56 protein-coding genes and 1 tRNA gene (1 of these 57 only partly in view) are annotated in these 56,529 nt (G+C 50.6%); 18 read left to right on the top strand and 39 right to left on the bottom strand.

Features of this window, described 5'->3' with window-relative positions; translation table 11 throughout:
• On the bottom strand, positions 1–860 hold the 5' portion of the coding sequence (locus tag ACQUQM_RS03825; protein ID WP_432473160.1) for a PLP-dependent aminotransferase family protein. The gene continues 610 nt to the left of window position 1, outside the view; 860 of the gene's 1,470 nt are visible here — the first part of the coding sequence; the start codon lies at positions 858–860; the stop codon falls past the left edge of the window.
• Between the two features lie 119 nt (positions 861–979).
• On the opposite strand from ACQUQM_RS03825, the gene ACQUQM_RS03830 reads away from it, so the two are divergent.
• Both ACQUQM_RS03830 and ACQUQM_RS03835 read left to right on the top strand, forming a co-directional pair.
• On the top strand, positions 980–1,579 hold the full coding sequence (locus ACQUQM_RS03830; RefSeq protein WP_432473161.1) for a pyridoxamine 5'-phosphate oxidase family protein: 600 nt from the start codon (positions 980–982) through the stop codon (positions 1,577–1,579).
• A gap of 65 nt (positions 1,580–1,644) precedes the next feature.
• Positions 1,645–2,085: a hypothetical protein gene (locus ACQUQM_RS03835; protein ID WP_432473162.1), complete on the top strand. Its 441-nt coding sequence runs from the start codon at positions 1,645–1,647 to the stop codon at positions 2,083–2,085.
• 24 nt (positions 2,086–2,109) lie between these two features.
• On the opposite strand, the gene ACQUQM_RS03840 is transcribed toward ACQUQM_RS03835, so the two are convergent.
• The 3 genes from ACQUQM_RS03840 to ACQUQM_RS03850 all read right to left on the bottom strand — a co-directional run bounded on the left by ACQUQM_RS03840 (position 2,110) and on the right by ACQUQM_RS03850 (position 4,439).
• Complete coding sequence (locus ACQUQM_RS03840) at positions 2,110–2,715, bottom strand: HD-GYP domain-containing protein (RefSeq protein WP_432473163.1); 606 nt, start codon at positions 2,713–2,715, stop codon at positions 2,110–2,112.
• A gap of 242 nt (positions 2,716–2,957) precedes the next feature.
• Positions 2,958–3,578 carry a LysE family translocator gene (locus tag ACQUQM_RS03845; protein ID WP_432473164.1) on the bottom strand — a complete coding sequence of 207 codons (621 nt, stop codon included), beginning with the start codon at positions 3,576–3,578 and terminating at the stop codon, positions 2,958–2,960.
• 198 nt (positions 3,579–3,776) lie between these two features.
• Complete coding sequence (locus ACQUQM_RS03850; RefSeq protein WP_432473165.1) at positions 3,777–4,439, bottom strand: TorF family putative porin; 663 nt, start codon at positions 4,437–4,439, stop codon at positions 3,777–3,779.
• Between the two features lie 282 nt (positions 4,440–4,721).
• On the opposite strand from ACQUQM_RS03850, the gene ACQUQM_RS03855 reads away from it, so the two are divergent.
• Positions 4,722–6,209 (top strand): aldehyde dehydrogenase, encoded by a 1,488-nt coding sequence (locus tag ACQUQM_RS03855; RefSeq protein WP_432473166.1) that lies wholly within the window; start codon positions 4,722–4,724, stop codon positions 6,207–6,209.
• Positions 6,210–6,523: 314 nt separating this feature from the next.
• On the opposite strand, the gene ACQUQM_RS03860 is transcribed toward ACQUQM_RS03855, so the two are convergent.
• The 5 genes from ACQUQM_RS03860 to ACQUQM_RS03880 form a co-directional block, all read right to left on the bottom strand.
• Positions 6,524–7,138, bottom strand: coding sequence for a hypothetical protein (locus ACQUQM_RS03860; protein ID WP_432473167.1), 615 nt, complete (start codon positions 7,136–7,138; stop codon positions 6,524–6,526).
• A 269-nt stretch (positions 7,139–7,407) separates the two neighbouring features.
• Positions 7,408–8,364, bottom strand: a complete 957-nt coding sequence (locus tag ACQUQM_RS03865) for a DMT family transporter (RefSeq protein WP_432473168.1) — start codon at positions 8,362–8,364, stop codon at positions 7,408–7,410.
• A gap of 190 nt (positions 8,365–8,554) precedes the next feature.
• The gene (locus ACQUQM_RS03870) at positions 8,555–10,063 is read right to left on the bottom strand and encodes a Na+/H+ antiporter NhaC family protein (RefSeq protein ID WP_432473169.1); all 1,509 of its coding nucleotides are present in this window, start codon (positions 10,061–10,063) and stop codon (positions 8,555–8,557) included.
• A gap of 87 nt (positions 10,064–10,150) precedes the next feature.
• Entirely contained in the window at positions 10,151–11,449 is a 1,299-nt protein-coding gene (locus ACQUQM_RS03875) for an NAD(P)/FAD-dependent oxidoreductase (protein ID WP_432473170.1), read from the bottom strand.
• Between the two features lie 180 nt (positions 11,450–11,629).
• A complete protein-coding gene (locus ACQUQM_RS03880) occupies positions 11,630–12,559 on the bottom strand; it encodes a LysR family transcriptional regulator (protein ID WP_432473171.1) in 930 nt (309 codons plus the stop codon).
• A 217-nt stretch (positions 12,560–12,776) separates the two neighbouring features.
• On the opposite strand from ACQUQM_RS03880, the gene ACQUQM_RS03885 reads away from it, so the two are divergent.
• From ACQUQM_RS03885 to ACQUQM_RS03900, 4 genes are all read left to right on the top strand, one after another.
• A complete protein-coding gene (locus ACQUQM_RS03885; protein ID WP_432473172.1) occupies positions 12,777–14,240 on the top strand; it encodes an NAD-dependent succinate-semialdehyde dehydrogenase in 1,464 nt (487 codons plus the stop codon).
• A 57-nt stretch (positions 14,241–14,297) separates the two neighbouring features.
• Positions 14,298–15,650 carry an aminotransferase gene (locus ACQUQM_RS03890; protein ID WP_432473173.1) on the top strand — a complete coding sequence of 451 codons (1,353 nt, stop codon included), beginning with the start codon at positions 14,298–14,300 and terminating at the stop codon, positions 15,648–15,650.
• A gap of 305 nt (positions 15,651–15,955) precedes the next feature.
• On the top strand, positions 15,956–17,302 hold the full coding sequence (locus ACQUQM_RS03895) for a DUF3422 family protein (RefSeq protein WP_432473174.1): 1,347 nt from the start codon (positions 15,956–15,958) through the stop codon (positions 17,300–17,302).
• 116 nt (positions 17,303–17,418) lie between these two features.
• Positions 17,419–19,371, top strand: a complete 1,953-nt coding sequence (locus ACQUQM_RS03900) for a RecQ family ATP-dependent DNA helicase (RefSeq protein ID WP_432473175.1) — start codon at positions 17,419–17,421, stop codon at positions 19,369–19,371.
• Between the two features lie 147 nt (positions 19,372–19,518).
• Here the strand turns inward: ACQUQM_RS03900 and ACQUQM_RS03905 are convergent, their stop codons facing one another.
• From ACQUQM_RS03905 to ACQUQM_RS03915, 3 genes are all read right to left on the bottom strand, one after another.
• Positions 19,519–19,854 carry a methyltransferase family protein gene (locus ACQUQM_RS03905; RefSeq protein ID WP_432474794.1) on the bottom strand — a complete coding sequence of 112 codons (336 nt, stop codon included), beginning with the start codon at positions 19,852–19,854 and terminating at the stop codon, positions 19,519–19,521.
• Between the two features lie 302 nt (positions 19,855–20,156).
• Complete coding sequence (locus ACQUQM_RS03910) at positions 20,157–21,020, bottom strand: aminotransferase class IV (protein WP_432473176.1); 864 nt, start codon at positions 21,018–21,020, stop codon at positions 20,157–20,159.
• Between the two features lie 487 nt (positions 21,021–21,507).
• Positions 21,508–22,386 (bottom strand): LysR family transcriptional regulator, encoded by an 879-nt coding sequence (locus ACQUQM_RS03915; RefSeq protein ID WP_432473177.1) that lies wholly within the window; start codon positions 22,384–22,386, stop codon positions 21,508–21,510.
• Between the two features lie 243 nt (positions 22,387–22,629).
• Between ACQUQM_RS03915 and ACQUQM_RS03920 the strand changes: the two genes are divergently transcribed.
• On the top strand, positions 22,630–24,141 hold the full coding sequence (locus ACQUQM_RS03920; protein WP_432473178.1) for a YjgN family protein: 1,512 nt from the start codon (positions 22,630–22,632) through the stop codon (positions 24,139–24,141).
• A gap of 26 nt (positions 24,142–24,167) precedes the next feature.
• The gene (locus ACQUQM_RS03925; RefSeq protein WP_432473179.1) at positions 24,168–25,220 is read left to right on the top strand and encodes a M48 family metallopeptidase; all 1,053 of its coding nucleotides are present in this window, start codon (positions 24,168–24,170) and stop codon (positions 25,218–25,220) included.
• A 191-nt stretch (positions 25,221–25,411) separates the two neighbouring features.
• Here ACQUQM_RS03925 and ACQUQM_RS03930 read toward each other — a convergent pair whose 3' ends face one another.
• From ACQUQM_RS03930 to ACQUQM_RS03955, 6 genes are all read right to left on the bottom strand, one after another.
• Complete coding sequence (locus ACQUQM_RS03930) at positions 25,412–26,266, bottom strand: DUF4392 domain-containing protein (RefSeq protein ID WP_432473180.1); 855 nt, start codon at positions 26,264–26,266, stop codon at positions 25,412–25,414.
• Positions 26,267–26,354: 88 nt separating this feature from the next.
• A complete protein-coding gene (locus ACQUQM_RS03935; RefSeq protein WP_432473181.1) occupies positions 26,355–27,293 on the bottom strand; it encodes a biotin-dependent carboxyltransferase family protein in 939 nt (312 codons plus the stop codon).
• Positions 27,290–27,979, bottom strand: coding sequence for a 5-oxoprolinase subunit PxpB (pxpB, locus tag ACQUQM_RS03940; RefSeq protein ID WP_432473182.1), 690 nt, complete (start codon positions 27,977–27,979; stop codon positions 27,290–27,292). The genes ACQUQM_RS03935 and pxpB overlap by 4 nt, the downstream gene beginning before the upstream one ends.
• A gap of 20 nt (positions 27,980–27,999) precedes the next feature.
• Positions 28,000–28,734: a 5-oxoprolinase subunit PxpA gene (locus tag ACQUQM_RS03945; RefSeq protein ID WP_432473183.1), complete on the bottom strand. Its 735-nt coding sequence runs from the start codon at positions 28,732–28,734 to the stop codon at positions 28,000–28,002.
• A gap of 22 nt (positions 28,735–28,756) precedes the next feature.
• The gene (locus ACQUQM_RS03950) at positions 28,757–29,545 is read right to left on the bottom strand and encodes a putative hydro-lyase (RefSeq protein WP_432473184.1); all 789 of its coding nucleotides are present in this window, start codon (positions 29,543–29,545) and stop codon (positions 28,757–28,759) included.
• A gap of 318 nt (positions 29,546–29,863) precedes the next feature.
• Positions 29,864–30,055 (bottom strand): hypothetical protein, encoded by a 192-nt coding sequence (locus tag ACQUQM_RS03955; RefSeq protein ID WP_432473185.1) that lies wholly within the window; start codon positions 30,053–30,055, stop codon positions 29,864–29,866.
• Positions 30,056–30,338: 283 nt separating this feature from the next.
• Here ACQUQM_RS03955 and ACQUQM_RS03960 point away from each other — a divergent pair.
• Positions 30,339–30,414, top strand: a tRNA-Glu gene (locus ACQUQM_RS03960).
• Positions 30,415–30,433: 19 nt separating this feature from the next.
• On the opposite strand, the gene ACQUQM_RS03965 is transcribed toward ACQUQM_RS03960, so the two are convergent.
• Positions 30,434–31,639, bottom strand: coding sequence for an EAL and HDOD domain-containing protein (locus tag ACQUQM_RS03965; protein WP_432473186.1), 1,206 nt, complete (start codon positions 31,637–31,639; stop codon positions 30,434–30,436).
• A gap of 188 nt (positions 31,640–31,827) precedes the next feature.
• On the opposite strand from ACQUQM_RS03965, the gene ACQUQM_RS03970 reads away from it, so the two are divergent.
• The 5 genes from ACQUQM_RS03970 to ACQUQM_RS03990 all read left to right on the top strand — a co-directional run bounded on the left by ACQUQM_RS03970 (position 31,828) and on the right by ACQUQM_RS03990 (position 35,946).
• Positions 31,828–32,487 (top strand): glutathione S-transferase family protein, encoded by a 660-nt coding sequence (locus ACQUQM_RS03970; RefSeq protein ID WP_432473187.1) that lies wholly within the window; start codon positions 31,828–31,830, stop codon positions 32,485–32,487.
• Between the two features lie 94 nt (positions 32,488–32,581).
• Positions 32,582–32,965, top strand: coding sequence for a c-type cytochrome biogenesis protein CcmI/CycH (locus tag ACQUQM_RS03975; protein WP_432473188.1), 384 nt, complete (start codon positions 32,582–32,584; stop codon positions 32,963–32,965).
• Positions 32,966–33,237: 272 nt separating this feature from the next.
• On the top strand, positions 33,238–34,746 hold the full coding sequence (locus tag ACQUQM_RS03980) for a peroxidase family protein (protein ID WP_432473189.1): 1,509 nt from the start codon (positions 33,238–33,240) through the stop codon (positions 34,744–34,746).
• A 105-nt stretch (positions 34,747–34,851) separates the two neighbouring features.
• Positions 34,852–35,061: a dodecin gene (locus ACQUQM_RS03985; RefSeq protein ID WP_432473190.1), complete on the top strand. Its 210-nt coding sequence runs from the start codon at positions 34,852–34,854 to the stop codon at positions 35,059–35,061.
• Positions 35,062–35,235: 174 nt separating this feature from the next.
• On the top strand, positions 35,236–35,946 hold the full coding sequence (locus ACQUQM_RS03990; protein WP_432473191.1) for an SH3 domain-containing protein: 711 nt from the start codon (positions 35,236–35,238) through the stop codon (positions 35,944–35,946).
• Between the two features lie 84 nt (positions 35,947–36,030).
• On the opposite strand, the gene hpf is transcribed toward ACQUQM_RS03990, so the two are convergent.
• The 15 genes from hpf to ACQUQM_RS04065 all read right to left on the bottom strand — a co-directional run bounded on the left by hpf (position 36,031) and on the right by ACQUQM_RS04065 (position 49,439).
• On the bottom strand, positions 36,031–36,390 hold the full coding sequence (gene hpf / locus ACQUQM_RS03995; RefSeq protein WP_432473192.1) for a ribosome hibernation-promoting factor, HPF/YfiA family: 360 nt from the start codon (positions 36,388–36,390) through the stop codon (positions 36,031–36,033).
• Positions 36,391–36,552: 162 nt separating this feature from the next.
• Positions 36,553–37,533 (bottom strand): tetratricopeptide repeat protein, encoded by a 981-nt coding sequence (locus tag ACQUQM_RS04000; RefSeq protein WP_432473193.1) that lies wholly within the window; start codon positions 37,531–37,533, stop codon positions 36,553–36,555.
• Positions 37,534–37,578: 45 nt separating this feature from the next.
• Positions 37,579–38,535, bottom strand: coding sequence for a type II secretion system F family protein (locus ACQUQM_RS04005; protein ID WP_432473194.1), 957 nt, complete (start codon positions 38,533–38,535; stop codon positions 37,579–37,581).
• Positions 38,536–38,544: 9 nt separating this feature from the next.
• A complete protein-coding gene (locus ACQUQM_RS04010) occupies positions 38,545–39,516 on the bottom strand; it encodes a type II secretion system F family protein (RefSeq protein ID WP_432473195.1) in 972 nt (323 codons plus the stop codon).
• Positions 39,517–39,540: 24 nt separating this feature from the next.
• Positions 39,541–40,887 carry a CpaF family protein gene (locus ACQUQM_RS04015; RefSeq protein ID WP_432473196.1) on the bottom strand — a complete coding sequence of 449 codons (1,347 nt, stop codon included), beginning with the start codon at positions 40,885–40,887 and terminating at the stop codon, positions 39,541–39,543.
• 4 nt (positions 40,888–40,891) lie between these two features.
• Complete coding sequence (locus ACQUQM_RS04020) at positions 40,892–42,109, bottom strand: AAA family ATPase (protein ID WP_432473197.1); 1,218 nt, start codon at positions 42,107–42,109, stop codon at positions 40,892–40,894.
• A 49-nt stretch (positions 42,110–42,158) separates the two neighbouring features.
• Positions 42,159–42,635: a TadE/TadG family type IV pilus assembly protein gene (locus ACQUQM_RS04025; RefSeq protein ID WP_432473198.1), complete on the bottom strand. Its 477-nt coding sequence runs from the start codon at positions 42,633–42,635 to the stop codon at positions 42,159–42,161.
• A gap of 13 nt (positions 42,636–42,648) precedes the next feature.
• On the bottom strand, positions 42,649–43,113 hold the full coding sequence (locus ACQUQM_RS04030) for a TadE/TadG family type IV pilus assembly protein (protein ID WP_432473199.1): 465 nt from the start codon (positions 43,111–43,113) through the stop codon (positions 42,649–42,651).
• Entirely contained in the window at positions 43,110–44,396 is a 1,287-nt protein-coding gene (locus tag ACQUQM_RS04035) for a pilus assembly protein TadG-related protein (RefSeq protein WP_432473200.1), read from the bottom strand. Before ACQUQM_RS04035 ends, ACQUQM_RS04030 begins: the two co-directional genes overlap by 4 nt.
• A gap of 57 nt (positions 44,397–44,453) precedes the next feature.
• A complete protein-coding gene (locus ACQUQM_RS04040) occupies positions 44,454–44,726 on the bottom strand; it encodes a hypothetical protein (protein WP_432473201.1) in 273 nt (90 codons plus the stop codon).
• A 9-nt stretch (positions 44,727–44,735) separates the two neighbouring features.
• Positions 44,736–46,334: a type II and III secretion system protein family protein gene (locus ACQUQM_RS04045; protein ID WP_432473202.1), complete on the bottom strand. Its 1,599-nt coding sequence runs from the start codon at positions 46,332–46,334 to the stop codon at positions 44,736–44,738.
• A 109-nt stretch (positions 46,335–46,443) separates the two neighbouring features.
• Positions 46,444–47,199: a Flp pilus assembly protein CpaB gene (cpaB, locus tag ACQUQM_RS04050; RefSeq protein WP_432473203.1), complete on the bottom strand. Its 756-nt coding sequence runs from the start codon at positions 47,197–47,199 to the stop codon at positions 46,444–46,446.
• Between the two features lie 18 nt (positions 47,200–47,217).
• Entirely contained in the window at positions 47,218–48,591 is a 1,374-nt protein-coding gene (locus tag ACQUQM_RS04055; RefSeq protein WP_432473204.1) for an AAA family ATPase, read from the bottom strand.
• Positions 48,588–49,211 (bottom strand): A24 family peptidase, encoded by a 624-nt coding sequence (locus ACQUQM_RS04060; RefSeq protein ID WP_432473205.1) that lies wholly within the window; start codon positions 49,209–49,211, stop codon positions 48,588–48,590. The genes ACQUQM_RS04055 and ACQUQM_RS04060 overlap by 4 nt, the downstream gene beginning before the upstream one ends.
• A gap of 48 nt (positions 49,212–49,259) precedes the next feature.
• Positions 49,260–49,439 (bottom strand): Flp family type IVb pilin, encoded by a 180-nt coding sequence (locus ACQUQM_RS04065; protein WP_432473206.1) that lies wholly within the window; start codon positions 49,437–49,439, stop codon positions 49,260–49,262.
• Between the two features lie 323 nt (positions 49,440–49,762).
• Here ACQUQM_RS04065 and ACQUQM_RS04070 point away from each other — a divergent pair, with 323 nt between their 5' ends.
• On the top strand, positions 49,763–50,590 hold the full coding sequence (locus tag ACQUQM_RS04070; protein WP_432473207.1) for a helix-turn-helix domain-containing protein: 828 nt from the start codon (positions 49,763–49,765) through the stop codon (positions 50,588–50,590).
• A gap of 3 nt (positions 50,591–50,593) precedes the next feature.
• Here the strand turns inward: ACQUQM_RS04070 and modC are convergent, their stop codons facing one another.
• Genes modC through modA form a run of 3 tightly spaced genes read right to left on the bottom strand, consistent with a single transcriptional unit; the run spans position 50,594 to position 53,193 of the window.
• A complete protein-coding gene (gene modC, locus ACQUQM_RS04075) occupies positions 50,594–51,742 on the bottom strand; it encodes a molybdenum ABC transporter ATP-binding protein ModC (RefSeq protein WP_432473208.1) in 1,149 nt (382 codons plus the stop codon).
• Positions 51,742–52,425 carry a molybdate ABC transporter permease subunit gene (gene modB / locus ACQUQM_RS04080; RefSeq protein ID WP_432473209.1) on the bottom strand — a complete coding sequence of 228 codons (684 nt, stop codon included), beginning with the start codon at positions 52,423–52,425 and terminating at the stop codon, positions 51,742–51,744. Before modB ends, modC begins: the two co-directional genes overlap by 1 nt.
• Positions 52,426–52,431: 6 nt before the next feature.
• On the bottom strand, positions 52,432–53,193 hold the full coding sequence (gene modA, locus ACQUQM_RS04085; RefSeq protein WP_432473210.1) for a molybdate ABC transporter substrate-binding protein: 762 nt from the start codon (positions 53,191–53,193) through the stop codon (positions 52,432–52,434).
• A gap of 117 nt (positions 53,194–53,310) precedes the next feature.
• On the opposite strand from modA, the gene ACQUQM_RS04090 reads away from it, so the two are divergent.
• Both ACQUQM_RS04090 and ACQUQM_RS04095 read left to right on the top strand, forming a co-directional pair.
• Positions 53,311–54,120, top strand: coding sequence for a TOBE domain-containing protein (locus ACQUQM_RS04090; RefSeq protein WP_432473211.1), 810 nt, complete (start codon positions 53,311–53,313; stop codon positions 54,118–54,120).
• 104 nt (positions 54,121–54,224) lie between these two features.
• Positions 54,225–55,067: a hypothetical protein gene (locus ACQUQM_RS04095; RefSeq protein ID WP_432473212.1), complete on the top strand. Its 843-nt coding sequence runs from the start codon at positions 54,225–54,227 to the stop codon at positions 55,065–55,067.
• 23 nt (positions 55,068–55,090) lie between these two features.
• On the opposite strand, the gene ACQUQM_RS04100 is transcribed toward ACQUQM_RS04095, so the two are convergent.
• Together ACQUQM_RS04100 and ACQUQM_RS04105 are read right to left on the bottom strand one after the other, a co-directional pair.
• Positions 55,091–55,708 carry a glutathione S-transferase N-terminal domain-containing protein gene (locus ACQUQM_RS04100; RefSeq protein WP_432473213.1) on the bottom strand — a complete coding sequence of 206 codons (618 nt, stop codon included), beginning with the start codon at positions 55,706–55,708 and terminating at the stop codon, positions 55,091–55,093.
• A 28-nt stretch (positions 55,709–55,736) separates the two neighbouring features.
• Entirely contained in the window at positions 55,737–56,522 is a 786-nt protein-coding gene (locus tag ACQUQM_RS04105; RefSeq protein WP_432473214.1) for a hypothetical protein, read from the bottom strand.
• Between the last annotated feature and the right edge of the window lie 7 nt (positions 56,523–56,529).

Raw genomic sequence — 56,529 nt, forward strand, 5'->3', positions numbered from 1 at the left:
AGACGACGCTCAAGGCTGAGAGTATAGCCGATAGGAAAGTTACGGGATGGCGTAATGAAGGCCACTTTTGCTCCGGCTGAATTTTGCATCGCCAGATCGGCTCTGAAGCCATTACTATCAATAGGTATCGATACCTTAATTCCGCCGGCATTGCTGATCGCACCGTCAATACCGGGAAAACCAGGGTCTTCAGCCAGTACTTTGTCTCCGGGGTTGAGCAGCATGGAAAACGCCAGTTGCATGCCTTGTTGCGAGCCAGAACAGATCAGAATCTGCTCCATGCGGCAGTGAATCCCCCGGCTGGCTGTCAGATATCTGGCAATCTCCCGGCGCAGCTCAGGCGAGCCCTGGTTGTCCCGTAGCGAGCTGAATTTCATCTCCCTGCCGGCACTGGCGACCGAACGTTGCCACTGCGGCCAGGGGAACTGATCGATAGCAGGCATTGCTGGTAGCAGCAGTTGTTTATTGTCATGGCTGTAGAGCGGCCGTAACTGGTCAATCTGTTGGCTCTTTAGCGATAGTTTAATCGTTGTAGAGGTTTGGGGGCTGGTTTTGTTGGCACGACCTGCACTGATATTGAGTTGAGGCGAAACAAAACTTCCTGCACCGTGGCGGGTTTCTATATAGCCTTCGGCCTGCAGCATCTCATAGACCTGTTTTACGGTATTTCGCGAAAGCATTAATAGCTGGGCCAGCTCACGGCTTGAAGGGAGCTTGGTGGCTGGCTGAAGCTTACCTGTCATGATGCCTTGCTGCAGATAATTAAACAGCATACGGTAGCGGGGCAAAGGCTTCCCTGCAGGGTGTTGCTGCGCCAGAAAGGGGGTGAAAAGTTCAGAAGAGATGCCGGTGTTGTGCAAAGTGGGCCTGTGATATTTTTTATTAATGGGTCTTAATAAGGTCCAATATAGTCTTTAACCTGCTGCTATTACAAACTCTTAATCATAATTCAGTTAACAGATAAAGCAGAGACTGGCAGATGAGCGATATAGCAGTAACCGGAAGAACCCGGGTTATGCGGGGTAACAAGAAAGCGTGCTACGACCGGGAATCAATTTACAATATTCTCGATGAGGCATATCTCTGTCATGTGGGCTCGACGATTGCGGGGCAGGCGGTGGTGCAACCCACCCTTCACTGGCGTGTCGGTGACGAACTGATGATTCATGGCTCAGTTAAGAATGGCCTGTTTCAATCGATTATGCAGGGCGAGACCGCCTGTATTACCGTCTCCCTGCTGGACGGTCTGGTATTTGCCCGCTCTGCGTTCCATCATTCAGTCAATTTTCGTTCGGTGATGCTATATGGCAAGGCGCGGTTAGTCGAAGGGGCAGAAGAGAAGCAGCTGGTTCTGGATGCCCTGTTGGAAAGGTATAGCCGGGGGCGTTCTGCCGAGGCTCGGCCGCCCAATGCGGTTGAGATGAAAGCCACCGCCGTGTTTGCCTTTCCGATAGAAGAGGTGTCAGCGAAGATCCGCAGCGGCGCTCCGGTGGATGATCCTGAAGATATGGCACTGGATGTCTGGGCTGGCGTTAAACCGGTGATAACCACTATTGGTGAGTTGATTCCGGATAACTAAGCGTTGAGCATGTATTTAACCCACTTACAGATCTCGGTTTATACTGATAATGACGGAGGAATTCAATGATGATGAAAACCTATACAGAATTACGGAATTTATTAGTCGGGTTGATTGTGACTGCTAGTTTAGTTGGGTGTGCCGGGCAGTTTAACGCTTATGCTGACGCCCCTTATCTTTTGCATCTGAAAAAGGGTCAGCTCTGTATTGAAGGCACCAGCCAGTGTGCTTTCATGAGTATGATAGAGCCATCATATAGGGATAACCTGGTCGCGAAACACTATGGCCTGAAACCTGGGCACTACAACTTTCATAGTAGGAGCTTGGCACAGTTGATGCTCAACCCCCCTGGTCAGCTGTATCAGGTGGAGAGAGTTGCAGATGGCGTCTATCGGATACCAGCGGTAAAACCTGTTGATAAAGTCTGGGACTATCTGACTCAGGAATATTATGAGCTGTATGAACGTGGCAACAGTAATGGGGGCGCTTCATTTCCCAATCACTAGTCAATGTTATTTTACCTGCTTTGCTCAACGTACTTTCAGTGGGCTGGTTTTAATCATATCGGCGAATACCTGAAATATGTTCGGGTCGTGCTTGTTTTCTGATTCCTGTTCCAGAATGGTCATAATGTCTGAATGTTTTCGGGACTGCTGATAAGGCCTGGTGTATGACATCGCATCGTAGCTATCGACGACGCTGATTATTCGCGCACCGATCGGAATCTGATCGCCCTTTAACTTATCCGGGTAGCCCGTGCCATCGAAATATTCATGGTGATGGCGGATAATTTTTGCAGTATCGGCGGCACCTTTCAGATTGATTGAGTTTATGATCTGTTGGCCAATGACCGGATGCAATTGCAGCAGTTGTCTTTCTTGCGAATCAAGTTTATCAGCTTTCAACAGAATACGGTCGGGGATACCTAACTTACCGATATCATGAAATACGGCGCTGACTTTTAGTGCCGCTATTTCGGCAGAAGACAAGTTGAACCGTTGGGCTAAGGCAATACATAACTTTTTTACCCGATATGAATGTTGCTGTGTGAGTTTGTCGTGAAAGCCCTGTGCGATAGACAACGCGTGGGTGCGCTTTTTAAGGTCTGTAAATATCAGTGGTTCGCAAGTGTTCATAAGTCGTATCCCTGTGACGTGGTTGTCGGGTGACGAATCAAACACAGAAGAGGCGGTTCTGTTGCTACTACTGATCCACTCTAGATTTAACTGTAGAACTGTATCGGCAGCATCGTTGTTATGATGAGAATTTGTTATGGCCTGTTCCATGTATAGGGCCAGAGAGGTCTTTTTTGTCGTTGTTCAGTTGTAGCAGATTTGTAACCAGGTTTTTTTACCCTGGATGATTTAGCCTGGATAGTTTAACCCAGGGCAAGCCACAGCCCGACGCCGATCATTAATGATCCGGCGATCCGGTTCATAAGCTTCACATTGCCCCGATCCATCAGCAGATGGCGCAGGGCTTTACCGCCAGAAGAGTAGATTAGCAAACAGCCAAACTCGATGAGTAAAATCATCGCCACCAGCAGGCTGAGTTGTGGTGCCAGGGGCAGGCTCTGATCCAGAAAGGGAGGCAGCAGGGTGATAAAGAAGGCCCAGCCTTTAGGGTTGGCTATGGCGGTAATAAAGCCGTTCAACGCCAGCTGCAAGTCACCCTGAACCTGAATTTTGCTACCCGGCTCGGGCATCACCAGTTTGCCTTTTGACTGCCACATCTGAAGGCCCAGCCAGCCCAGATAAGCCCCACCACCCAGCTTAAGAAAGATAAATGCCTGCGGAAATTGCAGCATCAGTGCCGCGACTCCCAGTGCTGCAGCGGCGGCAACCAGGCCGACACCGATCAACTCGCCCCACATCATATGCAGGCTGCGCCTCACGCCCACCGACATGCCCAGGCTCAATGCCAGAGTCATGCACATACCCGGAGTGATAGAAACAAAGAAAAAGGTGGGAATGAACAGTGATAACAGCGGGATAGACATCCGTGCCTCAATGATAGTTGGCAAAAGGCCGAGTCTACTATTCCGGTGTAGGATTGGATAGTTCTGTATTAGAAAGCATAGAGGTGATTGCTCTGGCTTGGTTGGCTCTGAACGGGAATAAAAAAAGGCTGCCCCCGAAGACGAAGAGGGCAGCCCGAAGTAGTGCGAAGAGGTATTACTACTAGTATAAGTGTGCTCTTAGAACGTACGGGATACGCTGAAGACTACAGTGTCGTCATCAGAGTTATCAGTCTCGTCAACATCCAGGCTGTTAGTCAGGTACGCAACTGACAAGTCAAGACCCGCAGCGCTGCCAGACAGACCGATGGAGTAGTCTTCGTAGCCGTAACCTTCCCATGCGTCATCGAAAGAGTGGCCAGCGTGCAGATCAAGGCTTACTTCTTCAGTGATACCGTAGCTGTAGTCCAGTGCGATATATTGTGCAGCATCGCCGGAGTTCACATAATCATTTGCGAAAGCATAAGTTAGCGCAAAGTCGCCGTAATACAGGCCTGCATTCAGCTCCAGATAGTCGATATCTTCGGAATAGCCCGGGTAGGTGTAGTAGGCCAGGTAAGCGTCGTAGCTCAGGTCATCGTTGATATCGTTGCCGTAGCCGACGTAGTAGTCGATTTCGATGTTGGCATCGTCATCCCAGTCGACATTGCTGCCCCACATACCGGCATACACACCGTTATCGAATGCAACATCCAGGCTACCCTGTACAGCTGCATCGCCAGAAGTCTGCGAAATACCACGGAAACGGTAATCGTTAGTAAAGCCGATCGTGCCCGAAACTTCAGCAGCCTGAACAGAGGTGATAGCCATAGTCAGAGCCAGACCAGTAAGAATTTTTTTCATCGATTTCCCCAGTTGTTATTTTGTAATCGTGGGAATCATTCTGGATAAAATGGCTGATTCCGATATATACCCTCGAGTAGGTATACCCCAGTAGGTAGATCATTTGTGAAATAGTGGGCAGTAGTCACGGCGTATTCAGGCTACCTACTTGGGTATATAGAGCAGTAGCAGGGCGCTGCCATAGACTGCAGGTAATAGTCGGGAATCTCAGCTATTAAGTACCTGGCTCCTAATTACAGGAGTTGTGAGTTTCCTTATCCGGAATGCGGGAGAATAATAGAAATGAAAAGCTATTCTGAATGGAAAGCCCAGAGTGAAACCCTGAACCTGCATGGTCAGGCTTATATTAATGGTGGCTTTCAGTCAGCGGTCAGCGGTGAAACCTTTCCATCGATCAACCCGGCAACTGAGCAGTTGCTGGTTGATGTCGCCAGCTGTGATGAAGCTGATGTTAATCTTGCGGTAGAAAGCGCTCGTCAGGTCTTCCGTTCCGGCGTCTGGTCTGAGATGCATCCGCGTCAGCGTAAGCAGATAATGCAGAAGTGGGCCGACCTGATCGAGCAGCATAAAGATGAGTTCGCACTGCTGGATACCATGGATATGGGTAAATCCATCTCCGAGATGGTTAATATTGACGTGCCTGACGCGATCGATTGTATTCGCTGGACGGCTGAGTCGATCGATAAAGTCTACGGTGAAATCGCTCCGACCGGTGAAGATACCCTGGCCCTGATCAGCCATGAACCGGTTGGCGTTGTCGGTGCCATCACGCCATGGAACTATCCATTGCTGATGGTAAGCTGGAAGATCGCCCCGGCCCTGGCTGCGGGTAATTCGGTGGTTCTGAAACCGTCCGAAAAATCACCGCTGAGTGCTTTGCGTCTGGCTGAACTGGCAACCGAAGCGGGTATTCCGGACGGTGTCCTGAATGTACTGCCGGGCTTTGGCCACACTGCTGGTAAGGCGCTGGCGCTGCATATGGACGTAAACGTACTGGCTTTCACGGGCTCGACTAAAGTTGCCGGTATGCTGATGGGCTATGCCGGAGAATCCAACATGAAGAGGGTCTGGCTGGAAGCGGGTGGTAAGTCACCAAATCTGGTGTTTGCCGATTGTGCCGATATCAAGAGCGCGGCGGCTGGCGCTGCCAGTGCGATCTTTGCCAACCAGGGTGAAGTCTGTATCGCCTGCTCCCGCTTGTACGTTGAGAAGAGCATCAAAGATGAATTTATCGCCGAGCTTATAGAAGCCGCAGGTCGCTTCCAACCGGGTGATCCGCTTAATCCGCAAACCACCATGGGACCAATGGTCGACGGCGTGCAGTTGGCCACCGTTGAACGTTATATCCGTTCCGCGCAGGAAGAGGGCGGTAACGTTGTTATGGGTGGCCTGCCGGAATACAAGGAAGGCGAAGGCTTCTATGCCAAACCGACCATTGTTACCGATGCCCACAACGGTATGACTTTTGTAAAAGAGGAGATCTTCGGCCCGGTGCTTGCTGTATGCGAGTTCGAAACTGAAGAAGAGGCGATTGCGCTGGCGAATGACTCACAATACGGTCTCGGTGCGGCGGTATGGACCTCCAATCTGTCCCGCGCCCATCGTGTCAGCCGCAAGATTGAAAGCGGCATGGTCTGGGTGAACACCTGGGGCGAGGGTGATAGCACAGTGCCATTTGGCGGAGTTAAAGCATCCGGTAATGGCCGGGATAAGTCATTGCACGCGCTTGAAAAGTATACGGATGTTAAGAACGTTTTAATTCGGCTGTAAGTTTTGTGCCGTGAAACGGCAAGTGGCTAGATCGCCGCTTCGCGGCTGGCTAGAACGGAAGGTAAACCTTCCTGCTAGTAGCTAGAAAAAGCTTAAAAGCCTTCTTTTCAAATACTATGCGGCTACCCGGTTTGTTACTCTGTAAGAGGCTAAGTTATTCATATCAGCTGCTTGGTAATCCCACAAAAAAAACCGCCAATACAGGCGGTTTTTTTTGCTTTTTCTAGCTACTAGCAAGTCGCGGAGCGACGTTCTAGCAAGCGGCGCAGCCGCGTTCTAGCTAGCCGAACTTGTTCGGCGATCTGGCCGCTAGACTACTGAGCCAGGAACGAATCTACTGCTGTTTGCAGCTTGGCAGGATAGGTTGCACCCGGAAATGCGGCCCCGTATGGCTTGTGCTCGACATAATAAGTATTGCCGTTTTTGTTGAAGGTATAGCCGAATTCGTCTGCAGTGGCGACTGTCACTGTACGGTCGATTACTTTAGTCGGCGCGAAGCTGGCGTTAGTGATTCTGCGGGTGATGCTGCCTTTGTCATCTTTGACGATTGCATAGTCACCGTGGGCAAAACCTGCAGGCTTGCTGCCGGTCTCAGTTACTGCGTTGATAGATGAAACCAGGGCGTCCTGATTGAAGGTACCTTTTGTGTAATCGGTCATACCGATAAACATGAATCCGCTCTCACTGTACTGGGCAGAGCTGATGGTGCCCTTGGAGATAGCGCTGTCACCGATCAGGTTGGCTGATTTGTCGCTCTTGCCGTCAGTCTGCAGGTAAACCGCAGTCGTTGCCCAAGGAGAGCCTGCTTTCAATATCTGGTTTACTGTCATCTTGTCACCTTGTTCGGCGATGGCGCAGCCTGAAGCGACAGCTAATGTGGTGGCGATAAGGGCATACTTTCGGGCTAATTTCTTAACTGTGTTTTTCATTTTATTCTCACTCAAAGCAATGGATATAAATCAGTGAAGCAAATATAACCGACCTACATTGCCCGAGAATTTCCCCAACATTACAAAGTTGTAAGGTTGGGGCCTTCATACAAGCAGGGATGCTTACAAGGAGTGAAGTGAGAAAATTACTCATTATCCTTAAAGAAGGGTTGTAAGATTTTTCTAGCCACTAGCAGGAAGGTTTGCCTTCCGTTCTGGCAAGCGGCGTAGCCGCGTTCTAGCTAGCCGAACTTGTTCGGCGGTCTGCTTCACCTGGCAACTGTGGTTTGTTCAAGCGGTTCTAAAGTTACTTCCCGTTTCCGGTCGCCCAGCTCTGAAATCAACATGCCTGCGATAATCATACCTGCCCCCAGCATGCCCATACTGCCAAGGTGTTCGTCGAGAAACAGCCAGGCGGCGAGGTGGGCAAAGATAGGTTCTGAAGCGAAGATCAGTGCGACCTTATGGGGTTCGAGAATTTTCTGGCTGGCGGATTGCGCCCAGAAGGCATAGGCGGTGCCGAAAATACCTGCCACCAGTATCGCTGCGATGATGATTGGTGCGGAGAGTTGTTCCAGCCAGCCAACAGGTGCCGAATCAGGGTAATAGAAAGCGGGATCCGGGCTGATGAGTGCGGCGACTGTGCTGTAAACGGATACGGCGATCAGCTGCACAATACTCAGGGGCACTATCGGCAGCTTATCGACAAAGCGACCGGTCAGCAGGATATGGCTGGCGAAGGCAAAGGCACAGATCAGTACCAGAACGTCACCCTCATTGAATTCCAGTTTATCGCCGATGGTTAGTAAGTAGAGCCCGGCAGTTGCAGCGACAACACCTATCCATACCGATTTAGCAGCCTTGGTCCTAAACAGCAGAAAACCAAGCAAAGGTACCAGCGGTACGTTGAGGCCGGTGATAAATCCAGCATTAGATACTGAGGTAAACCGAAGCCCTTCGGTCTGTGTGTAGAAACCGATAAACAGCAGAAAGCCGAGCAGCAGGCCTGCGCCCAGCAGCGGCAGAGTAACGACCTTCTGTTGGCGATTACTGCGCAGCAGTAACAGTGGAATCAGCGATGCGGCGGCCAGGGCAAAGCGAATCGCATTAAATGTATGGGTAGGTATGATCGCCACCGCAAGATCGATCAGGACAAACTCCACGCCCCAGACAAAACTGACCAACAGCAGGGCAAATACTGCGATGCGAGGCGAAGTAATAGGCATAAACAGTCCTTAAAAAATACTTGTAGTTCGAATGGAGTGAAAGCCGCTGTATGTTCGTAGCTGGAAAAACGGAAAAAGCCTCCGCACTGGAAGGCTTTTTCTAGCCACTAGCAGGAAGGCTTGCCTTCCGTTCTGGCTAGCGGCGCAGCCGCGATCTGGCAGCTGTTTTTAAGCGATCTGGCTACTGCTTTTAAGCAAAAGCGAATCCCAGAATAATCAGGGATATGAATGCCAGCACGGCACCGATCAGCGCGTACGGAATTTGCGTCAGGGCGTGCTGCATCGGGGTACAGCCAGAGCCTTGCGATGACAATACGGTTGAGTCACTGAAGAAGCAGGCGTGGCTACCAAATGCAGATGCCGACAGCAGGGCGCCAACTGTCAGAGGCATAGACATATCGAAAGAGATTGCCATTGGGATTACGATCGGCAGGGATACCACGAATACACCCCAGCTTGAACCGGTGGCGAACACGACAGCCGCCATGGATGCGAATACCAGTGCTGGCAGCACCTCTTTGGACAGGTATGGCGTCAGGGAGTCGATGATATAAGGGGTCATACCCAGTTGATCATTGATCTCTTTAACCATGAAGCCGGCGCAGACTACCGCGATCGGGTGCAGCATCACCTTGAAGCCGTCCAGCATCGAGTCAACCAGCTGGCCGAAGCTCAGCAGGCGCTGCCAGAAGTACAGAACCATAGTGAACATAGAGGCAACCAGAGCGCCTAATAACAGGTCGATCTCGTAGTAAACACTTGCCGCAACCAGAACAGCCATCGGCATCAGGAAGTTTAGCAGGCCGATAATTGGTGCAGTCTTCTTCATGCCTGAAGTGTCAAAGCCGTCATGCATGATGCCGTCAGGGATCGGCTGACCCGCCTGGGCCCGCTCTTCCGCCTTCTTCATCGCACCGAAGTCGCCCAGGATGCCGGCAGCCACCAGGAATACAACCAGCAGGGCAACCCAGCCGTAAACCATGTACGGGATCGACTCGATGTAGAGGGACATACCGTTGCCCTCGGTGGTTGCACCGTTCTCTTCCAGCAGGGCTGCAAAATAAACCGCCCAGGTAGAAACCGGTACCAGGATGCACACTGGCGCAGCAGTGGAATCGACCAGGAACGCCAGCTTTTCACGGGAGATTTTGTAGCGGTCGGTCAGGTTTTTCATAGAGGCGGAGACCGCCAGGGAATTGAGGTAGTCATCGATGAATACCATGATACCCAGGGTACAGGTGGTCAGCATCGTGCCGCGCTTGGTCTTGATACGACGGGCCAGCATCTCTCCGAAGCTAAGGACGCTACCGCCCCGTTCCAGCATATTGATCAGGCCACCCATCATGCCGCATACCAGAACGATCCAGGCGATGGTCTCGTCCATTACGACATTCATGGAAAGATCGCCCAGACCGGAAATAATATTGGTTGGGTCAAGTAACAGCAGGCCGGCAATGATACCGGCAAAGATTGACTCCAGCGGTTTCTTGGTAATTACCGCGACAAACAGGATCAGCAGGGCGGGTAAAAGGCTGTAGAAACCGTAGGATTCACCTTCGACGTGCTGAGTCGACAGGTAAGCGAAGAATGCCATGATGGAACCGAAAAATATCAGCCACTTTTGCGGGCTGTTGGTTGTTTCATCGGCAAAGCTGGCAGCGCTGGTTTCTGCTCCAGGTTGTGCGATATCAGAACTCATAAAAACACCTTATTTGTATTTCTTATAACAGTAATTTGTTCGAATCGGGTGGAGATACCGCTATCTCCACGAATTTATTCAAAGGGATCAGATGCCTAATTTATCGCGCATGGTGTAGTACCATGCGCCCATGGCGGTATACGGGATGCGGAAAGTGCGTCCGCCCGGGAATGGATATTGCGGCAGGCCGGCGAAAACGTCGTAGCGTTCTGCCTGACCCTGGATCGCATCGGACAGGACCTTACCTGCCAGGTGAGAGCTGGTCACGCCATGACCGCTGTAGCCTTGAGCGTAGTAGATGTTGCTGCCGATCCGGCCAAACTGGGGCAGGCGCATCAGGGTCAGCAGAAAGTTGCCGGTCCAGGCGTAATCCACCTTAACCCCCTTCAGCTGAGGGAAAGTCTTCAGCATGTTTGGCACAATAAGGGATTCGATCTTTTCCGGCTCACGGGCGCCATAAGTAACACCACCGCCATAGATAAGGCGACCATCGCCGGACAGACGGAAGTAATCCAGCAGATAGTTACAATCTTCGACACAGTTATCCTGTGGCAGCAGCTCTTGTTGTTGCGCTTTGCTAAGTGGCGCAGTAGTGATGACCTGAGTACCGCAAGGCATCGCTTTCTGTTCCAGTTTAGGAATGAGGCCGTCAAGGTAAGCGTTACCGGCAACCACAACAAAGTCAGCAGTGACAGAGCCGTTACAGGTGTGGACTTTGGCCTTCCCGTCCTTAGCATGAGTGCTTTCATCGACCTTGGTGACTTCTGAGCTTTCATAGATGACGCCGCCCAGTGATTCAAAGGCTGCAGCTTCACCCAGTACCAGGTTAAGTGGGTGGAAATGACCGCCGCTCTTGTCCAGCAGACCACCTTCATAGCGGCTGGTACCGATATATTGCTGGATGCTGTCGGCAGAGAGCATCTCCAGTTGCTTGTGGCCGTGGGCTTCCCACAGGGCTTTCTTCTCCTCCATCTCATGCAACTGTTTGTTGTTGCATGCGGCAAAGATACCACCCTCTTTCAGGTCGCAATCGATGTTGTACTGGTCAACGAAACGGCGAATGATATTGCCGCCTTCGAATGCCATCTTACCCATCTCGGTACCGGTCTCTTTACCGTAGTGTTTTTCGATAAAGTCGATGTCACGGCTGTAGCTGTGGACGATCTGTCCGCCGTTACGGCCGGAGGCGCCAAAGCCGATACGGGAAGCTTCCAGAACTACAACTTTAAAGCCGCTCTCAGCCAGATGCAGGGCTGTCGACATACCGGTATAGCCGGAACCGATGACGCAGACATCGGCGTTGATATGTTCATCAAGCGCCGGACGGAAGTTCTTATCGTTCGCCGAGGCGGCGTAGTAAGACGTAGTGTGGGATGGTACTGCCATAAATCAAACCTCTATGTTGCGCCCACCGGGGGTATCACTATTACATTGCCGACAATCCGGATACAGATCGTAATGTCGGGCACTATCACTTCTTATGGTATTTACGATAACTGTGATGCCAGGCTATTTGATATACCCACCAGGGTATAGAGCCCGAATTTAAGGCAGGGTAGTCAATAGTTACACCTTCAGAGCCGAGTTCAGGCATTCAGTAAAGGCTTCAATAACTAACTGATTGCTGTGCTTTTTGCGCCAGAAGGCTGTAAAGGTATTGGTATAACCGTAAGTCTCTTTAAACAGTGGCTGCAGCTGATCTTCGAGTCCCCAGCGGCTGACCAGATGACGGGGCAGGATGCCCAGGTAATGTCCACTCAGGATGAGGGTGGCGCGGGCTTCCTGATGGTGGGCCTTGGCCTGTTTGTTCCAGAGTCGCATATCCGGGTGAGCTTCACGGCCCGGCATCAGTCTAGGGGATTCGACGAAACGATAGTCCTGCAACTGTTCGGTGCTGAAATTGGCGGTATCCTGCTGGTACAGCGGGTGCCCTGTTGCACAGTACAGCAGCATCTCTTCGTCGAACAGTTTCAAGTTTTCCAGTTCCGGATACTGGTGAGTGATTACTGTGATACCTATGTCGACTCGGTTATCCAGTACCGCCGTGGTGACTTCGTCGGAGCTCATGGTACTGATCTGGACCCGCACATCCGGTGCTATTTCGGAGAAACGGTCCAGTGCTTCAACCAGACAGGAGTTATGGGCGCCAAGCATATGTTCGGCAAATCCCAAATGAAGATCGCCGAGTATCCGGTTATGGGAGCGGTTGATGGTATTCCGAAACTGATCCATTGCGGTGAGCAGCTCCAGTGTGGCGCTATATACCACCTGGCCCTGTTCGGTGACTGAGAATCCGGCGCGGCCCCGTTCGCAGAGTCGCATATCAAGTCGTTTCTCGAGGTCGGAAATGTAATTGGATATAGTCGAGTTAGCCAGATTGAGCTGAATCTCTGCGGCGGTAAAGCCACCGGCTTCGACCACTGTTTTGAACACTCGAAGCAGGCGCAGATCCATATCAGCCAGCTGGCCGCTGAGGGCTGCTTTTTTTCGTCCCATGACAGATACCGTTAATACTTTTGAATATTTAAATATAAAGATTTAAAAGCAATTATATAAACAAAAGCTTTGTCGATCTATAAATAGATCCAAAGGCCGCAAGTCCGCTTTCATGTCTCAGCTATCAAGGGCACCGGTATTAATGGCACCGGAAGAGAGCGTTGTTATAAGAGGCTGTTTTCAAGCCCAAGACTTTAAAGGTTTCAGGAGAATACCAATGACATTACAACTTAACGATCAATCACTGTTTAAGACCCAGGCCTACGTTGATGGCCTGTGGGTTGATAGTGACAGTGGTGAAACCTTTGCCGTGACCAATCCGGCGACCGGTGAGCACCTGGCCGATGTGGCCAGCGTGGGCGCGACAGAAACCCGTCGTGCAATCGCCGCTGGTGAACGGGCGATGATCGCCTGGAAGGCGCTGCCACCGAAGACCCGTTGCGATCTGTTGGAGCGCTGGCATCAGCTGATTATCGACAATACTGAGGATCTGGCGTTGATCATGACCGCAGAGCAGGGCAAGACCCTGGCGGAATCCCGTGGTGAAGTCGCGTACGGTGCTTCCTTTATTAAGTGGTTTGCCGAAGAGGGTAAGCGGGTTTACGGCGATATTATTCCAGCTGCAAGTGATCGCCGGGGCGTGGTGGTTAAGCAGCCGATCGGTGTGGTTGCTGCGATTACACCCTGGAATTTTCCGAACGCGATGATTACCCGTAAGGCGGGCCCGGCACTGGCTGTTGGTTGTGCTGTTGTGCTTAAGCCTGCAGCAGAGACGCCGCTGTCGGCCCTGGCGCTGGTGGAACTGGCTGACCGGGCCGGTCTGCCGGCAGGTCTGTTCAGTGTACTACCGGGTATGGATGCTCCCGCCATTGGTGGTGAGATGACATCTAACACGACAGTAAAGAAAGTAACGTTCACTGGCTCTACGCCTGTCGGCAAGCTACTGATGAAGCAGTGTGCCGATACCGTAAAACGCACTTCAATGGAGCTGGGTGGTAATGCACCGGTCATCATCTTTGATGATGCCGATCTTGATCTGGCGGTCACCGGTGCCCTGGCAGCGAAATACCGAAACTCCGGTCAGACCTGTATCTGTGCTAACCGACTGTTGGTGCAGGAAGGCATCTACGATGCGTTCGTTGAGAAGTTTGCCGCAGCCGTAAGCGAGTTCCGTATCGGTAACGGTCTTGATGGGGCGACGACTCATGGTCCGGTAATTACCGAGAAAGCCGCGGCAGAGATCCACGCTAAGGTACAAAGCGCAGTGGCAGAAGGCGCAACGGTTGTGACCGGCGGTCAGCCGGGTGAACAGGGCGGTTGTTTTTATCAGCCGACTATCCTGACTGATGTACACGACAAGATGCGCGTGTTCCGTGAAGAGATCTTTGGCCCGGTAGCGCCAGTATTCAAGTTCTCCACCGAGGAAGAAGCGATCGCTATGGCCAATGATACTGAGTTTGGTCTGGCGGCTTATTTCTATACCGAGAATATGGGCCGCAGCTGGCGTGTTGCTGAAGCGATCGATTACGGCATGGTTGGTGTTAACGAGACAGCGATCAGTTCTGAAGTGATCCCATTTGGTGGCGTCAAAGAGTCAGGTCAGGGCCGTGAAGGTTCCAAGTATGGCTTAGATGATTACCTGGAAACGAAATATATCTGCATGGGCGGCCTGAACCGCTAAAACAGCTTTTTGTGCAACAAAGGCAGCGTGTCTGCCTTTATGAGGCCGGAGAATATTATGAGCGAAATTATCTACCCTACTACTAATCTCAAGGTTACCGAGACGCTGACGATCGAGCGCGGTGATGGGGCCTATGTTTACGACAGCAACGGTAAGCAGTATCTGGAAGCGCTGGCCGGTCTGTGGTGTACCTCGCTGGGTTACAATAACCGCGAACTGATCGATACAACGACTGAGCAGATGGGCAATCTGTCTTACTCCCATATGTTTGGCGGCAAAACTCATCAGGTGGGTATCGATCTGGCTGACAAACTGGCAGCAATGGTGCCGGTTGAAAATGCCAAAGTGTTTTTCGGTAACTCCGGTAGCGATGCCAACGATACCCATATCAAGATGCTGCGGTACTACTTCAATGCGATCGGTAAGCCGGAGAAGTTTAAGATTATCTCCCGCGAGCGTTCCTATCATGGTGTAACGGTTGCGGCGGCTTCTCTCACCGGCTTGCCACCTAATCACACTAACTTTGACCTGCCGTTTGATGCGCTGGGTGTGTTGCGTACCGATGCGCCGCACTACTACCGCAATGCACTGCCGGGTGAGAGCGAAGAACAGTTTGTAGACCGTATCGTCAATAATCTGGAACAGCTGATTCTGGCGGAAGGTGCGGATACTATTGCTGCCTTTATTGCCGAGCCGATTACCGGTGCCAGCGGTGTGATCGTACCGCCGAAAGGCTACTACGAGAAGATTCAGGCGGTGCTGAATAAGCACGGTATTCTGTTCTGGGCGGATGAAGTGATCACCGGCTTTGGCCGTACCGGTAACGATTTCGGATCGACTACAGTCGGCATTGAAAAGCCTGCGATGATGACGCTGGCCAAACAGTTATCTTCGGCTTATATGCCGATCAGTGCGTCTGTTATCCGTGGTGATATGTACGAAGCGATGATCGAACCGAGTGCCAAAGTGGGAGTGTTCGGTCACGGATATACCTACTCCGGACACCCGGTTGCCTGTGCGGTGGCCCTTAAAACGCTGGAGATCTACCAGCGCGACAACATCTTTGGCCATGCCGCAGAACTGGGTTCTTATATGCAGAAGCGTTTGCGTGAATTCCTCGATCATCCATTAGTAGGCGAGGTGCGCGGTGAAGGTATGATCGCAGCGGTCGAGATGGTGGCCAATAAGCAGACCGGTCAGCCATTTGACGACGGTGCTGTCGGTGCATTTGCAATGCAGGCATGCCAGAACCACGGCATGATCACCCGCGCTGTTGCTGCGAATTCGCTGGCATTCTGCCCACCGCTGATTGTGACTGAAGCGCAGATCGACGAGATGATCGAGAAGCTGGGCAAAGCGCTGGACGATACGCTGGATTTTGTCACCAAAGAGGGTTTGCTGGTTGCTTAATAAAATGATCTTACTTGTAAAGTGAAGTCATTAGTAAAGTTGAAACACGAGCGGATCGGTTGGGAACTGACCGGTTCGTGCTCCCCCTGTCGGTTATCTGCGTAGTTGTGTTGCGCATAGCCGGCATTCAGTTCCATGGTAAGTAACACTTTTGTCGAAGTGTTTTCTTGAGCACTGGTCAGACAAGCCCTGAGGGTTATCACGAGTAATCCCAAGGGTTTTGAAAGATCATCTTTTCGGGGGGCTTTGCCCCCCGCTTTTTTTCTATATGATGTCGGGCAGTATAAAAATAAGAGGAAGCTACTATGGCTTTGATTACTGCTGAAAAGAATGAATCAGCGACTATTCCTATAGCAGGGCAACACTACAGCCAGCTAAGAAAACATGAACGTTTCAGCGAGAGCTACGCTGACCTGCATACCCGTCCGTTTCCCGTGTCAGAGACGCCGTTACGGGTATCCCATCTATCATTCCTGCATGATGAAAATAACAGTTACGAGGCTGAACTTAAGCACCTACAACAGCTGTGCCGGCGTTATAGCATCAATCCTCCGGTAAATGGCGATTCCTGCTTTTACCAGAGCTTCGGTGAGTTTGAGGTGCGCTGGGAACGCCATACTGAATTCAGTAGTTACAGCTTTACCATGTACGGTGAAGACAGAGTACCGTTTGAGCATCCCCCGGTAGCGCTTCTGCCTGCAGACTGGTTACAGCAGGTGCCGGGAGAGGTGATCTCCGCAGTGCATATTGACGTTTTGGAGAATAGCGACGATGTGCCGGACCGGGAAACCCTGCGTCAGTATTTTGAAGGCCAGCGCCTGATCGGTTCTGAGTTGCGTGATGGCGCAGCTACGATCTGGAGTGCACTGCGTCTGCACAGTGATAGCTTTAACCGGATTCTGCTGATTAATAACAACCTTAATGAATGCCAGAGTGGTCGGGTACTACGGGCCTTGCTGGAGCTTGAAGCGTATCGCAATATGATGCTGCTGGCTTTTCCTGTGGCTCAGGATATCAGTGCCCAGGTAAGCCGGATGGAGTCCCAGCTGGCAAAGCTGGTGCGACAGATCAGTGGCGCCAGGATCGCAGAGGAGGAACAGCGACAGCTGGCTGAACTGTCTGATCTGGCGGCAGCAATTGCCGAACTGATAGCTCAGTCCCGATATCGGTTTGATGCTGGTCGTGCTTACTACCAGATGGTGCAGAGCCGGCTGGAAGAGCTGGAAGAACGGGAGATAAATGAGCTGCAGACCATGGCGGCGTTTATTGATCGTCGTCTCTCACCGGCACTGCGAACTGTTGAAGCGGCGAAACGGCGGTTGGATGATCTGGCCGGGCGGGTCGACCGGGCCAGTGATTTCCTGCGTACCCGGATCGATATGGCGATTGAAGCGCAGAATCAGGCGTTGTTGCAATCGATGGATCGTCGGGCGCAGATGCAGTTCAGCCTGCAGCAAACCGTGGAAGGCTTGTCGGTGGTGGTTATCACTTACTATGTGCTGGCGCTCTGTGGTTATCTGCTGGATGCGGCTGATACCTTTGACCTTGGCTTTAGCAGTGAGCGGACCATCGCGATGATGTTGCCGGTGGTGCTGTTTTCGGTGTGGATTCTGAGCCGCAGGCTGAGAAAGCGCATTAAACGCTTACAGTAGGGGCTAATAAACTTTTGTTGTAAACAGTATCCGCCGAGACTGCGGTGGCGTAACGCCGGTATAATCTGTGGCCTGATGTGTTACTCACATCAGGCCACAGCCTTTAAGGATTTATCATGACCGCAGACCTGCATACCCCATTAAAACAATACTTTGGCTTCGATCAGCTTCGCCCCGGACAGGAGCAGACCATCAGTCAGTTATTGCAGGGGGAGTCTTCGCTGGCGATATTTCCGACCGGCTCCGGCAAGTCGCTCTGCTATCAGCTAACCGCAACACAGTTACCCCACCTGACGCTGGTGATATCGCCTTTACTGGCATTGATGAAAGACCAGCTTGAGTTCCTGGCGGAGAAAGGCATTGCAGCAGCCAGCATCGATTCGACGCTTACCCCGGAGCAGAACCGGCAGGTGATGGCTGATGTCCGCAGCGGCAAGACCAAAATACTGATGGTATCGGTAGAGCGTTTTAAAAATGAGCGTTTCCGTCAGTTTATTCAGTCGGTACAGGTATCGATGCTGGTGGTCGATGAGGCGCACTGTATCTCAGAGTGGGGGCATAATTTCCGCCCCGATTACCTCAAGCTACCCGCGTATCGGCAAGAGCTGAATATTCCACTGGTACTTTTACTGACAGCCACCGCAACCCGCAAGGTAAAGCTGGATATGGCGCAGAAGTTTGCCATTGTTGAGCAGCATATCGTACAGACCGGCTTTTATCGGCCGAACTTAGATCTGACTGTATTGCCAGTGTCCGGTGTGGAAAAAGAGCAACGACTGCAGGAGTTGATACAGCAGCAGAACGGACCGGGCATCGTCTATGTCACCCTGCAACATACCGCAGAGCAGGTTGCTGGGTTCCTGAGACGGCAGGGGATCAGTGCCGCGGCGTACCATGCTGGGTTTGAAGATGATAAACGGCAGAAGGTCCAGTCCGACTTTATGGCCGGCAGGGTTGATGTAGTGGTTGCGACAATTGCCTTTGGTATGGGCATCGATAAATCGGATATTCGCTTTGTTATTCATTATGACCTGCCTAAATCAATTGAAAACTATAGCCAGGAGATAGGCCGGGCCGGGCGCGATGGGCAGCCTTCGAACTGTATAACCCTAGCCAATCTTGATGGCCTGAATACGGTTGAGAATTTTGTCTATGGCGATACCCCTGAACTCAGGGGTATCGAATATGTGCTGGATACAATCCGTCAGGAATGCCAGAACCAGCAGTGGGAGCTGCAGCTCTATGGCCTGTCCAATGCCAGTAATATCCGCCAGCTGCCGATGAAGACGCTGTTGGTTCAGTTAGAGTTGCTGGGCGTTATCCGGCCTTTATATTCTTACTTTGCCGATTTCAAATACAAGCTACTGCAACCGGAAAGTCAGATTCTGGCGCGCTTCAATGGTGAGCGACAAGCCTTTGTTCAGTCCATTTTTTGGAACACAAGCTTTAAGCGGGTATGGGGGAGTTTAGCCTTTGATACCCTGCAGCAAGCCTATAACTGCGATCGTAAACGGATAGTGGCAGCGCTGGATTACCTGCAGGAACAGCAGTTGATCGAGCTGGAAACTAAAAAGATAACCGAAGTATTTCAGGTCGATCAGGCGCTGTTGGCTGATGCGCAGCTGGGGCAGAAATTGTATGACTATTTTGCTGATAAAGAGCGTAAGGAGATTCGCCGTATCGCGTCACTGGTCAACTTCTTTGAATTGGATAACTGCCTTAGCCGTAGCCTGTCGCTCTATTTTGATGATACGCAAACAGCTGAAGATTGCGGTCACTGCTCGGTGTGCCGTGGACAGCCTGCAAAACTACAGTACTCTACAAGCCCCGAGTGGCCTGACAGCGGACAGATAAAATCAGATCTGGAAGGGCTACAGAAGCATCTGACAGCTAAAACCGAGCAACAGCTATCGCTTGATACCTGCTGCCGATTTCTGGCGGGCATCAGTGTGCCGTTGTTTGCCCGCAATAAGGTCAGGCAGCTTAGTGGCTTTGGCAGTTGCGAGAGCCTGCGCTATGAGGAGATCCGGCAGAAGGTAAGTCAGCTTGGAATAGTGGCCACAGACTGAATGGCTGGCTGATCACTGAATAATTAATCTAAGCAGGGGGCGTGGTAGCCGGCTTCCTGGTCCAGCTTAGTAGCCCGGCTTAATAGTCATGATTACTGGTCGGGCTTAACAGTCGAGCCTGTAAACAGTGCCTGACCTTGTCAGGCCTTATATCCATCTGCGTACCTTAGAGCAATAATCGCTGAACTCTTTGCCGAATTTGGCAGACATGTATCTCTCCTCGGGTACAATCTGAAACTTGCTCATATAGGCGACAAAGATAGGCAGAATCAGAAAGGTTGCGCCATTATCCAAATAGAAAGCCCAGCTTAAAAGAATGATCAGAAACCCCAGATACATAGGGTTTCTGCTAACTTGATAGACGCCGGATACCACCAGGTTTTCTGCCTTATCCGGGGTTCGGGGATCAACCGTCGTTTTTGCTTTTCTAAACTCGATAACACCCAGTAAAGCGATCAGAGAACCCACAATAACCAATACCACAGTCAAAAAAACAGATCCTGGAATTAACAGCTGGAACTGTGGAAATGCTTTACTTAAAGCCCACATAACGAGGGCCACAATACCAAGCTGTATTACCGGGGGAACCCGAAGTTCAAGGGATTGCACTGAGTTTCTCCTTGTGGGTTACCGCCTCAATAATGGTCCGGAGCACGCAGTGCGGAGATCTAGCCCCGAAGGGGCACATTGATTGACTTGTTGCTTCTATTAGGAAAACAGGGTGTTTATTCAGGATAAAAAAAACGCGCCCTGAGGCGCGTTTTTTTAATCGCTACATAGTTTGATCAGAAATCGAACTTAGAAGCCGTGTAGATCTTGAATGCCGCTTGCCAAACTTCACCAACTTCGCCGTTACCGACAGGCTTGCCATCCAGCTTGGTTACAGGAGCGATCTCTTTAGAAGAGCTGGTGATCCACAGTTCGTCTGCTTCACGTACTTCATCCATAGTAACGATACGTTCTTCAACTTTCAGAGAACCATCTGCTTTCAGGCTGTCGAGAATAATGCGGCGGGTGATACCCGGCAGGATCTGATTGTCCTGAGTTGGTGTAATTACGACGCCATCTTTAACGATGAATGCGTTGCAAGAGCTACCTTCAGTCAGCTCGCCTTTCGCGTTGAACAGCAGTGCTTCATCGTGACCGGAAGAGTAACCTTCCTGGAAGTGGATAACGTTACCCAGCAGTGCAGTAGACTTGATGTGGCAACGCTGCCAGCGCAGATCTTCAGTCGAGATCATGCTGTACTGGGTCACTGCAGTGCGATCAACCGGCTCAGGATCTTTGATGCCAAATGCAAAACAGAAGATAGTCGGCTCAACATTCTCAGGGTAAGCATGGTAACGCTTAACGTCAGTACCACGGGATATGTGCACATATACGCCCAGGTTCTCACCCATGTCGCTGTTTTTAGCGATCAGGTCGTCCAGCAGGGTCTTCCACTCTTCAGCGGTCTTAGTGCATTTGATCTCGATCGCTGCCAGGCCGTTGATCATACGGATGATATGAGGCATCAGGCCTACAGATTTACCACTGTAGTATGGAATAACTTCGTAGATACCGTCGCCAAACAGGAAACCACGATCCAGTGGAGAGATGCGGGCTTCAGCTAATGGCAGGTAATCGCCGTTCAGGTAAGCAATGCTCATATTAACCTTCCTTTCTTACTTGTTATATTGGCCTTTGAATCGTCGGTAAACCGATGTTTCAGCCTTGTTATATTGGCATGATATAGCCGGCAAGCCGATGTTTCAGCTTTACGGAGAGTCATACATCCCTCCGGCTAACGCCTGGATTAATTTGGACACTGAGTTGTTGGATTGATTCGATCGTGACTCCGATTCGGAGACAACTGGATACAACAGGATACAACTACACGGTCATTACTAATGCAGTCTGTTCAGCGTTGCTTGTGGCTGGTTGCTGAAGGCAGAGCTACGGTCTGACTTTTTGGGTTGGCTGCAGTTTGGTAGAAAAGAGGTGGGCAATCAAGAGCCAAAAAAATTTAAGCAGAAAATCCTGTTTACTTTGATGTGTTAGTAAAAAGAATCGTGAATCAGGTAAAATTAGTGAATAAACCTGTAAATTTTATGATTAACAGTGGTTGGTCGGTGGCGTTTCTATGCTGCAAAGAGCTTAGCCAGCCATTATCTCTCTGCCACCGTCGGCTAGCAGGCGTGGCAAAATCCGGTCGTCATCCAGACGCCAGCTGCAACAGAATGCCAGCTTCGGTGGGTGCTCTCCCACTTTAAGCTCAACCAGGCTGCCGCTGGCCAATGCCTCGCGAATAATCGGTTCCGGCAGCAAGGCAACACCGACTCCTTGCAAGGTTAGCGCGAGCAGGTTGGCAACCGAGCTGCAGGTATGAAATACCGGCGTCTCATCCAGTGAGCGGAATAGTTGTTGCAGATAATCCCAGGGGCGGGTGTCACGGGGAAAGCTGAGAATAGGGTATTGGCTGAGATCGATAATACTGTTGACCCGGTTGCCGGATAACAGTTGTGGTGCGCTGACCCAGTACTGCGGATAACTGCATAAAGGTTCAGTCACCAGCTCCGGAGTACTGATCTGATCGGCTACCATCAACGCCAGGTCCAGCTGATAGTCTTTTAATTGCCGGATCAGGGTCGGCGTAACGTCACTGATCAGCTCAAATGACATCAGCGGGTGTTGTTCCTGCCAGTGTTTAAGTAGTGGTGATAACCACAGGTGCGCCAGGGTGTCGGCGATGCCGATGCGCAGGGTGCCTTTCTGGGGATTCTCCTCCGCGACCTGTTGCTTCATCTCCTGGCTGATCGCCAGCAGCTTTTCGGCATAGGGCAGCAACTGGGTGCCGCGGGGCGACAAGCGAGTGCCGGTTTTATCGCGGATCAACAGCTGTGTTCCAAGTTCATCTTCAAGGGCATTGATACGGGCTGAAATAGCGGGTTGTGTCGCATGCAGCTGTTGTGCGGCGGCATGAAAGCTGCCCAGGCGGGCGACGGTAACAAAAGTATTCAGGTTTCTCAGGCGCATATAAAGAAAGATACTTGGCGGATTTAAAGTCCCACTATATATAAGCAAGCATAGTGGAGCAAAGCGCTTTATCTGAGCTCGACTCAAACTGAGATATAAAAACCAGCTGAAGGCGGCCTCTTGACTGGTGCTAGTTCATTAAGTTCTTTACTATCCAGTAGTTAGATAATTTGTATTCGCTCATCATTCGGTGTGATCCGTGCTGATCCTGAGCAGTTATAGCAAATGAAGAATGAGGCTTATATGGAAATTGAAGGTTCCGGCGGAGATGTCAGTGTATCGGGTGTTCGTTACAACGTGATCGTCAGCGGTACAGTACTGGATGGATTTGAACCGGTGCAGGTGCAACAGGCGTTTGCCCGGTTGTTTAAAGTCAGCGAAGCGAAAGCGGCGCAGATTTTCAGCAAGGGAAACGTTGTAATTAAGAAAGATGTTTCCCAGGACGTTGCGGATAAGTTTGTCAGGGCAATGGAGCGCATAGGCGCAGCAGCCCATCTGGCATTGCACTTCGACCTGCCGGACAATCCGATCCCGAATGCTCCTGTAAATTCTGATTCAAATGCAACTCAAAGCGCATCTGTGACGGTTTCTCCGCTAACGTCCGGGAGCGCCTCCGGGAAAGCTGATTCGAGTGCTCAGGCTATGCAGTTTGAAGCCGAACCTGAAAACACCGGTTCTGAACAGGAAACTAACAACTCTGACGGCTATAGGGCTGACGGCAATAGCGCTGATGGCAATGGTGACGCGACAAGTGCCGATCATGCGGCAGAAGGCGCAAAGGTCCATCCCTTTATTTTCTACGGTAATGGCACAGAGTACTTCCGTATCTGGATCGTTAATGTGCTGCTGACTATTGTCACATTAGGTATTTATAGTGCCTGGGCCAAGGTACGCAATGCGCAATACTTTTATGGTCATACCGAAATTGCTGAGAGTCGCTTTGCCTATCATGCAAAACCGCTGACTATCCTTAAGGGGAGGTTGATCGCAGTCTTGCTGTTTGTTATCTACAGCGTTGCCTCTGAAACTTTCCCGGCGTTAGGGGCTGTTCTGGCGGTTCTGTTTATTATCGCTCTGCCCTGGATTGTGGTCCGCTCACTGCGCTTTAACATGGCAATGACCTCCTGGCGTAATATCCGCTTTGGTTTCGGTGGTGATGTCTGGCCAGCGGCAATCGCCTTTATCCTCTGGCCTCTGGCGGGTGTATTGAGTTTTGGTTTGCTGATGCCACTGGCGATGTATAAACAGCAGGAATACATTATTAATAACACCCGCTATGGAACTGCTGGATTTCACTTTAACCCCTGTGCCAAAGATTTCTATATGATCTATGTATTTGCATTTTTGATATTGCTTGGCGCGGGTATCATTGCCGGATTAGTGGGTATGGTCGTGCAGCCATTGTCTGTGCTGATCATGATGGCTGTTTATCTCTATATCTTTGCTTTTATAGCGGTACGCTCTGCCAACCTGAAGTTCAACAATACTGAACTCAGGGCTGGCGACTTTACCTTTTACAGTGACTGGGATGATCTGTCTTACTTTAAGCTGTTCTTTGTTAACAGCCTGCTGACGCTGTTGACACTGGGCTTCTATTATCCCTGGGCCAAAGTTCGCACAGCAAACTACAAAGCAGAGCATCTTGAACTGGAAGCGCATACCGATCTGAATGGATTCCTTTCAGGTCAGGCGGAGCAGGTATCCGCCCTGGGTGAAGAGATGGGTGATGTATTTGATGTGGAAATGGGTTTTTAAGACCTTGATAGAGCAGGAGAGAAACGTTGCTATCGCTATCCGGTGATTACTTCGATGGTGAAGGTTCCAGGCGTACAAAGGTGCGGCTGGAACTGGATGCCGCAGGGCTGCTAAAAGTTATTGCTGCGGATAGCAGGGTTTTGTTGCATGAAATAACTCAGGATCATATCGAGATATCCTCCCGGTTGGGCAATGGGCCCCGCTATCTGAACCTGCCGGATGGCCAGACGGTTGAAACTCTGGAAAATGATACGGTCGACCGGTGGCAGCAACAGTTTCGACCGGGTTTTCTGTCGGGTTTAGTACACCGGCTTGAGTCCAATATGAAGTTTGTTCTGCTGACCCTGCTGCTGGTGATTATGGTGGTATGGGGCACTATGCAGTTCGGCGTGCCTGCGACATCGAATGCGATCGCCAGAGCACTGCCGGCACAGTTACTGGATCGTACATCGCAGGAAACATTGGGCTTTATGGAGCAGTACTGGTTGCAACCCAGTCAGTTAAGCAGCGAGCGTCAGCAACAGTTGCAACAGCACTTTTCCGGGGCGGTCAGTAGTCATAGCGATTTGAGTATCGAGGTGCTTTTTCGTAGCAGTGAATCAATTGGCGCAAACGCTTTTGCGTTGCCAAATGGCCAGATTGTGTTTACCGATGCCATCATCGGCCTGGCCGAACATGATGACGAACTGCTGGCCATTCTGGCCCATGAGATAGGCCATGTTAAGCATCGGCACAGTATGCGGCGCCTGGTACAGAATTCGCTGTATATTTTTGTCCTGGCAATGATTACCGGCGATATGTCGGGTACGTCAGAAGCGGTACTGGGCTTGCCGGTACTATTTGCTGAACTGGCGTATTCCCGCGGTTATGAAACCGAGTCGGATATGTATGCGCTGTCTTATCTTCAGCAAAACAGTATACCGCCGCACCGGTTCAGTGACCTGATGCTCAGGATGAGCGGAATCGGGGAGGCGTCAGCTAAGTCAGCTGGAGAGTCTGAGGCTGAAGACAGCATTCAATGGAACCGCTATCTGTCGACGCACCCCCTGACAGAAGAGCGAATTAAAGCATTTCAGTAGCCTGTTATTGTTAGTTCAATGCAGATATTGCACACAAAAAACCGCCAGATGGCGGTTTTTTGTGTTTTTGACTTTCGCTTTTTCTAGCCACTAGCAGGAAGGCTTGCCTTCCGTTCTAGCTAGCAAAGCTTGCTTTGCGGTCTGGCGAGCAGAACTTGTTCTGCGTTCTGCTTTTAATCTGAGTTCTGCTTTTAATCTGCGTAGCCGATCAACGCGCGCAGTTCAGCAATTACGCTCTTACCTTCTTCGACCGGCAGACCATCTTCGGTCAATTCGTTGGCTCGGGTAACACCATCGACGCTGCCCAGCTGTGACAGATATTCTAGAATCTCCAACGGCTTGATCTCACCCAGCAGGTCGCGTTCGTTCCACAGGCTGAGGAAAGCGATAAGACCGTAGGCGCCCCAGTTGGAAACGTCGGCGATCAGCAGCTCGTCTACCTGAGTGGCTGCAGCATGGATATCCAGATCTTTCAGGGCCTCGGTAATGTTACCCATACCGATCTCGTTACCGCCGTCACCGATGCCAATCGTTGGACATTTAGCGTTGTTGACGAAAGTGTCAAAACAGGCGGTGCGAGCGCTAATGCTTTCGCCGCGCATATTGTAGTAGCCACCGTCGGCAGCCTGGCCCGGACGTTCAATGGACAGGACCGCATCAGGGTTGTAGTTATAAAGTGCCTGAAAAGCTTCCAGAGTACGTTCCTGGTGCTCGCCAACGCGGATTTCATGTACCCGGTATTCGGCCATCAGAGCCTGAGATACCGGTGGGCCACAGACGATAACCGGAGTTGCGCCAAGTGCTTCCAATGCCTGATACAGGGCGATAGCGCCAACCGGGCCATCGGTTTCGAAAGTATCGACAACAGGAAAGCCAGTGCCTATAAGTACGTGGCCTTTACATTTGTTCAGAATTCGCGCGGCGCGCATGTAATAGCCGCTTGCCAGTGCTGGCTGTACGGTTTTCATTCCACGCAGGTTACGGGCAACCAGAACGTCTTCAATCTGCTTACTTAAAGCAGCCTCATTGATCTTATTTTGTGACATGGGGCTTGGCTTCCTAAAAAGTTACTTAAAACCTGAGCTCACTAAAGAGTAGCTACAGGTATGTCTGTCTTGTGCTGAACCGTTTTTGTTAGTCCACCTGTTCAGGCTTGGTCCGTTCAAACAGAACGTGGGCCAGACAGTGCAGGTTGTGGGCATCATCGATAGTGATTTCTTCGAAAGATATCCGTGAGCCCGGCAGAAGCTGTGCCATACGGGCTGTATCCAGTGCGATCATGGAGCCGATCTTAGGGTAGCCACCGATGGTCTGACGATCGTTCAGCAATACGATTGGCTGGCCGTCGGCAGGGATCTGAATCGCACCGTGGCAGATCCCTTCAGACAGGATGCCATCGAATGACGGTTTCACTTCCGGTCCTTCCAGACGGTAGCCCATGCGGTCAGCACGGTCGGTTACCTTGTATTCACTACTGAAGAACAGGCGCTTCTGGTAGTCGCTGAAGGCGTGTTGCTGGTAGCCGGTAATGACCCGCAAGGTAATATCATCAAAGTAGTCCGGGCGATGCTGTTCCGGCAGGCGGTAGGCTTTTTGATCACTCCGCGGCTGACATTTAAGGTAATCACCCTGTTGTAGCTTTTCACCACTAATACCACCGATCCCTTCGCGGGTTACCGTGGCACTGCTGGAGAAACTGTGTTCTACCTGAAAGCCGCCGCAGACCGCCAGATAGGCGCGGGCGCCCTGGCTGGAGAAGCCAACTTCAATACGATCGCCTGCTTTTACTTTATGTGCATGCCAGCGATCCTGCTCGATGCCGTTTATCTTCAGCGGCATTTCGGCGCCAGCAAGAACGATATTGGTATCGATTTCAGCTTCCAGTACCAGGCCGCCGATACTGACTTCAAGCAGGGTGCTGTTCATCGGGTTGTCGACCAGACGGTTAGCCCATTTGAACGCCAGGGCGTCAAGTGGCCCACCTGTGGTCAGACCGATACGGTGGTGGCCAAAACGACCGGCATCCTGAATCAGCGTCAGCAAACCCGGTTGCAGTACTTTAAAGCCGCTCATTGTACTTCTCCCAGTTCGCCGCCCAGTGCAAGAAACTCGTCTTTAGTGATCGGATTAAATTTAATCCGGTCGCCGACCTGAACCGGCATAGTCGGTTCTGCCGCGGGATCGAACATGCGGGTTGGACAGAGGCCGATCAGGTTCCAGCCGCCCGGGGAAACCGCAGGATAAACAGCTGTCTGGCGGTCGGCAATGGCGATTGCACCGCGGGGTACTTTCATGCGCGGTGTTGACAGGCGTGGTGCTGCGATACGGGCATCTACTTCACCCAGGTAGGCGAAGCCCGGTGCGAAACCGATTGCGTAAACCCGATATTCCATTTCGCTATGCAGCTGAATAACTTCTTCGATACTAAGCTCCGCGCGCTTCGCAAGGTCCGCCAGATCAGGGCCTGATTCGGTACTGTAGTATGCCGGCAGGGTAACGATCTTACCCTCGCTGCTGGTCGCATCTTCAAGCTGATTCAGCACCTTACGAATACGGCTGCGCACTTCAAGATGGTCGCAGGCCAGCATGTCATAGATTACCAGCAGGGACGCATAAGAAGGCACCATATCGATCAGCAGGCCGTCCAGCTCTGTTTCCAGAATTGTGACAGCTTGCTGTACCTGCGCGGAGACCCGTGGATCGGTCTGCTCGCCAAAGTAGATAATCAGGGCGTTTTCGCCGGCCACTTCGATACGCATAGTATTATTCACCATCCCATTCATAGGCTGATCAGCTCACGGATCTCCTGAATAGCATTAACGCCATCCATATTATCGCCGTGAACACAAAGGGTGTCGGCCCGCAGGACCAAAGTATGACCACTGACAGTGGTTACCGTACCTTGTTCTTTGAGCTGCTTAACCTGCGCCAGCATTTTATCTTTTGTATGAACCGCGCCGGCTTTAGTGCGGGCCAGCAGTTTGCCGTCGTCGTCGTAGCAGCGGTCGGCGAAGATTTCGAACCATAGCTTGATACCGGCAGTTTCGGCTTCTTCAAGATGCAGCTCTGCATGCGGCGTGCTTTGCAGCATCAGAACCAGTGGGCGGTGGTATTCGGCCATCGCCTGCAAAATAGTTTTGCGAACAGCGGCGTCAGCCATCATGTCGTTATACATAGCGCCGTGTGGCTTAACGTATTCCAGGGTCATGCCCTGGGATGCCGCCATGCCGTCCATTGCTGCAACCTGATACAGCACTGCTGCTTTCAGTTCATCGGCTGTCGCCTTGATACTGCGACGGCCAAAACCAACCAGATCCGGGTAGCCAGGATGAGCGCCGATAGTCACGTTATTGGCTTTCGCCAGGGCCAGGGTTTTATGCATTACCAGCGGATCGCCGGCGTGGAAACCGCAGGCGATGTTAGCCTGATCAATATGCGGCATAACGGCTTCATCAAGCCCCATTTTCCAGGAGCCGAAGCTTTCACCCAGATCACAATTAAGACGTAAAGACATAGTTGTTCTCCTTATAATCGGCTTACAGAATCGCCAGGCGGCTGTTTGGCAGGTCAGTTACCAGCATGTGGCCCGGGCTATGGGTAATACAGAACGGTGGTTTCGCCTGTTCGATAGCGACCTGAGGTGTTACACCGCAGGCCCAGAATACAGGTAGTTCGCCCTCTTTAATGGTTACGGCATCGCCGAAATCAGGGGTGTTGATGTCGTTGATTCCGATCAATGATGGATCGCCCAAATGTAATGGTGCGCCATGAACAGAAGGGAAACGGGTGCAAATCTGTACCGCACGGATCGCATCTGCAGCTTTCATTGGTCGCATGCTGACAACTGTAGTGCCACTGAAGCGGCCAGCACTACGACACTCAATGTTAGTTCTGTACATCGGTACGTTAACGCCTTCGGCGATGTTGCGTACTTCAAGCCCATCGGCAATAAGGGCTTCTTCAAAAGAGAAGGAGCAGCCGAGAACAAAGGTGACCAGGTCATCACGCCAGAACGCTTTGACATCATCTACTTCCTGAGTCATTTCACCGTTTTCATAGACCCGGTACTTGGGAATGTCAGAGCGGATATCCAGATCCCGGCCCAGATCCGGCAACATAAACTCACCCGGCTGGCTGGACATACCAATAATTGGACAAGGCTTAGGGTTTAACTGACAGAATTGCAGAAATTCGTTGGCCCATTCTTTCGGCATAATGGCCAGGTTACCCTGAACAAAACCCTGAGCGAAACCGGAGGTGTTGCCGGTAAATTCACCGTTACGAGTTTGTTGGCGCAATTCAAAAGGTGTCATATCTGCTTTCATTTAAAAACCTTCAGCTGTTGCAGGCCGGTCTGATCGCCCGGACCTGAGTGTATTGAGCGGAGCGATCTGGCTCCGGTTTGCAATGGCACTGTTATATACAAGTGTATTGCAAAAAGTGATAACTGTTATCTATCAGAAGAGCTGCGCGTTTGTTGGCACATGAAATCGTCTGATTCTTATTCGTAGAATCCGATCGGGGTAATCGTGGCGCATGCCGGATTATGCAGGGGATCAGGCCGACCAGGATCGCTGGTCGGCCTGTTAACTGGTAATCTAAAGGTGACTAGAAACCGGTTAAAAAAGTATCGCAGTGGTCTATTACTGCGTGGCCATCCAGCTGTCGACGGCTTCCTTGCTGCGGGCAAAGAATACTACGCGGGCGATGGTGCTCAGAGTGCCGTTGTATCCGATCGTGCGACGATATACCCACCAGCTATCATTGGCCATCTCAACAATTTCATCAACGTGACGGATCTGTTGAAACTTATGCAGCGGCATCATGGTGCTCATAGTGCTATCTCTCTTGCCTTTCAGGCCAATTTACAGGGTTAGCTGGTGTGATGGATTATGGTTTAATTCTGGTGTCAGGGAGGGGTTCTGTCTAATGAATAATGGTTACTACTTCTGATAAATAAATGTTATCAGGCGCTTTAATGCTAAAAAGCGGTATCAATATTGGATAATCTGGCCGCTGAACAGTTGACTTTATGATGTGCCAAGGTAATATACGCGTCGTCCTAAGGCAGTGATTAATATGCTGATTTTAAACAGCTAAATCACTGTTTTCTGCAGCGTCCCATTCGTCTAGTGGCCTAGGACACCGCCCTTTCACGGCGGTAACAGGGGTTCGAACCCCCTATGGGACGCCACTCTTTCTTTGATTGTTTCTTACTCAACTGTTTTCATAGTGTCTGTTACCCATTTCAGGCTGTCGAGATAGGCCTGGTGTAACTGTTGTTCTGAAACTGAATCTGGCAGCTTGTGCCATTTGGCCTGAATAAAGCTATCAACACTGCACAACAGATCACCGTAGTCGCCTTCAGCAAACAGAATTGCCCGCTCAATATCTTCTGTCAGAGCAACCTGTTCCATAATATCTTCTATCGGGATATCCAGCAGGGCATCCATGCCTGAAATAATACCCATCATAAATCCACTGGAAGGTGGCAGATTGTGGAGCGTAGGAGCTATCAGTTCACACATTCTTGCTTTTATCAGCGTGTGGCGGGTCAGTTCATCGGGTTTGCCGGAGGCGCCTGTAAGTGAGAACAGGGCGCACCAGCGTTTGATCTCCCCGATACCTATCAATACCACGGCTTCCTCAATACTTTCTATCTTTCGAACCAGGGCATAAGCTGATGAGTTGACGATTCTGAGAATCTTATAGGTCAGCTGAGGATCCTTTTTAAGTACTTGCTCTATCTTTGCCGGGGTTATATCAGGATCTGCGAGCAGGCTCATTAGCTCGATTACTACCAGTTCACTGGTATTCAGCCGTTTGCCTTCGACAATTTGTGGATGGCAAAGAAAATAGCCCTGAAACAACTTAAAGCCCAGATCCTTACACAGCTCAAACTCTTCCTGGGTTTCGATTTTTTCAGCCAGTAATGTAACTTTGAAAGGCTTAAGGATCTCGACATGGTCGATCAACTGTTGCCGGGTCATATTCATCAGGTCCAGCTTAACAATATGCGCGAGCTTAATTATGGGGTCGTATTCAGGACTATAGATGAAATCATCCAGCGCGACGCGATAACCGGCTTTAATCAAGCGTTGCACGCCGGATACCAGGTCACCGTCTACGGCCATGTCCTCGAGTAGTTCGATCACTATATGATGGCGGTTGAGCCCGGGAATCTGGTCCGATTGCACCAGATCTTTGGTCAGGTTGATAAAGGCCGGTAGTGTTTTCAGTTCACCGGAATTATAGATGCTGGTGTAGTTGTTGACCAAAACCTGGCTGGTGGCTAAGTTTCCATCGTCAAAAATACTGGCATTAGCGTTAGCCTTATCCCGATACAGCAGTTCATAAGCAACTACATTGAGGGCCGTATCATAGATGGGTTGACGCGCCATCAGAATATCCTGTGCCATCGGCCGCTCCTGCTAGTTAACCTGATACTACCGTGAAGATACGATCGGACCTGATGATAAAAAAGATCTGCGACAATAGAGTCTGATAAGTAGTATAGGGCGATCAACTGCTGAAAAATTATATTATCTGTCAAAGTGGGTGGTATAAATGATGCGATCAACGCAATACGGATTCTATTGGAGGATACATGACTATTACTCTTTACCACTGCCATGAAGCACGTTCCATGCGCGTGCTGTGGTTACTTAATGAATTGGGTCTTGAGTTCCGTTTGCAGGTTATGCCTTTTACTGAGTTGCGTAGTGAGCAGTACCTGGCGATCCATCCGTTGGCGCGGGTTCCGGCGCTTCAGGACGGCGACCTGATTTTGTATGAAAGCGGGGCGATCTGTCAGTACCTTTGTGAGACCTATTCGCCTGAGCGGATGGGCAGGCCTGTGGGGCATCCGGAGCGTCCGCAATGGTTACAGTGGCTGCATTATGCTGAGACACTGGCGGTACATGGTGCCAGCCTGGTGCAGCAGCATCTGGTGATCTATGATCCACAACTCAGATCAGCAACGGTTCAGAAACTTGAGCGCAAGCGTCTCGAAAAGGGCTTGGAATTGCTCAACAATCATTTGCAGCATCAGGATTATCTGCTTCAGGGTGGCTTCAGTACGGTGGACATCGCGGTGGGCTACAGTATTCATTTGGCCCAGTACTTTACCGATATCAAGCAGTTTCCCCAGCTTAACGAGTATTATCAGGCACTGAAACAGCGGCCCGCATTTATCGTTTCGATGCCGGTCGCTGGTGACGATGAAATTATATTCCGCCGTTCGTTTTACGGCGAATCAGTAATGTAGGTATTTACCGGTATAGATGCTCTGTCCGGGGTAAATAAGGCTGTCTGGCATGTTGAGAAATTATAGATTTTTATGGATAGCAGGCGGTTTTCTTTTGTTGCTCTTTATAGCAGGATTGCTGCTGAATAGTGATAACTCCCGGACGATTACGGTTTCGGTCAGTCTGGACAAGCCGGTACAGCCGTTCAGCCAGGACTGGCCAGTCTATGTGTTTGCCGCAGCACCGGGTACTAAACTGCCGTTAAGCTCTTATACAACCCGAATAAGTGAATTGCCGAACAAGGTTATACTGACGGAAGATATGTATCTGTTGCCGACGCATACTATCGCCGATCAACCTGAAGTGGTCGTCACTGTCAAAGTCTCCAGCAGTGGAGACCCCCACCAAAAAGGTCCGGAGGACGTATCCGTCAGCAGTCCGGCGCTTTCATTTCATAAGCAGAGTAGCCATCAACTCGGGCTGACTATCAAGCGTTAAAACCCGAACGTATTTCATATTAGTCAGGAGTAATTGATATTGAGATATAAATATTTAAACGCTCGTTTAGTTTCTGTTGTATTCTGATTACGTTTAAACCTCAGGTTATAGCTAGAGTCTGCATATTGGGTGAGCCGTGACCTCATCGTATAAATTGAAGCCCAGAGTGCTTTAGAAGAATCTTGTTCAGGTTGCTGCGAAAGCGCTATGGCGTACTTTACGTCCTTGGCCGGCTCAAACGCACTGAAGAGAAAATAGAAAAAGGATTTTCTATGTATAAGAGTATCTTGGGAATGCTACTGGTCTCGGCGAATGTCGCTGGCGCTGAATATCGTTTTGATTATCTGTTTCCGGACCTCCCCCCGCACATTGCCTCTTTAGCTCAGCTACGGCAGATAGGTCATCCATCCGCCACCAGGGAGCCTGCCTATATGGAAGATTCGCAGCATCGGGGCACCGATAATAACGCCTCTGTTGCAGTGGGCCATACCTATGTAGGCCAGCTACTAACCCATGATCTGTCTTTTGAACAGGGATCAGAATTATTAGGCAAGCCTGTTGCAGCTTCTGAGGTGAAAAACCGTTCATCACCCTGGCTGGATCTGGATACTTTGTATCATCACGATAGCCGTGAAGCACTCAGGGATCAGAAGGACCCGGCTAAGCTGCGTTTAGGCAACAGAGGAGGTAATCCTCTTGATTTTCCCCGCGATGCTGCTGGTAAAGCTCAGATTCCTGATCAGCGTAATGACGAAAATAACAATCTGGCTCAGTTAACAGCTGCGGTGATGCGGTTTCATAATGTGCAGGTTGATCGCCTGCGGGCTGACAATCATCCTGAGTCCATACTGTTTGAGCTGGCCCGGCGCGAGACTATCCGCCATTGGCAGGCGATTATTCTGAGTGAGTATCTGCCACTGTTTGTTCCCCGGCACGTGTTACAGGATGTATTGGATAACGGGGCCAGGTATTACACGTCTGAACGAGCTGCCAACGGGGTACTGCCGATTGAGTTTTCGGTTGCGGTTAATCGTTTCGGACACTCCATGGTGCGTGGTCGCTATACGCTGAATGATCGGTTTCATCGAGTCAGGTTATTTCCCCTGAGTCGTTCTGAATTTGATCGGAATTTGGCAGGACACCGCCCGATACCAGCCCGGATGGCGATTCAGTGGCAACGTTTTTTTGATTTTGAAAACTCGATACAGGGACGGCTTGACGACGATGAGGATCAGTTCCGGGGCTTACAGGTTGGCCGGAAAATTGATCGTTTACTGGCCCGTCCAATGCTTCGTTTGCCGGTTTCCGATGACCCCGGCTTGCCCCATGAGGGCCTGGCTGCAGATAACCGGGTGGTTGACCGGACTGTTGTCAGCTTAGCAACATTGAATCTGATGCGTTCAAGGGCGCTGGCCCTTCCTAGTGGTCAGGCAATTGCCCGGGTAATGGGTCTTGAACCTCTGAGTAATGCTCAGTTAGGTCTGTGTAATCCAGGCGACCCCTGTGATACCTCGGTGGATATTGAGCTGACAGAGGCGATGCATGAAGCGCCTCTGTTTCTGTATATTCTGGAGGAGGCTAAGCGTTATTCTGATGGTGAAACATTAGGCGAGGTGGGGGGGAGAATAATGGCTGAGGTTGTGATTGGCTTATTACAGAATAGTCCCTATTCAATCGTGCAGGAGCCCTTTATCTCGCCGTACACCGGTACGAGCGCTTATACAATGGCAGATCTGTTTTATAACGCAGGAATGAATTATGCCCGACCGGAGGTTAAGTAGTTATTCGGAAGGGTATTTTTTCGCTGAATCTTCAACGGTTGTCTATGGTTAAGCTATTACTTTATAGCCATTACCTTATAAAAACAGCCGAATGAGGATCAAACGATGTCAGATCATGTTTATAAGCGAGTCGAAGTAGTGGGTTCCTCCAGCGAAAGTATCGATGATGCTATCCGACAGGGAGTCGAGCGAAGTGCCAAATCTATTCATAATCTTGAATGGTTTGAAGTGCAGGAGGTCAGGGGGCATGTTGTAAATGGCACGGTAGGTCATTTTCAGGTAGTGATGAAACTGGGCTTCCGGCTTGACGACTAGTGCTGCCTCAGGCGTGATCTGATTATGCCGGTTGCGATAACCTCGTAGCTTGTTATCATCCTGCCTTGGGAGTTCATAGCCGCTCCTGATATGCGTCTATGTTCAATGAATTTCGGGAGCGGGTTTTCAGTGATAAGAAAAAGTTTAACATTGCTATTCTCAGCGACGCTATTAATGATATCTGGCATTGCTTCAGCATTTGAGTACTACAGCGTTAATCGGGATACTCTGGTACTAAGCATGCCCTCTGTGAACGGCACTGTGGTTGCTCCTCTGGCCCGCGGACAGGTTTTACTGCAGATAGATGAACAGGGGGATTGGTCTAAAGTCTTTTTTCTTAGTCCTGAGAAACAACCTCTGAAGGGCTGGTTGCTGAGTAACACTATTAATGCGCAGGCAAAAGTGCGCGCCGGAACCGGTGCGAATAGCACGGACTATTTTAGCTCTTCAGTCGATAAATTAAGGCTACGTATGGGACCGGGTGCTGATTTTGAGGTGTTGGGCACTTTGTCCCGTAAGCAAGTTGTAAAACGGCTCCATTCTGAAGGGGACTGGGCAAAAATCAGATATAGAACTGCTTCGGGCAGCGCTGCTCAGTCATGGGTTGCAGCAGCTTATCTTAAACCGGTAACGTCACCGGCAGACTTTAAGCAGCAGTCTGTTACCGCGTCAGTTAACCAGACGGCTAACCTGTATAGAGTGACAGGCTCAAAAGTAAATTTCCGCCAGGGACCTGACACCAGCTTTCCAGTTATTGGTCAGTTGAACCGGGATCAACAGGTGAAAATCATTGCCGAGCAGGGTGAGTGGAAGAAAATTCGTTATGATCTGCTGGGTAAAGAGTTGTCAGGCTGGATGGTAGGGCGTTTCCTGAAGCCAAAGTGATAGCTGTTGAATGCTATATGAAGATTGCAATAAAAAAGGCTGAACATCTGTTCAGCCTTTTTTATATTGAGAGCAAAAGGAGGTTTAATCTTCCATCTCTTCCAGTTCATCCCCAACAGATTCCTCTGCTGCAGGGAGGGGCTTGCTGGTGCCTTTCTTATTGGTCTGAATGTCACGGATCTTAGCCAGTTGTTTATCGATCTTATGGCTTAATGCATCCAGTGCGGCATACAGATTCTCATCACTTGCCTTGGCAAACAGGTCTTTACCGGTGGCATGTATAGTTGCTTCTACTACTTCCTCTTTACCATTGTTCTTTTCGATGGTGACCTGGGCGCTGGTGATAACGTTATAGCGCTTTTGACTCTCTTCTAACCAGGCTTCAATTTTTTCACGAACAGCCGGAGATACTTTGTCATTACGGTTAGTAATATTGATATTCATGGTGTTGCCCTTACTGCAAATTACCTTGATTTAACAACTCTGTACTTCTCTTTACAACTACAGAATGCGCTTCTGAAAAATAATTGCAATAGCCTAAGTCACTATTTTTACGTTCTTTTATCATCAGAATGACCGCGTAACCTTAAACTGATTAATTGCTGATCAGAGACTGCTCTTACCATCGGGATTGGAGGCGAGCAGGCGCTTTACCCGGGTCAGGTTTTGTTGCGCAGTTTTATAATATTGCGGGCTTTCAGAGATCGCTTTGCGAAAAAAATAGGCAGCCCGGTTATAGCGCTGTGAGATCATGCAGATGTAGCCTATATCATTGTAGGCCTGTGAACTGTTCATAACCTGCTCCAACGCGTCCAGCGCTGCAACATATTTTTCCTGGCGGGCGTATGTCAGGCCAAGGTTTTTCCATGCCGGCTGATATTGGTTGTCTGCCTGCAGGGCCCGGGCAAACGTATTTTCAGCTTCGGGCCATTTCTCCTGCATATAGAATGAATAGCCAAGGTTGTTGAGCACCACCGGACTATCCGGTGCAATACTTGTTGCTGCCGTATAGTTCAGTCGGGCCTGTTCATAGCGGCCATAAATATCGTGGATAATGCCAAGGCCGGTATAGGCTTCGACCAGTGGCTGACCTGCTTGTTGCTGTTTAAGATACAACTCAATCGCCCGGTTAAAGGATTCCTGGGCCAGTGTGTACTGCTTGCGGTGCAGTAAAATCATACCGCTTCCGGTATGGGCGTCGGCTTGCTCGGGATTAACTGCCAGTGCTTTCTGGTAAGCCAGGTAACTGGTTTGATAGTTCCTGCGCTGATAGTGAATTTCGGCGATACTGACCAGCGCAACGCTATTTTGATCATCCAGTTCATAGGCGCGGATGAATTGAAACAGTGCCCTGTCCATGTCTCCGGACTGATGTGCCTGCCGGGCTTTAGCCAGTGCTTCTTCCGGGGTTTTAGCCTGTTGCTCGGCAAGATGGGAAAGTATCGCTTTGCCCTCATAGAGCTCGGACTGTTGTTGTGACACCGAGCTGCTGGGCTGGTTGGCGGCGCAACCGGCTAACAACACACAGAACGATGTCAGAATGCTAAATCGGGTTGCTTTGTTGCAGGTCAGGCTATGACTTATCATAGGTCAGCTCCTTGGCATTAGTTCATAGCAGACAATGCTTGCGTTTTATCCTTTAGAAAGCATTGATAGCACCCCGAGCAACGCAGGACCAATCATAATCAGGAAGAATGATGGCCACATACAGAAGGTCAGCGGGAATATCATCTTGGTTGATATCTTAGCTGCAAGCTCTTCTGCTCTTTGTAATCGCTTGTCCCGGAACTCCTCCGAATAGACCCTCAGGGTATCAGCAATACTGGTACCAAAGCGCATACTCTGATCCAGCGATGTGACCAGTCCGCGAATATCTTCAAGCCCGGTACGGTCAGCCATATTGCGTAGCGCCTGCATCCTTTCTACGCCCATTCGAACTTCAGTATTGACCAAAGCAAGCTCATCGGCCAGTTCCGGATGACTGATACTCAGCTCATCGGCGACCCGCTGCAGTGCAGATTGCAGTCCCAAACCCGCTTCCACACAGACCACCAGCATATCCAGCGCGTCGGGAAAACCGTTGCGAAGTTTTTTCTTGCGGGCTGCGACCAGGTAATCCAGCACCATACTCGGAAGCAGTATGCCGGCTAAGACCGACGCGATAATTGAGATGAGTACCTGGCGGGTTTCAAGCTCAGGAATTTGCTGTACCACGAATATTGTGATGGCTGGCAGTATCAGTACTGAAAGAATGCGGATTGAGATATAGTCAGCCTGCGCACTCTCGGAGCGAAAACCGGCATGGGCAAGGCGAGCTCTGGTTTGCGAATTTTGCCAGCCGGCCGGCAGTAAATTCTGGCTAATGGACCGTTCCCGGTCGGCAATCGCCTCGGCTTCACTCGATGTCCCGGTAGTATGATGCTTAAGTCGGGTCAGTCGCTGTCGCACGGGGTCCAGTATGCCTATGACCAGAAATCCTAGTGCCAGTGCAAAAGCGAGAACTGTGATCGACGACAGAGCGATAAAAATGATCCGCAGGATTGTTTCATCCTGGGTGTAGTTGTTGATTAAACCGACCAGATATTCCATGACCGCCTCCTATACGTCTACGCGTAATATTTTTCTGATCCAGAATATGCCGATTACCATGGCCACCGAAGCGGCAATAACCAGCTGAATACCTGTCGGGTCTTTAAGCAGCATCGGCAGATAGCCTGGGTTTGTCACAGAGATAGCGATAAACAGGACAAAAGGCACCAGTACCAGTATCCAGGCTGAAAGCCTGCCCTCTGCGGAAAGGGTCTTGACCCGGCGCTGGAACTTGAATCGACTACGGATTACCCGTGCGATCTGTTCCAGAATCTCAGCCAGGTTACCACCGGTATCTTTTTGGATCAGAATCGAAGATACCAGCACCATGACGGTAACACTGGGTACACGGGCCAACAGGCCAAGCATTGCCCGGCGCAGGTCATTACCATAGTTGAGATCGGCGAATGTCAGTTTGAATTCATGGGCGACCGGTCCATCCATTTCATCTCCTACAAGGTGCAAGGCTTCAGAGAATGGGTGGCCCGCCTTGACGGCCCGCTTCATAACATCGATCGCATCGGGCAGCTGCTCTTCAAACAGTGCAATTCGCTGACGTTTGGCATGGATAATTTTAAAAATCGGGATGGCCACGGTCAGCAAGCCTATGATAGCGACCATCGTCCCGCTACGGGTCAGCAGCCAGCACAGCCCCATAGCAATGATGGCGATCAACTGAATCCAGAGTACCAGCTGGTAAGCCCTTATGTTATAGCCCGCCTTTTCGATCGTGTCCGATAATGTTTCCATACCGGGCAGGGATTCAAGGCTTCGCTCCAGTGGTGAGAGTGAGTTAAGGTATTTTTTGCGCAGCAATACTGTGATGGCGTTGGCATCGGCTTCCGGTGCCATCTCTTTTATCCGTTTACGTAACCGGCTGCGGGTCTTCTGACTTTCGCCAAATACCGGTACCGCCAGTCCCATCATCAGCAGAAATACGGCTACAAACACCATCGCTAGAAATATCATTTGTTGTGACATGGCGTAACCTCCTATACGTACCCGTTACAGATCAAACAGGTGATAGTGCAACTCTATACCCCGTTGCTTCAGGTGATCGAAGAAGGCCGGGATAATGCCGGTTGCCCGGTAGCGTCCTATTACCTTGCCGTCTTCGTCGATACCCTGACGTTCAAAGCGGAACAGTTCGGTCATAGTGACGACATCGCCTTCCATGCCGTTGATCTCCTGCAAGCTGGTCATCCGGCGATGACCATCTTCCATCCGTTCGATCTGGATGACGATATTAATCGCCGAGGCGATCTGAGCCCTTAGTGTCTTGGTAGGGAAATTAATTCCGCTCATCGATACCATATTTTCGATTCGGCCCAGCGCATCTCTGGCGCTATTGGCGTGTACCGTAGTTAACGAGCCATCGTGGCCGGTATTCATCGCCTGCAGCATATCCAGGGCTTCACCGCCCCGGACCTCGCCGATTACGATGCGGTCGGGACGCATCCGTAAGCTGTTCCGTACCAAGTCACGCTGGCTGACCTGACCTTTACCCTCTATATTGGGTGGCCGGGTTTCCAGACGTACGGTATGGGGTTGTTGAAGTTGCAGCTCGGCGGAATCCTCAATGGTAACGATCCGTTCATCCTTAGGAATAAATCCGGACAGAATGTTAAGCATGGTGGTTTTACCGGAACCGGTACCGCCCGAGATGAGTATATTCAGACGTGCTTTAACGATGCCTTCGAACACTGGTGCCAGTTCTTTAGGCACTGAGCCAATTTCGACCAGGTTGTCCATGGTCAGGCGGTCGATAGCAAAACGACGGATCGATACGCTGGGGCCGTCCAAAGCCAGCGGGGGAATAATAGCGTTAACCCGCGAACCATCTTTGAGGCGGGCATCCACCATCGGTGATGATTCATCTATCCGGCGGCCAACACTGGAGACAATGCGATCGATGATATTGAGCAGGTGGTTTTCATTATTAAAACGAATATCAGTGGCTTGCAGCTTACCGGCACGCTCGACAAACACGCTTTCAGGGCCATTGACCAGAATATCGGAAATGGATGGATCGGCTAACAGGGGTTCCAGCGGGCCGAGTCCCATGATCTCATCTTCGATCTGCTTGATCAGCAGGTGTCGTGAAGCCTGATTGCAGGGGATCGCTTCCTGGTGAATTAACTGCTGGCAGATCTCCCGTATCTGGTGTCTGGCTTCTGCAGGTTCCAGATTATCGATCAGGGTCAGGTCCATCACTTTGAGAAGCTTCTGGTGAATCCTGTTTTTCCACTCTTTCTCCAGCTTACTGGAGGTGGTAAAGGTCTCTTCCTGATCATTCTGGTCAGGATGCGGGTTGGCTTTTTCGTCGTATGCGGTCATCTCTTCGAAAGGCATGATCCTAACCTCCTGTCAGTCGGGAAAATAGATTGTTGATCAACCCTTTGGGTTGATCCAGGAAACCGTTGATCAGGTCCGCTTGCAGGGTCTGCAGGGAGCGGCTCAGGGGACTACGCTTGGCGATGCTGTACAGCGGCTCGCCCTTATTCAGGCTTTCCAGTGCATTGCGATAATCATTGGGGATAGTGACCAGATGCTTGGCGTTGAGGCTTTCCCTGATATCGTTGATACTGACCTGGGCTGCTTTATCGAAGCGGTTTACGGCAATAATAATCTGGTCATCCATGATGCCCAGTTCATTGCGCAGCAGTTCAACCATATGGGTCGCATCTTTAATATTGATGAAATCCTGCTGCACAACGACGATAACCTGGCTGGCTTCCTGCAAAACTGCAATGGCGGTACGGTCGATCATCCGGGGCAGGTCAACCACCAGTTGGGCACAATGCTTACGTAAAATATCAAGCAGCTGGTGGATCTGATGTTCCGGTGTCTGATTGGGTAAGCGGATGCTGTTGGTGGTGGCGCCCATGATTCGCAGACCGCTGGTATGTCGCAGCAGGTAAGCGTTGAGCGCTGTACTGTCCAGTTCTTCGACCACTTTAAGGGCTTCTGCGACACCATTCTCCGGTCGCATATCTAAGTATTGGGCGAGGGCACCAAATTGCATATCCATATCCAGCAGGATCGTTTGCTCCTGGCTCACCACCTGCATCATATGGCCAAGATTACAGGCCAGCATGGATGCGCCGGAGCCGCCTTTGGCGTTGATTATTGCTGTCAGATTGCCTCTGCCGATAATATCAGTCTCAGCTTTCTCCGCTTCAATCTGATGCAGCATTGAGATCAGCTCCTGGCTGTCTACCGGTGCGGTCAGGAAGTCCCGGGCACCGGCTTTCATCGCCAGGCGTACCATGTCGTGATTCTGAATATCACCGATCACTAATACCGGCGGGCGTTCGTTACTGTTATGTTTGCTCAGCTCACTGAGCTCGCCCTGCCATTTGTCACTCAAGTGCAGGACCAGCAGGTCGGGCATCTTTTTCAGGTCGTACAGGGGGTCCATATGGCCGTTTGTGACGCAGCGGGTTGTCAGCTCAATATGTTCACTTTCAGCCTTTATTATCTGCTTCAGTTGATCCAGCATTTCACCACTGCGACTGCTAACCAGAACACTGAAACCATGCATTGATGCAGCTTTAAAATTTGTCGGCTCCATGATTATTCTCCTTGGTTCCAGCCAGTCAGGCTGTGATGGCCTGGGTGATTCAGCATGATACGCTCCAGCTGCCAGCCCCTGTTATACCCAGGCTCTCGCTGGGCAGGGTAGTAACAAAGCCGGGCGCCGTCAGAGTGCCTATAGGCAGTAAGGGAATAAGAAACTGATGCTGATAGTTCTGGATTCGGGTTCGCACGTAGCGAACTTGTTCAAGAACCGCGGTTGGTGCGAAATTCTCATCCAGGTATTCAAGCATGATATGAGCGCTGTTCAGATCGGGCAGTATGGTGCTCTGGAAGATCGCGTTGTCAATCACCTGGCTCTGCTGGTTCATGGGGCATACGGCTGCCAGTCTGGCGGCCCGACGAGTAACTTCGTCGAGCGTATTCCAGGTAAACAACAGGCGGCCAAATTCGATGATGCCGAACAGAATGATAAAGAACAGGGCGCCGATAAGGGCGAACTCAACGGTAACCAACCCGCGTTGTTTCTTGCTTGTGTTTGGTTGAGATCTGTAATGCTTCATTAGTCATCACTCCTCACAGAATTGGCATCTCTACGCTGGCCGTAAGCGGTCGGGCCAGCAGGATGTCGTTCCATAATCCAAACCCGGGAATACTGTTCGGAAATATCATCGGGTCGTACGTATAGGTCGCTGTTACTATGATCGGATTAGGATCAGCGGCAGCTGTTTGAGTCGTGACTGTTACAGTACCTGGTAGTAAATAGGGCTGGCTGTCCAGCGTTGAGCCGTATTGCACTAACTTAACCGCGTCAGAAGTCACAGTTGCCAGCGTACCATTTGAGTTGGCCATGCGAACGTGACCCGCCAGGAAGCGGGCGCCGTCCTCAACCGATTTGGTCAGGGTGTTGTATTGATACAGCAGCCGACCCACTTCAGCGCCAGCAAAAAGTAATAACAGCAGCAAGGGCAGGGTAATAGTAAACTCGATAATGGCTACCCCTTGCTGCCGGTTCTGATGCTTATGGCGGAGAGTATTCATGAGTCATCTCCGTCGGGGTTTTTATAGAGTACGATGATATCGACACCGCTGGATGTTGTGACGCCGACTGCGGGTTGTGGGCACTCTTTCATAAACACGCCAGTCAGGGAGCCACTGCCGCCATCGTCATCGGCGCCGCCAGTCTGCACTGCTGGCTCTGTCAGCATAAAGCAGCCAATTCCCTGCGGCTCCTGCATCGAAGCTGGTGTGTTATTTCCGTTTCCGGAATCGACGCAATTGGCAATAGGAACACCAACAATCCTGCGTTCGAAGCGCTGACTGCCACTATTAAAGCTGTTCGACTGATAATGAGAGTAATAAGCTTCAGGATCGCCACATTCAACCGACCCAGACCCGCAAGTAGGATCGCCGACGTTTTCATTGGCAAAGTCTGGTGGATACAGATCACTGTCTCCATTGAGTGCGCCGTCATACATGCCAAATCGGGTATTGATACCTTGTGTGGTAGGGCCGACCTTATTACCCGGTGCCAGGTCTATCTCAAGTGGTTCACTCAGTGCTGCGCAGGCTGGGTTACCGGCAAATGCATAACGAATATCATTGGCGCCTTGCATGCCAGGCAGATCGATTAGGTGGAAACTACCTGTACCCACTTCTTCGTCGGGACCATCGCCAGACCCCATTTTGAGTGTTATCAGATCAGTACTGGCATCATAGCTGCCAGGCTGGAATGTTTTGTAACCATGGAAATAGTCGTCAGCAGTCTCTCCATCTGGAAGGGGGGAGGGGGGAGATTTAGCGCAGACCATCACCGGAATAAGGTTGCAGACATCGGCGCCATTGGCATAACCGGCAACGGCAGTAGCCAGTACATTTTTACTATCCTTGCCAATGACCTGCACCAGCACGCTATCCAGCGCAACGGTTGAAGAGCTTACTTTGACAAAGCGGGGGGCAGCTACCGCGGCGAAGAATGAGCCCGGATTCAGGGTTTCTGAGAAGGTTACTGTCACTGTGGGTGCGGCAGTGGTCAGCTCATCACTCAGGTTATTGTTAAAGGTTGTGTCCGCAGTTGTGCGGGCTTCAGTCATATCACCATCTGTTGTCTGTAAAGTTCTGGCAGCGGCCAGGGCCGCTGCATCGACCGCATTCTGGATACGGGTCTTATTCATCAGCATATGGCCGCTGTCCAGCGCCAGGCCTGTTACTGCCAGTAACGCCACGATACCCACCGTGACGATGACTGCGACTATGCCCCTTTGCCGGAATTGGGAAGGGGCTGCTGAAAAATTAGATTTCCAGAAGGCGTTTTTAGTTTTCATAGTTGCCTCCTGGTAACCAGGGGGAGGTCCCCCTGGTTACCAATATTTATTTTGATCCTAGTTACCAATGTTAACTTTGATCTCATTTTTGATCTCTTGGGGCTTATCGATATGGGTGCGATAAGTGGACAAGATATTGACCCCGGTCACGCCGTCGAAACTGCCGTGCAGTTCTGTACCGTTCTGTTCAGTGGCTTCCGGGTTGTAAGTTTGCTGTGCGGTCATCTGCTCTATGGAGCCACCCAGTTGCAGGCTGTGTTGCGGTGTGGTTCCACAGCCCTGGAGCAGCACTGCAAAGCCAATGACTGTTAATATGATTACTTTGTTCATAACCTGCTCCTAGTTCATTGAGTGGCCGTAGTTGTTTTCCAGCCCACCAGTATTACCGCTGACTGTGGTCTGAGGCGGTGCAGCATAGCTGGTGGCGGTGGTCTCCTGTACAGCTGATTCTTGTGCCGGCTCAATAGCAGCAGGGTCTGATTCAGTTGCAGACTGCTGATCCACCGCAGAGTCATCCTGTGCTGCCGGCGGGGTGCCCAGGTTTCTACCGAGCAGGTAGAATTCGAAATCGGAAGGCTCAACAAAGTTGTCGGTTGGCAAATCGATTTGGTTCGGATCAATCGGTTTTGCCAGTACAGGGGTAACCATAATTACCAGTTCTGTTTCGCCTTTTTCGAATTCCTGACTGCGGAACAGATGGCCCAGTATCGGAATGTCGCCCAGGCCTGGGAATTTACTGACGACTTCGCGCATGTTTTCATTCATTAAGCCCGCTATCGACATGGTCTGGCCGTCGGCCAGTTCAACCGTGGCGCTGGCAGAGCGTTTAGTCAGAGCTGGGACGAAGAGACCTGTCTCCTCGGCGCCAGATAGCTTAACGCTAGCAACATTAGTCAGTTCGCTAACACTGATATTGAGTTTCAGATTGATCTGGTCTGAATCCAGTACTACCGGGACAAATTTAAGCCCAATACCAAACTCTTTGAACTGGATAGTGATACCGTCCTCATCGGGAACAGGGATTGGAAACTCTCCACCGGAAAGAAAGTTTGCCTGCTGGCCGCTTAGAGTCGTCAGGGTTGGTTCAGCCAGTACTTTGGCTGAACCATTCTCTTTCGCTGCCTCGATGGCCATGTTGAACATGAAACTGTCATCAATGTAGCTACCAAAAAGGGACCGGGTTGATGCAAGAAGAGGTTCTGGTGAAGGGATATCTGTGGAGGTCAGGCCACCTGGAGCCAGCGCACCGAAAATAAAGTCGCCACCGCCATCGCGCACTGCTCTGAACTTGATGCCAAGTTTTTTCATCACAGTCCGGGAAATTTCAGCAACAGTTACTTTCAGCATTACCTGCTGCGCACCGCCGACGCTCATCAGGTTAACGACACTGGAGATCTCCTCATCATCCTGTTTGGTCGGACGGGCAAAGCTTTTGGCTATCTCGACGGCGGTATTCATCTTGATCAGGCTGGTGACCTGGCCGCTGAGGACAATAGTACCCTGGGATGAGTGAACCCTGATGTCTTCACCGGGTAGCAGGTCATAAAGCTTGGCTTTGAGGGTGTCCAGATCGTGGGTGACTTCGATATCGAAGGCGCTGATCAGACGGTTCCTGCTATCCCAGAGCAAAACGTTGGTGGTACCCAGACCGCGACCCAATATATACAGCTGACCGGATTGCATGACCAGGATGTCGGCGATACTGGGGTTACCGATGGAGATTTTTTTGACCGGGGTATTAAGTTCCAGTATGTGGGACTTATACAAAGGCACCCAGATGGTCTTGAGTTGCTGTTGGTGATCCGTCAGCTCGCTGAATGTATCGACCTTGGTGCTGCGTATTGACGTATCCTGAGCCAGAACGGGGCTGCCTGAGAGCAGGAACATCAATACAATCAGGACCCCAACTATCTGTTTGGGTTGAATTATATATTGCATGATAACGTCCTATCTTCCTTTTGCTATACCCCGTCGGATGCACGGTTGCATGCAGGGTTTATCTCGGGCTGCATACTGCAGGTTGCAGCCCCCTTAAATTGCTATCCGGTTACAGACTAACCTTACTGTTCTGCACTGACGTACCGCGGATAATGGTGACCGTCGATGAGGTTCGTGCCCGGCGTTTCGGCGCTTTGGCAACCTCAATGTTGTCCTGAGGGTTACGCAGGCTTAGCTGGATAGGCCCTTCGCCGCGGGCTTTAACAATAATTTCGGCTTGTTGCGGTGAAACTTCCAGCGTCACGGCACGGACTATCACCGGATCTTTCTCATTGGTAGTGGCTTTCTGATCCACCGCCAGGATTTTAAGATCGGTAAGCAGGGTGCGGGTATAAGCGCGTTTTTTCTGAATCCGGCTGGCCAGGATATCGACCCGGTTACCCGGCAGCAGGAAGCCTGCAACGCCGACGACGTCGTTAACCCGTACGGTAATGGCACGCATTGTCGGTGTGATCAGGGATGCCAGAGTGCTACCTTCAAGGTGTTCTGCAAAGCGAGCATTCATCAGGATTTCACCTTCCAGGATTTCAGCCTGCGCAATTTTACCGATCAGCTCTTCAGGGGTTTGTGCTGATCCTTTGGGCATAAATGAGACAGGAACTTCGACCGCCTTCAGGTGCTGAGGCTCGACTTTCTGACCGTAGGGAATGGTCAGGGCGGCCGTCATAACCTGATTGGTTTCGACCACTTCAACCTGTTGGGCGGGCCGGTTCTGTTTTTGCAGCCAGCTGTTAGCGACCCAGGCAGCTGAAACAGCCAGAAGTCCGGAAATAATGATTAGTAAGATTGTTCTGCCTTTAAACATGATGACCTCCTGCCAACCTTATCCATACTGGATCGGTTGACCCTCCTGTTGTTCCAGCTTGACGAAGTAGCTGTCCCAGGCCCAGTCGAGCAGATCTCTGGTCAGCACGGTTGCGGTTTGTTCAGCCATCTGTTCATCCATGTACATCGCTTTATCCTGCGCAATTCCCAGCAGATCCCGGGGATGGCAGGGTAGCATCGACCGATGCTCACGCTGATAATGGGTATCGAACAGATAGTTGAGTAATTCAGGCGGATAGGTTATCTGCTTCTCTGCGCAGACCTGATCCCAGATACGGGTAAATTCATCACGGTCCAGGGTGTCGAAAAAGATCTTGTGACCGATCCTGCGCAGGAAGGCCATATCCCCCAGTTCCAGCGGATTGATATTGGTGGAAAATACCAGTATTACATCGAAAGGAATTTCAAAGTTATGGCCGCTGGCGAGGCTGAGGTGATCACGTTTCTCCTCCATCGGTACGATCCAACGGTTGAACAGGTCAACTGGAGAGACTCTCTGGCGGCCCATGTCATCGATGATGAACATGCCGTTATTTGCCTTCATCTGCAGCGGCGCCCGGTATAGTTTGGCTGCGGCATCATATTGCACTTCGAGCATATCCAGGGTCAGTTCGCCACCACTGATTACAACCGGCCGCTGGCAAAGGACGTAACGGGAGTCGTAGCCGGACGCAAACAGCAGGTTATTCCCGGATTCTGCCGATTCCTGCTGAACTGATTTATGGACCAATGGGTCGTATAGCTGAATTACCGCTTCGTTTACTGAGATGGCGTGCGGGATCAGGCATTGATCGGTCAGCAGCCAGGTGAGCCGTTGTGAAATATAGGTTTTACCGGTACCTGACGGGCCGTAGATTACAATAGCGCGGCCTGAATTAAGGGCTGGCCCAAGCTGATCCAGCAGAGTTTCTTTGATCACCACGTCATGGAAGGCTTCGTGGGTAACTTTCATTGAAATCTGCGAGTTGTGTACAGACTGGGTTTGCACCATCGCTTCGTAGTGTTGCAATGGCACAGGTGCAGGGCCGATATAGCCGCTCTTAGACAGCGCATCGAAGCCTGCAACCCGACCCAGATCGGTCAGGCTGTAATGCAGTTCCTGACCATGGCCCAGTTTAGGTAAAACCTCCAGCCGTGCTTCCTGGCGCAGGTAACTTAACAGCTCTTCGATAATAGAGCCGGCCAGCGCCATACGCTTGACCAGCTGAGAAATTGTCAGCGCCCCGGCATCATAGAGATGCTTGCTCAGCAATTCGCTGAGAAACTGTTTGGTGAGTCCTGTATCTTCGAGGGCTTTAGGCCTTGGCGCCAGAGAGCTCAGGTTAACCATGGACTCGACAGACAGTGCGGCATTATTTGCAAATTCGCTCATAGCGCACCTCCGATATTGATGCCTAACTCATTGATGAGCAGGGCTTTCAGGTGAATAAAGCTGAGTAGAGACTGTTGCGCCATTACGATCAGGGCGCCGCCAGCTATCGCCAGAGCGTAAGGGAAACGCATGCTGGCAAGCTCAGAAATATCATGTTCGGGTGGAAAGTACTGCCGGGTATAGGCCAGTAACCGAATTGAAGTAAGGAAACTTTTCAGAACATGCACCGCTTTACCCCAGTCCAGAAACAGGAATAGTCGCAGCAATAGAAAAATCATCGCCAGTAAACCGCCTATGACCAGGGCAAATGCCGCTGCAATCAGCGTATTAAAGGGGCCGAACAGGGCACCAAGCGAGGCCAGCATCTTCACATCACCGGCTCCCATTCCCTTGAAGAGATAGAGGGGTAGAAATAGTAGTAATCCAGTGACCGAACCTGAAGCAGCGGTAATAGCACCTTCCCATCCTGCTGAGTAGCTTTGCATCGTAATGCCCAGACCGAGTACGCAGATACAGAGCAGGTTGGGAATCCGGTGTTGCAACAGATCGACCATCGTTGTGGCTACAATCAGGAGAATGAGTGTAAGCAAGAGCAGTTCTGTGAATATTGACTGTTCCATTTTGCACCCCCCTGATTTTTATCATTATAAAAACTGCATTATTGGTTGTTAACTGATAGCAGATTCCAGGCTATTGATTGCAGTACCAACAGCAGTACCCAGATCGGTAAATGCGGCGACTACAGCCAGACCCACTAAGCTACCGGCAATGGCGTACTCTACGGTGGTAAGACCTTCTTCCTCGGTCAAGAAGTCCTGAATCCTTTGTTTTATAGTTTGAAGTTTCATTTTCATGATCCCCATTAGTTTGAGTCATAAGGACTGTTGCTAGAACCTAACAGAGTCGCGATCTGGCAACAGACGTACTTGGAAATCTAGATAACCTTCGTTAACAGGGTTAGGATTTTTTTGCAGAAAGGTAGGACTATTTGGTAAAGCGGGCGTTTGAAAAGTTAACAGTATGAATTTTTTGCATGCGGATATGTGGCACGTTTTCTTCTATGTAGCCTAAGCTTTAATTCCAAAGGGCTGAATGTGACAGCGTTAAATAATGTAAATGATCAGGGACAGGTTTAAAGATTATTACCATAAGGATGTGTGGGGGATCCTGAATGGGGAATCTATCGATCAGCTGGCTTGATCTGCGCAATGACACTTCTGAGTCAAAGTTAGCAGTATCTTTTTCAGATGCGTTTGAATTTCAATTATTTCAGCGACATCAGGTTTCTCAGGATAGCTTACAACAATGCCGTGCCGACATTATCTGTTTTGAATATGATTACCCGGATATTCCAAGCCTGAACTTGCTGCAGCAGATGCGAAAGGTCTGCCCGGATTGTCCGATCCTGATGTTTACTGAGCAGCATTCAGAGGCGTTGGCAGTTTGGGCTTTTCGGACCGGTGTCTGGGATTTTCATGTCACTCCTCTGTCACAGACAGACGTTTTGGAGGTCGAGAGCTCTCTGCAAAATGCCCGATGTTTCCGCCATGAGGTGGGTGATCGTTTACCCGATGGTAATGAGGTAAGGCTTCCCGATGAAGTGCGTTTCCGGGCGCCAAGGCAAGATAAATCGGTGCTGCAGCCAGCAATTAACTATCTGGAAATACACTACAACAGTAAAATATCCGAGGAGACACTGGCTGGTCTTTGTGAACTTAGCCCAAGTAAATTTAGCCGCCTGTTTCGGCAAACATTCGATATAACTTTTCAGGAATACCTGATTCGCTATCGCCTGAAACAGTCCTGTCGCCTGTTACTTAATCCTGTCGCGAGCATTGCTGATGTCGCTTATTCGGTAGGGTTTAACGATCCTTCTTACTATGCCAGGATTTTCAAAAAATATATCGGGCAGAGTCCTTCAGTTTTTCGCCAGCAACTACAGGAGGGCGCCGGGAAAAGCCTGTCTGGTGAGTTGCTGGATGTTAGTTTAAGTGCCTGAAGTCTACACCTGGGGCATCTGAGTGCGAGGCATAGCGGAGGCCAGATCTTCACGGCTAACGCTCATGCCTTTAATCTGGGCGAAAAGTGAATCACCGATCTGAAGATTAAGATCCTCAGCCGCCCAGCGAGTAATGTTCGAGCGAACCATTGCCGAACCTGCCTGCAGAGTAATCAGGCAGTTGTCGGCGTTTGTTTTGCTCGTTATTTCCCGGATTGTTACCGGCAGGATATTACGAATTGAGCTTTGTTTTGGCATCTCTCTTACCAGAGAAACATCCCGGGCATGTATTCTGATACGTATTTTACAACCAATAGGCGCGTCTATGCGCGAGGTCCAGAGACTTGCGTGCTGACTTGATAACGGGTCTTGCGATTGCCCGGTTTGTTGGCAGAGCGCGATACGGCTCATCTCATAGTCAGGATGCTGTTCGGCTAGCGAGGCTTCCAGCACTACGCTGGAATCCTGCTCGGGTAACCAGGGGATCATGGCCGATGATGACCAGACTTCTGCAAGGGGGCCGTTCTCTACAACTTTTCCTTTATCAAGCAGTATCAGCTGGTCTGCGAGACGCAGAATTTCATCCAGGTTATGGCTGACATAGAGGATCGGTAGCTGCACTTCGTTAGAGAGCCTTTCAAGATAGGGCAGCAGTTCTGATTTACGTGGTCCATCGAGCGATGCCAGTGGCTCATCCATAAGCAGCAGCGCAGGGTTACTGAGCAAAGCTCTGCCGATAGCGACCCTTTGTTTTTCGCCTCCGGATAGCGCAGAAGGAAAGCGCTCCAGCAGGTGTTCGATGCCGAGCAGCTCAATAATTGCATCGAACTGCTGCGTATTCTTGTTGCGATTACCGTAATTCAGGTTACCCCTGACCCGGTAATGGGGAAACAGCCTGGCGTCCTGAAAAACATAACCGACCTTGCGCTTCTCAGGTGCCAGATTTAATCCTTGCTTACTGTCAAATAAAACTCTCTCACCCACTGCGATGCGGCCCTGATCCGGTTGTTGCAATCCACCTATCAGATTGACCAATGAGGTTTTTCCCGCACCTGAACGACCGAACAGCGCGCTGATCCCGTGCATGGGCAGTTCGAGGTCAGTATCCAGTGTTAACTCGCCGAGCTGTTTTTTGATCTGAATTCTAAGCATCAGCCGAACCTCTTTTTGGCACGACGAGTAAGCCATTCTGAAAGCATCAGTGATGCCAGAGCTACCGCAATGGAGATGATACAAAGGCGGGCAGCTTCAGCTTCAGCGCCAGGTGTTTCAATAAAGCTGAACATCGCCAGGGGTAAGGTTCGGGTCTGGTCGGGAATATTTGCAACGAAAGTGATAGTTGCGCCAAACTCGCCGATACTGCGGGCGAAAGCCAGTACTGTGCCAGCCAGCAGTCCGGGTACTGTCAGCGGCAGGGTTATAGTCAGAAATACTTTTGTCCGGCTGGCGCCAAGAGTGCGGGCGGCCTGCTCCAATTTGCTATCTACCGCATCAAGGGATAACCGGATAGCCCGAACCAGAAGTGGAAAGGAGACTACGGCGGCGGCGAGGGCGGCGCCTTGCCAGCTGAAACTAAAGGATAAGCCGAACCATGAATATAGCCAGCTGCCGATCGCCCCTTGTTTGCCCATGCTAATCAGCAGTAAGTACCCTACAACCACCGGTGGCAATACCAGTGGCAGATGCACAAAACCGTCGAGTAGACTTTTTCCGGGGAACTCTATACGTGACAAAATCCAGGCGATCAGGATTCCCGGCGGCAGGCTGAACAGAACGGCTACACTAGAGACTTTGAGGCTTAACAGCAGTGCGCTGATCTCATATTCGGTCAACATCACTACCTACTCCGCAGATTTCTTCTGGAAACCATGGCGCATGAATACTGCGCTGGCTTCAGCAGATAGGAGAAAATCATACAATGCCACTACTGATGGGCTTTGCTTTGGACTTCGGATCAGGGCAATTGGGTATTCTATAGGCTGATGGCTGATTGCGGGCAACTGACTGATAATTTGTACCTTGTTACTTATCAATGCGTCGGTTCGATAAACCAGACCTAAAGGGGTCTCACCACGCTCGACCAGCAGTAATGCAGCCCGGACATTGTGGCTACGAGCCAGTTTTGGCTTAAGCGCAGACCAGAGCTGTAAGTTTTTTAGCGCCTGCTGACTGTATATTCCGGCAGGAACATGATCAGGATCGGCTATTGCCAGGCGATTTTGTCCCAGCTGCCCGGGAATTTGCTGTAATTGATCGATGTTTAGGGGTGTCGCAGTCGAAGTAACCAATACCAGGCTGTTTTGTAACAGAGTACGGCGGCTGCCTGGTTGAATCAGCTGTTGTTGTTCCAGGTACTCCATCCAACGCTGATTTGCTGATATGTAAATATCAACAGGTGCGCCGCTGGCGATCTGCCGAGCCAGTGCTGAGGAAGAAGCGTAGGAAGTTCTTACCGGTTCATCGTGCTGCTGCCGATATAAGCTGACCACTTCATCGACGGCATTGGTCATGGACGAGGCGGCGAAAACGGTGATTGGTTGTTCCGCTCTTACCGTATTGAGTGACAGTAATACAAAACAGAGAGCGGTGAAAATCAGTTTCATGCTATTGGGCTCCACTCCCACAAGGCTAATAAAATCGATATAAAGTTAACTATATAGCGCATCGCTATATACTAACCTATATAATGCTTACAACACAATTGCTACCGGCCAACCGTTATGGAACTAGAAGCCCAGTTAATACTTACCAGTGAAAACCGGATGTTTGCCAATCCCCGGCGCATGAAGCTACTGGCGAAAATAGCTGAGGCCGGGTCGATCAGTCAGGCTGCAAAACTGGCAGGTATCAGTTATAAAGCGGCATGGGATGCAGTTGACGATCTTAACAGTCGTGCCGATAAGCCTCTTATTGAGCGGGTCGTCGGTGGTAAAGGTGGCGGGGGCGCGAGGTTGACTCCAATGGGGGATCGACTGTTGAAGCTCTACTCTTTGTTGGCAGAGATTCAGGATCGTGCGTTGTATGCGTTACAAGATGAATCGGTGCCTCTGGATAGCCTGTTAGGAGCGATTAGTCAGTTCTCAGCCCAGAGTAGTGCGCGCAACCAGTATCTTGCCAGAGTTGCTTCAGTGCAGCAGCAGAACCTGAATGACAGGATTGAAATTGAGCTTGAATCCGGGCTTCAGTTATTTGCCGAAGTAACCCACAGCAGTAGCTCCCGACTTAGTCTGTTACCCGGCAGGGAAGTTATGGTGATGATTAAAGCGCCTGCGGTATCAGTACGATTACCAGCACCAGAAGGACTTGAACAGCAGATTTCTGACAGTGAATTTAATCGGTTACCAGGTATTGTCAGCAGTTACCGTTGTGAAGCAGGTAATTCTGAGGTCGTGTTGCAGCTGAGCGCAGGTATTGAAATCTGTGCCGTGCTGGATAGTAACTTTATGCAAGAGGAAGCTGTGGCCATCGGCCAGAAACTTATAGTGGAGGTCGATCCCGCGCAGGTACTGCTAGCGACGATCAGGCAATAGCGGTTGAATAAATTCACAATATAAACTCTTATATAGCATCTGCTAAAACTTCTTATGGGATCCTATGCGCTGGATTCTTTTTTCTGTCGGGTTAAGAGGGCGCTATGTCTGACCAACGCAAAGACCTATCAACATCAGCCCTGGCAAAGAAACTGGGCAAAACCAGTAAACAGATGTTTGCAGAGCTTGAAGCTTTGGGCTGGATTCGACGTATTGAAGAACGTTGGGAGCTGACCGCCAAGGGTGAATTTGAGCAGGGGCGTTATCGCAGTAGTGAAAAATATGGTACGTACATCATCTGGCCTGAGTCGGTCATGAAACACCGGTCACTACTCAATGCTGATGACCGGTTTACCAGCGCTAAAGGCTTAGCATTAAAAACACAGCTGACAGCGATGAAGATTAATCGTCTGTTAGCAGATCTTGGCTGGATCAGACGGCATATGAAGGGCTGGCAGGTAACTTCGGCCGGAAGCGAGGTGGATGGCCGGCAGCGGGAAGATGAGCGCACGGGTATTCCATATGTGATCTGGCCAAAAGAGTTGGTTGAACAGCGGGTATTTAAGCGAGCTTTACGTCAGCTTACCAGTCGGATCGGGGCGGTAGAAACACAAGTGGGTTGTGTGGCGATCGACGGCCACCTGTTACGTTCAGAAGCTGAAGTGATGATCGATAACTGGCTTTATCTTGCGGATATCAACCATGCCTGCCGTAAGCAGTTACCGGTGGATGAGGACTTACAGGCAGATTTCTTTATACCGCAAGGCAACCTTTATATCGAGTTCTGGGGAACTGATTCTGCCCCAGGCTATCTGGCGGATAAGCTGCGTAAGAAAGAACTGTTTCAACAATATAATCTGAACGTATTGGAACTTCAGGAAGAGGATTTGAAGCAGCTGGACCAGCTACTTCCTAAACAACTGCTGCGCTATGGTATTGAGGGGTAGCCTCACTTAATAAGCTGAATTGATCAGGGAACCTGCATCCCCCGTTTGACGAATTCGATCTGATCCATCCGCTCCATCCACGCTTTCATATGTGGGAAGTCCTCCGGGTGAATCCCCTGCCATTCAAACCGACAGGCCCAGGGGTATACGGCAAAGTCCGCGATACTCAGTTCCTGGTCGATAATAAAATGCTGTCCTGCCAGCTGTTTATCTAACACACCCCATAAGCGTTTACTTTCTTCGGTATAGCGTTTGATTGCGTAGGGGATGGTGTCGGGGGCAAAACGATTGAAGTGATGGGCTTGTCCTAACATCGGACCGAAGCCACCCATCTGCCACATCAGCCACTGAAGGCACTGGAGCCTTTTTACCTGATCTACAGGGATGAAATCTCCGGTTTTTTCTGCCAGATAGATCAGAATAGCGCCACTTTCAAACAGGGATATTGGTCCACCATCTGGTCCCTCATCATCAACAATCGCCGGAATCCGGTTGTTTGGGCTGATCTGAAGAAAGTCAGGCTTAAGCTGGTCACCGGCCAGAATATCGATAGGGTGCACCCTGTAAGGCAGTCCGGTTGCTTCCAGCATAATGGAGATCTTGCGTCCGTTGGGGGTTCCCCAGGTATAGAGATCGATCATATACGCCTCGTGATGCTAAAAGTCTGAGTTACTCTGTGGCGAAGTGATTATAAATCTCAACCAGTTCAGCTTCAGTAAAAGTGACAATGATTAGCTCCTGTCCCGGAGTGATCAGGTCAGGGTTTTGTCCCAGAATTCCTTTTTTGTAGTTATAGACATAGGTGTCTTTTACTTTATGGTCCAGTATCGAACCAAGAAAAGAGCTGGTGCTGTTATTAAGCCTCTCATCAGCAGATTGAGGAATCTCGGCGCTAATTCGGTTCTGTTTCAGCTCAAGTCCACTGGCAAAGGTTTTGATCAGCCCGCTTTGAATAATTCCCCATAAACCCTGGCGGTCGTTATGGGTGACACCATGAATATAAAATAGCTTGCCCGCGGTATTATCGGGATCGTTAAGCAGTTCCTGGAGCCTGATCTGATCGGCAGCGGGCATGTTGTCACTATGTATAATCAGGTCACCGCCCGACGCACTTTTTTCGCCAAAGCTTTTCAGTTCAACCGCAAAGCTTTTTGTATCGCCTGACTGTACCGCTTGTGTAACGGCGTCAATGCCGCTTTGTGGCGTTGGGATTTTGAGTAGCTGGTTATCGGTTACGAAATGATCGGCCTCTGCAATGACTATCGGCTGTTGCGGTTCCGGAGTGAGACTGTCGATATGTTTTCTGGCAGCTATCTTCGATAACTCGTCGGCGGGTAGCACTGTCGTCTGCTGAGTTTCCTCTGTAGCCAGGCTCTTAGAAGCAGTTTTCTGATACATATAGAAACCGGTAATGCCGATCGCTGCTAACAGAGCAATGACTATAAAGTTGCGCATTCTTTTT

The sequence above is a fragment of the Amphritea sp. HPY genome (assembly GCF_050870985.1).
Classification (GTDB): domain Bacteria; phylum Pseudomonadota; class Gammaproteobacteria; order Pseudomonadales; family Balneatricaceae; genus Amphritea.

Excerpts from the sequence above, each read along its gene's own strand:
- ACQUQM_RS03830 (WP_432473161.1), top strand. The coding sequence starts at position 980 with ATGAGCGATATAGCAGTAACCGGAAGAACCCGGGTTATGCGGGGTAAC.
- ACQUQM_RS03835 (WP_432473162.1), top strand. The coding sequence starts at position 1,645 with ATGATGATGAAAACCTATACAGAATTACGGAATTTATTAGTCGGGTTG.
- ACQUQM_RS03840 (WP_432473163.1), bottom strand. The coding sequence starts at position 2,715 with ATGAACACTTGCGAACCACTGATATTTACAGACCTTAAAAAGCGCACC.
- ACQUQM_RS03845 (WP_432473164.1), bottom strand. The coding sequence starts at position 3,578 with ATGTCTATCCCGCTGTTATCACTGTTCATTCCCACCTTTTTCTTTGTT.
- ACQUQM_RS03850 (WP_432473165.1), bottom strand. The coding sequence starts at position 4,439 with ATGAAAAAAATTCTTACTGGTCTGGCTCTGACTATGGCTATCACCTCT.
- ACQUQM_RS03855 (WP_432473166.1), top strand. The coding sequence starts at position 4,722 with ATGAAAAGCTATTCTGAATGGAAAGCCCAGAGTGAAACCCTGAACCTG.
- ACQUQM_RS03860 (WP_432473167.1), bottom strand. The coding sequence starts at position 7,138 with ATGAAAAACACAGTTAAGAAATTAGCCCGAAAGTATGCCCTTATCGCC.
- ACQUQM_RS03865 (WP_432473168.1), bottom strand. The coding sequence starts at position 8,364 with ATGCCTATTACTTCGCCTCGCATCGCAGTATTTGCCCTGCTGTTGGTC.
- ACQUQM_RS03870 (WP_432473169.1), bottom strand. The coding sequence starts at position 10,063 with ATGAGTTCTGATATCGCACAACCTGGAGCAGAAACCAGCGCTGCCAGC.
- ACQUQM_RS03875 (WP_432473170.1), bottom strand. The coding sequence starts at position 11,449 with ATGGCAGTACCATCCCACACTACGTCTTACTACGCCGCCTCGGCGAAC.
- ACQUQM_RS03880 (WP_432473171.1), bottom strand. The coding sequence starts at position 12,559 with ATGGGACGAAAAAAAGCAGCCCTCAGCGGCCAGCTGGCTGATATGGAT.
- ACQUQM_RS03885 (WP_432473172.1), top strand. The coding sequence starts at position 12,777 with ATGACATTACAACTTAACGATCAATCACTGTTTAAGACCCAGGCCTAC.
- ACQUQM_RS03890 (WP_432473173.1), top strand. The coding sequence starts at position 14,298 with ATGAGCGAAATTATCTACCCTACTACTAATCTCAAGGTTACCGAGACG.
- ACQUQM_RS03895 (WP_432473174.1), top strand. The coding sequence starts at position 15,956 with ATGGCTTTGATTACTGCTGAAAAGAATGAATCAGCGACTATTCCTATA.
- ACQUQM_RS03900 (WP_432473175.1), top strand. The coding sequence starts at position 17,419 with ATGACCGCAGACCTGCATACCCCATTAAAACAATACTTTGGCTTCGAT.
- ACQUQM_RS03910 (WP_432473176.1), bottom strand. The coding sequence starts at position 21,020 with ATGAGCATTGCTTACCTGAACGGCGATTACCTGCCATTAGCTGAAGCC.
- ACQUQM_RS03915 (WP_432473177.1), bottom strand. The coding sequence starts at position 22,386 with ATGCGCCTGAGAAACCTGAATACTTTTGTTACCGTCGCCCGCCTGGGC.
- ACQUQM_RS03920 (WP_432473178.1), top strand. The coding sequence starts at position 22,630 with ATGGAAATTGAAGGTTCCGGCGGAGATGTCAGTGTATCGGGTGTTCGT.
- ACQUQM_RS03930 (WP_432473180.1), bottom strand. The coding sequence starts at position 26,266 with ATGTCACAAAATAAGATCAATGAGGCTGCTTTAAGTAAGCAGATTGAA.
- ACQUQM_RS03935 (WP_432473181.1), bottom strand. The coding sequence starts at position 27,293 with ATGAGCGGCTTTAAAGTACTGCAACCGGGTTTGCTGACGCTGATTCAG.
- pxpB (WP_432473182.1), bottom strand. The coding sequence starts at position 27,979 with ATGCGTATCGAAGTGGCCGGCGAAAACGCCCTGATTATCTACTTTGGC.
- ACQUQM_RS03945 (WP_432473183.1), bottom strand. The coding sequence starts at position 28,734 with ATGTCTTTACGTCTTAATTGTGATCTGGGTGAAAGCTTCGGCTCCTGG.
- ACQUQM_RS03950 (WP_432473184.1), bottom strand. The coding sequence starts at position 29,545 with ATGAAAGCAGATATGACACCTTTTGAATTGCGCCAACAAACTCGTAAC.
- ACQUQM_RS03955 (WP_432473185.1), bottom strand. The coding sequence starts at position 30,055 with ATGAGCACCATGATGCCGCTGCATAAGTTTCAACAGATCCGTCACGTT.
- ACQUQM_RS03965 (WP_432473186.1), bottom strand. The coding sequence starts at position 31,639 with ATGGCACAGGATATTCTGATGGCGCGTCAACCCATCTATGATACGGCC.
- ACQUQM_RS03970 (WP_432473187.1), top strand. The coding sequence starts at position 31,828 with ATGACTATTACTCTTTACCACTGCCATGAAGCACGTTCCATGCGCGTG.
- ACQUQM_RS03980 (WP_432473189.1), top strand. The coding sequence starts at position 33,238 with ATGTATAAGAGTATCTTGGGAATGCTACTGGTCTCGGCGAATGTCGCT.
- ACQUQM_RS03985 (WP_432473190.1), top strand. The coding sequence starts at position 34,852 with ATGTCAGATCATGTTTATAAGCGAGTCGAAGTAGTGGGTTCCTCCAGC.
- ACQUQM_RS03990 (WP_432473191.1), top strand. The coding sequence starts at position 35,236 with ATGATATCTGGCATTGCTTCAGCATTTGAGTACTACAGCGTTAATCGG.
- hpf (WP_432473192.1), bottom strand. The coding sequence starts at position 36,390 with ATGAATATCAATATTACTAACCGTAATGACAAAGTATCTCCGGCTGTT.
- ACQUQM_RS04000 (WP_432473193.1), bottom strand. The coding sequence starts at position 37,533 with ATGATAAGTCATAGCCTGACCTGCAACAAAGCAACCCGATTTAGCATT.
- ACQUQM_RS04005 (WP_432473194.1), bottom strand. The coding sequence starts at position 38,535 with ATGGAATATCTGGTCGGTTTAATCAACAACTACACCCAGGATGAAACA.
- ACQUQM_RS04010 (WP_432473195.1), bottom strand. The coding sequence starts at position 39,516 with ATGTCACAACAAATGATATTTCTAGCGATGGTGTTTGTAGCCGTATTT.
- ACQUQM_RS04015 (WP_432473196.1), bottom strand. The coding sequence starts at position 40,887 with ATGCCTTTCGAAGAGATGACCGCATACGACGAAAAAGCCAACCCGCAT.
- ACQUQM_RS04020 (WP_432473197.1), bottom strand. The coding sequence starts at position 42,109 with ATGGAGCCGACAAATTTTAAAGCTGCATCAATGCATGGTTTCAGTGTT.
- ACQUQM_RS04025 (WP_432473198.1), bottom strand. The coding sequence starts at position 42,635 with ATGAAGCATTACAGATCTCAACCAAACACAAGCAAGAAACAACGCGGG.
- ACQUQM_RS04030 (WP_432473199.1), bottom strand. The coding sequence starts at position 43,113 with ATGAATACTCTCCGCCATAAGCATCAGAACCGGCAGCAAGGGGTAGCC.
- ACQUQM_RS04035 (WP_432473200.1), bottom strand. The coding sequence starts at position 44,396 with ATGAAAACTAAAAACGCCTTCTGGAAATCTAATTTTTCAGCAGCCCCT.
- ACQUQM_RS04040 (WP_432473201.1), bottom strand. The coding sequence starts at position 44,726 with ATGAACAAAGTAATCATATTAACAGTCATTGGCTTTGCAGTGCTGCTC.
- ACQUQM_RS04045 (WP_432473202.1), bottom strand. The coding sequence starts at position 46,334 with ATGCAATATATAATTCAACCCAAACAGATAGTTGGGGTCCTGATTGTA.
- cpaB (WP_432473203.1), bottom strand. The coding sequence starts at position 47,199 with ATGTTTAAAGGCAGAACAATCTTACTAATCATTATTTCCGGACTTCTG.
- ACQUQM_RS04055 (WP_432473204.1), bottom strand. The coding sequence starts at position 48,591 with ATGAGCGAATTTGCAAATAATGCCGCACTGTCTGTCGAGTCCATGGTT.
- ACQUQM_RS04060 (WP_432473205.1), bottom strand. The coding sequence starts at position 49,211 with ATGGAACAGTCAATATTCACAGAACTGCTCTTGCTTACACTCATTCTC.
- ACQUQM_RS04065 (WP_432473206.1), bottom strand. The coding sequence starts at position 49,439 with ATGAAACTTCAAACTATAAAACAAAGGATTCAGGACTTCTTGACCGAG.
- ACQUQM_RS04070 (WP_432473207.1), top strand. The coding sequence starts at position 49,763 with ATGGGGAATCTATCGATCAGCTGGCTTGATCTGCGCAATGACACTTCT.
- modC (WP_432473208.1), bottom strand. The coding sequence starts at position 51,742 with ATGCTTAGAATTCAGATCAAAAAACAGCTCGGCGAGTTAACACTGGAT.
- modB (WP_432473209.1), bottom strand. The coding sequence starts at position 52,425 with ATGTTGACCGAATATGAGATCAGCGCACTGCTGTTAAGCCTCAAAGTC.
- modA (WP_432473210.1), bottom strand. The coding sequence starts at position 53,193 with ATGAAACTGATTTTCACCGCTCTCTGTTTTGTATTACTGTCACTCAAT.
- ACQUQM_RS04090 (WP_432473211.1), top strand. The coding sequence starts at position 53,311 with ATGGAACTAGAAGCCCAGTTAATACTTACCAGTGAAAACCGGATGTTT.
- ACQUQM_RS04095 (WP_432473212.1), top strand. The coding sequence starts at position 54,225 with ATGTCTGACCAACGCAAAGACCTATCAACATCAGCCCTGGCAAAGAAA.
- ACQUQM_RS04100 (WP_432473213.1), bottom strand. The coding sequence starts at position 55,708 with ATGATCGATCTCTATACCTGGGGAACCCCCAACGGACGCAAGATCTCC.
- ACQUQM_RS04105 (WP_432473214.1), bottom strand. The coding sequence starts at position 56,522 with ATGCGCAACTTTATAGTCATTGCTCTGTTAGCAGCGATCGGCATTACC.